The organism is Shinella sp. GW821-FHT11G07, assembly GCF_058808115.1.
Genome location: NZ_JBXARJ010000007.1, coordinates 171,683 through 229,039 on the forward strand (window position 1 = coordinate 171,683; position 57,357 = coordinate 229,039).

Here is a 57,357-nt window from a genome sequence, read left to right on the forward strand (position 1 = left end):
AGTGTCGCCGGCGGCCTCACCCGTATTGCCCGCAGGACTGGACAGGTTGGCAATCACGCCAACTACCGCGTTCGCATATGTGACACGGTCGGAGCCGCTTCCGCCAGAAAGATGATCGCCGCCGGCGCCACCGTCCAGCAGGTCGTTGCCGCCGGTGCCAAACAACTCGTCTCGCACCGATGTGCCACGCATCGTTTCATTGTCATTGTCACCGAGAATGATCAGTCGATCCGCTTCGCCGGCACCCGGAAAGAAATCCTGTACCTGGAATTGCGACAGGTCAACGGAGGTCGCGTTGAGCATTTCGACGCGGAAACGGTCAGGCGTGCCAACCGCTGCAAAATCGAGAACGAGATTGGCCGCAAGGCCAACGCCGATCTGATCGGCGCGGACGATGACAAGTTTTTCGGGCGCTGCGGCCTCGAATTCGATTTCCTCTATAGAGACGACTGTCGTGTCGACGAGGCTGATGTCACCGGTCGCGAGGATGCGGTCGGCATCGGCGCCGCCGTCGATCGTATCGTTGGTGAAAGCATCGAGGCCACCACCCCGGAACGTATCATTGCCGGCATTGCCGGACGCGATGTCTCGCAGGGAATCGATCTGGATCGTGTCGCTTGCACCGTCGCTGACGCTGGTGCGGGTAACCTGGTTGACCTCGCCGGTTATCCGGCCACCACTGCCGTCAGTGTCACCGCCATCTTGCCAAACAGTGATGAATTTGCCGTTTTTCAGCATGCCGAGGGCGGAAAAAACGTCGCGGTCCGCGCCTTCAGCCGCAATCGCAAATTCGCTCGCGAGATTAGCCGGCAGCGCATTGCCGTTCTGATCGAAGATGCGGGCAAATATGTCGTCGGTGGTGGCGTTGAAAGGTTTCGTCCAACTGACGACGATAAAGCCGTTCGAGAGGACCGAAACGTCGGGCTCGACTTCATCGACGGTGCTCGTGGTATTGACCTTGATGAAGCCGGTCTGGGAGACGCCATTGGCGTTGAAAATCTCCAGCGTGATGCCGTTGCCCAGCGCGCCGCCTTCGGCCCAGCCGGAATCCGTGTAGGCCACGGCCCAATTGCCGTTCGGCAACGCGGTCAATGCCGACTGTGTGTTGTCGCCGAAGCTGTCGATCAGGAAGTCGGCCGTGCGTACCGTGCCATCGGCATTGTAGATCACCGCCCTGAGTGGCTGGTTGGCAGGATTGGTGTCGGTATAAGTCACAACGAAGCCGCCATCGGCCAGCCCGACGATGGAAGCATCATTCTGGGTGCCGGCCGTTGCCACGGTGTTGACCTGGGTGAAGCCGCCCAGCTGGCCGCCAACCGCGTTGTAGCGGCCGATGAAGATGTTGCCGCCAAAGGTGAAGCTGATGGCAAAGCCGCCACCGGTGAGCGCGCTGGTGACCGGATCTTCGAAAGAGATCGATGAGCCACTCAGTGTCAGTTCTCCGCCAACCGCGTTGCCGTCCTGGTCGAAGATGCGGCCAAGCATGGCGGTTTCGGCGGGATTGTTGTCGTCCCAGACGACCAGCACATTGCCATTCGCGAGCTTGGTTAGCGAGGGCTTCCCTGGGGGCTCGGTGTTGACATCGTCATAGGGTATGCGGAAGCCGCCGACCTGATTGGAATTGGCGTCATAGAAATTCAAAAGGATGAAGTTTCCGTTTGTGGTGTTGTAGGCGGCAACGAAACCGCCATTGTTGAGGCCCAGCACATCCGGCAAAATCTGTGTGCCTGGCGTGAAGGTATTGACCCCGAATTGGAAGGTCGTGGTTGTATTGTTGAAGGTGGTAGTAACGGTCATTTGGAACACTCCTGAATTGACATGGTCGATCGGAATTCAGCGTGATTTCGGCAAAACTGCAGGTTAATGCGAACGCATTCCAAGGTGCGCATCAGGCCATCGGACAGGGCGAATGGCCCGCATACAAATGCGACATTTGAGGCTTACATAGTCGGAGACACAGGTGTCGCAACCCCATGTCACACAGAGGAACCGAATGCCTTGGTCGCCCGGTTCTGAGAGAAAACATCAAAGAGAGTTTCTCACCCGACGCGATGACGATTTCGCCCCCGGTGTTTCTTTCAGTTTCCTGATCGCCTCTTTCTCAAAAGGCGCCTACCAGTAAAGAACGTGTGGGGTTTCAGGTTTATTTTCGAATAATTTATTTTTCTTATATGCGATACCTGTTCACCACCTGGTGAGACTAAAAGATTTTCGTACGCAATCCTTAGTTGAGCTCTGGCTGTTGCTCCTTCTTGGTGAGTATAGAAATGCCGCGAGGAGCAGGCCTTGGGACGTTGCTGGGCATCACCGCTTAAGAGTCACGTAACTTTACTCGGATCATGAAGGCAGCTCGCAAGGGCGGCATGGCATTGTGTCCGGCGCGACGGGGACAAGTCTAAGCGCCGTCCTGCGTCGACCGGTCAGGAACGGAATTCCTGATGCATTTCGACAATGCATTTGAAATGCCCTTCATCACAAGGTGATATGGTCTGGTGAGATCAGCCAAGTTTGGCTGTCCAGAGCTCTCCGCTGAGCCATGGCGCGGATACGGCGAATGTGGGTGGCGAGAGCTCTCGGCCCGTTTACCCGCTTCGCGACGTTCTGATGGGTCTCGTCGTGCATCCCTCAGCGAAGCAGGGGTCAAACACATGGCGGGGGCGCTGGCTCGCCGTTTTCCGTTCGACAACGATCCGCTGTGAGGAGAGGTCGATGCCGCATATGACCGACAAGGCGTAGCGGCTGGGGAGATGGACGAAGTTCAAAGCGACGATCGAGACGTAAAATTGCATGGCGTCGATACCAAGGCAGACAAGGTTGGCAGCTTCGCCTTGATCGAGCAGTGTCTGGATGGAATCGACGAGTGGGCGGGATGAGCGTGGTATGCTGTCTATGGTGTGGATGAATTCCCCATGCTGCAGCTTCTCTGCCAAAGCCATCTTGATGAAGGCAGGCATCGCCGCCATGTAGTAGGTGAAAGCAGTCAGCACCTTGACCCCGTCGATCGGGTCGCGGTGCAATGTCCGGCCTCCTTGCTGCGCAGGCCGCCACAGGCGCTGACCTCTATCACAAGCCGAACAGCCGCTTCGTCGCCGACTTCATCGGCGGCATGAACTATTTCGAAGGCACCGCCGGAAGACAGACGGATGGTCTGCTGGCTGTCGCCGCCGGAAAGAACATCTCGGTCCGGGCGCCGTGTGCGCAAACGATCGGGCAGGGCAAGCGTGTGCTGGTCGGCGTGCGGCCGGAGGCCATCCGTCTCACCCCGGAAGGGCAGCCCGCCGCCCCAGCAGGCTTCAACGCGATACCGGCAAAACTCGTCAGCACGGAATTTCTGGGCGTCGTTACCTATCTGCGCTTCGAGGACGGATTGGGGATCGAGCGCAGGGTGATCTGCAGCGGGCAGGATCACGATCGGACCGTTGCCGAGGGTGGGCGCTGCGAGCTGCAATGGCCGGAGCAAGCTGGCATTGTTATCGCGGCCTGATCGGCTCCCTGCCGGTGGAGCCGGCCTGTAGCACCCGCCCGCCGGGGGGGGAGACTTGCAGGCAGCAGATCGGGTGGCATCGCGCCGCCATATCCGGCAATCACAAAACTGTGCCGCAGGAGAAAAATCTTGCCCGGGGGTGAGAGAAACAGGGTAGTCGGTCGTCATAGTCAAAAGAACGACACCGAAAGCATGCCCCATGCCTAAATTCATCCTGCCCGATCTGATCAAGCGCTTTGCCGCCTACTATCGTCCGCATCGCGGTCTCTTTGCGCTCGACTTCTCCTGCGCGGTGGCCGCCGGGCTTTTGGAGCTTGTCTTTCCCGTCGTCGTCACGCTCTTCATCGACCGGCTGCTGCCGACCGGGCAGCTCGATCTCATCGCGCTTGCCGCGCTCGGCCTGTTCCTGATCTACCTCACGAATGCCGGCCTCCAGGTCATCGTCACCTATTGGGGCCACATGCTGGGTATCCGCATCGAGGCCGAAATGCGCCGCAAGGCCTTCGACCACCTGCAAAAGCTCTCCTTCGGCTATTTCGACAACCAGAAGACCGGTAATCTTGTCGCCAGGCTGACGAAGGACCTCGAAGAGATCGGCGAGGTCGCCCACCATGGGCCGGAGGACCTGTTCATCGCCATCATGACGCTGGTCGGCGCTTTCTTCTTGATGCTCTGGGTGCATGTGCCGCTGGCGCTGATCACCGCCATCATCCTGCCGGTGACGGCCATCGTGACGATCCGCTACGGCAAGCGCATGACGACGACATGGCACGCCATTTACGGCCGCGTTGCCGATTTCAACGTGCGCATCGAGGAGAATGTCGGCGGTATCCGCGTCGTGCAGGCCTTTGCCAACGAGGACCACGAGCGCAATCTCTTTGCCGAGAACAACCGCAACTACCTGGCGACCAAGCTCAAGGCCTACAAGGTCATGGCGGCGTCCGCCTCGTTGTCCTACCTGTCGATGCGCTTCGTGCAGGTCGTGGTGATGCTGGCCGGCGCATGGTACGTGACACGCGGCGAGCTGACGGCCGGCGGCTTCGTCGGCTTCTTGCTGCTGGTGGGCGTCTTCTTCCGGCCGATCGACAAGATCAACTCGATCATCGAGACCTATCCGCGCGGCATTGCGGGCTTCCAGCGCTATGCCCAATTCCTCGACACGGAACCCGACATTGCCGACGAGACGGGCGCGGTAGCGGTCGAGAGGCTGCGCGGCGATATAACGTATCGTGACGTGGTGTTCGGCTATCGTGCCGACCGGCCCATCCTTCAGGATATAGACCTTTCGATCCGCGCCGGCGAAACCATCGCCTTCGTCGGCCCCTCCGGCGCCGGCAAGACGACGATCTGCTCGCTTTTGCCGCGCTTCTACGAGGTCGTCTCCGGCGCGATCCTCATCGACGGCATCGACATTCGGGCCATGACGCTGAAATCCCTGCGCTCCAATATCGGCATCGTGCAGCAGGACGTCTTCCTCTTTGCCGGCTCGATCCGCGAAAACATCGCCTATGGCCGGCTCGGCGCGACGGAAGCGGAGATCGCCGAGGCGGCCCGGCGGGCACGGCTCGAAGACGTGATCGCCAGCCTGCCGGGTGGACTGGACACGCTTATCGGCGAGCGCGGCGTCAAACTCTCCGGTGGGCAGAAGCAGCGTCTGGCGATCGCCCGCATCTTCCTGAAGAACCCGCCGATCCTGATTCTCGATGAGGCGACCTCGGCGCTCGATACCGAAACCGAACGGGCCATCCAGCAGTCGCTCGCCGAGCTTTCCGCCGGCCGCACCACGCTGGTCATCGCCCACAGGCTCGCCACCATCACCGGTGCCGACCGCATCCTCGTCGTCGATGATGGACGTATCGTCGAAAGCGGCAGCCACGCCGACCTCATCGCCCGCAAGGGCGGCCGCTACAGCAACCTTCAGGCCGCACAGGCGACAGGCGGGGCGTCCCTCGTCGCGTCTTAGCGATTCTGATTGCGGCATCGCAAACAATGCGACAATTCGGCGACCCGGGGAGACTATCCACGCCGATGGGCGATTGGTATGTCTTGCGGGACGAGGGCTCGATGAAAAAGCATTTGCAACAGCGCAGGACCGCAGTGGTGGCATTCGCCATCGCCGTCCTGCTATCGTTGCAAGCCCTTCTCGGCTCGGCCGCTTTGGCGGGGACGGTTGCCAATCCGACGCTCGATGCGTTCGGCAATCCGCTCTGCATTACCCATATGGACGCGCAGGACCCGGCCTCTGCGCCGGGCAAGGAGCGCTCGCTCGCTCCCGATTGCTGCACGCTTGCCTGCGGCGTCGCCGTCGGCATGGCGCCGGACAATCAAGCCGCCGCCGTCCTGTTCAATCCGCTTGCCCAGCCCTCGCAGCGTTTGGTCGCCGGCCATGCCGTGCCTGTCCGGCCGGTCCATGACGACCTTCCCGGTCATCCGCGCGGCCCGCCCGCGACCGCCTGATCACTGCCGCGTTCCGCTCCGAAACGATGACTTGCCTCGAATGCGGCTCCATGCGGCTGCCGGCTATCATCCGTCTTGTCGCCGACGGCGATGCGTGCAGCCCCAACTTCAACCGATCCAAATATTCCTGCCGGCTGCTGGCCGGTTCCATTGGAGACTGACAATGCTGAAAACAACGCTTACCGCTCTTGCCGTCCTGACGCTTGGCGCGGGCAACGCCCTTGCCCACGTTTCGCTGCAACTGAAGGAAGCCCCCGTCGGCTCGACATACCGGGCAATCTTCCAGGTGCCGCATGGCTGCGAAGGCAAGCGGACGACTGTCGTGCGGGTGCAGATCCCCGAGGGCGTGATCGCGGTCAAGCCGCAGCCGAAGGCCGGTTGGACGCTGGAAAAGGTCAAGGGCGCCTATGCAAAATCCTATGACTACTACGGCACGCCAACAGGCGAAGGAGTGAAGGAGATCGTCTGGAGCGGTGGGAGCCTTGGCGACGACGAATATGACGAATTCGTGCTGCGGGCCTATCTGACGAAGGACCTGAAGGCAGGCGAGACGCTCTATTTCCCGGTCGTGCAGGAATGCCCGGATGGCCTGGCCGAACGCTGGATCGAACGACCGGCAGACGGCCAGTCAGCGGACGATCTTGAGCTTCCCGCGCCCGGTGTGAAGCTGCTTGAGGCCGTCAGCGGTCATTGAGCCCCCAAAAGGCCGGCGCCGTAGGGCGCCGGCCGAACCTAGCCTTCGGAGAGTGTTCGTGCGCAACAGCAGCCCCGGTCGAACCGGCCTTGTGGCATTTCTTGCCGGCATCCTCTGGTGCTGCCTGACGGCGGCGGCATTCGCGCATGCCTCGCTGACGGGGGCGGTTCCGGCCGACGGCGCGGTGATCGATACGCCGCCGAAAACCCTGTCGCTGTCCTTCAGCGAACCGGTTTCACCACTCGTGTTGAAGCTCGTCCTGCCCGATGGGCAGGCACGGGTGCTTGACACGTTTACCCTTCGCGACCGCACGCTGGAAATCACGGTCCCCGAGGATCTCGCGACCGGAACCCACGTGCTCACCTGGCGCGTCGTTTCCGAGGATGGGCATCCAGTGGCGGGCTCCACACTGTTTTCGATCGGCGCGCCGGGCAACGCGCCGCAAGCGACCGAAGAGGCGGCGGACGGGCCGGTGAAAACCGCGCTTTGGCTGGCGAAGGTCGTCCTTTATGCCGGCCTTTTCTTCGGCATCGGTGGGATTTTTGCCCTTCACTGGCTGATCCCCGGAACGGACGGTGGCCCGCGGCTTGTCGTGGCGGCAACGTTGCTCGGGCTGGCGGCGACTGTGCTTTCCCTCGGCTTGCAAGGGCTTGATGCTCTAGGCGTGCCGCTCGCCGGTCTCTTCGACCGGGCGGTGTGGACGGCCGGCATGGAGACGAGTTTTGGCGCGACGGTCCTACTTCTCTCGGCAGCGTTCTGTCTGGCGCTCGTCGCGATGCGTGCCAGGGGCGCCGCGCCGCGCCGTGGGCTGTCTCTCATGGCCTTGCTTGCGGGCAGCGGCGCATTGGCCCTGAGCGGCCATGCCAGCGCGGCAGCACCGCAATGGTTGATGCGACCAGCCGTCTTTCTGCATGCGGTGACGATTGCGATCTGGATCGGCACGCTCCTGCCGCTGGCCTGCGCCCTGCGGCGGGACGCCGACGCCGGTCGCCAGGCACTCCGCCGCTTCTCCCGGCTGATCCCGCTTTGCGTTACCGTCCTCGTTGTCGCCGGCCTGCTGTTGGCCGCGGTTCAGGTTCGTGAGCCTGCGGCGCTCTTGTCCACCGCTTACGGCAAGGTGCTGCTGGCAAAGCTGGCCTTGCTGGCCATTCTGTTCTCACTGGCCGCCGTCAATCGCTGGGGCTACACCGGACCCGCCATGGCGGGAGGCCGGCAAGCGGCCCGGCGTCTTGGCCGGGTAATCGTTGTCGAAATGCTGATCGTTCTGGCAATCTTTGCCGTCGCCGCGGCGTGGCGGTTCACGCCGCCGCCCCGCGCGCTTGCGATGGCCGCCGCCCAGCCCGTATCGATCCATATCCATTCGGACAAGGCGATGGCGGAGGTCATCGCCACCCCGGGACGCGCCGGGCCGCTCGCGGTTTCGGCCCTCATCCTTTCCCCCGATTTCACGCCGCTCACCCCGAAAGAGGTCGTCTTCGTCTTCTCGAACCGTCAGGCCGGCGTCGAGCCGATGCGCCGGAAAGCTGAATTGCGGCCGGATGGCACTTGGAACGCCGCGGACGTCGTGCTTCCCTTGGCCGGTCAATGGCAGATGCGCATCGATGTTCTGATCAGCGATTTCGAACTGGTGCGCCTGCAAGAGACCATCGAGATCCGGCCATAGAAGAAGGTGAGTGGGCGGCAAGACGGGGCGAAATTGTGCTATCGGAACGGGTCTGCAACTGATTCCCGGCCGACATGGAAACCTCACTCTACCTGCCCGTCAAAACCTTTCTCGAAAGCGCCGGCTATACCGTCAAGGGTGAGATTGGCGGCTGCGATCTGGTGGGGTTGAGCGAGGGTGATCCGACCGTGGTGGTCATCTGCGAATTGAAGCTCGCCTTCAATCTGGAGCTGATCCTGCAGGCGGTGGACCGCGCCGCCGTTTCGGACGAAGTGTGGATTGCCGCGCGCATCTCCGCCAAGGGGCGCGGGCGCGAGGGCGACAAGCGCTACCGCGATCTCTGCCGGCGGCTGGGATTGGGAATGCTCGGCGTGTCCGACAAGGGCGAGGTGAGCATTCTCGTCAGTTCCGTCTCGCCCATGCCGCGTACCAATCCGAAACGCCGCACGCGGCTGGTCAGGGAACACCGCAAGCGCATCGGCGATCCGGCGCTGGGCGGCTCGACAAAGGTCCCGATCATGACCGCTTATCGCCAGCAGGCGCTGGCCTGCGCCGCCGCCCTTGCCGACGGACCGCTGCGGCCGCGCGATCTGAAAACCGTGGCCGCCACCGCCGGGCAGATCCTGCTCAAGAACTACTACGGCTGGTTCGAGAAGGTCGACAAGGGGCTTTACGGCCTCAGCGACAGTGGCGCCGAGGCCCTGAAGACCTGGCAAAAGCCTCTCTGACCGACTACGTCGCCCAGATGCACATCAAGGGTGCAATCCATGCCGCTGACGCATAGGTGGCCTGACGGATCAGCGCTGCATTAAAACGATTGAAAGGCGTAAATTCAAACCTTCGAAACGACGCCGGAGCCAAGTGTGGTTGCTGACGTCAAAGGAACCTTGGAAAGGGATCATCATGAACGTCGCTCGCTCTTTCAACAATTGGCGCATGTACCGTCAGACCGTTGCCGAACTCGGCCGGATGTCTACCCGTGAACTGCAGGACCTCGGCATCGAACGCGGCGATATCCACACCATCGCCCGGGCATCGTTCGCGCGCTGATCGCGTGCAGTTTCCCGAATTTCTGCCGCCTTGCGCCCGCTCATGAAGCGGGCGTTTTTGCGTGCCCGCCTTGCCGTTCCGGCGCCTCCGGCGCGCCGTTTTAACCCAGCGGCTGTGTCATGTGCCTCGTGCATAGCTGCACTGCAGCATAAATGATGTTCAATCGCGCCGATTGGCGTATGCTTCTTTTCATCGAAGCCATGCACCTCCTCCCGCAGGGCTTCGAATTGCAGACGGTCCCCTCCTCCTCCCAGGAACGTCTGCAGGAACGGCGACACTCCTCCTCCCAGTCGCTGTTCGGTTCTTTTCGAAAAGCCTGCCGCACCTCCTCCCGCGGCAGGCTTTTTCGTTTTCGGGATGGGCTTCCGAGCCATCAGCATCGGGCCTTGCTTGTCATCCGGCGCCATCGCGGCCGAGCGGCCATGGTAGTCGGCAAGCTTGCCCGACGACCGATAGCCGCTCACAGTTCGGCAAAAGCGCTGGCCGCCGCGGGTTATGTGCGCTGAATGCCGGTCCTACCGACCGCCGCCACCTGGCGCTGCGACTGACCGGCGAGTTCGACGAGATTTGCTGATACTCATCCGGTAGGCTCGACGACAAGTGGCACCTTGGTGAAGCTGTCGTATCGATCCGGCGCAAGAAGCACCGGCTGTGGCGCGCCGTCGATCAGAACGGTTTCGTTCTGAGGGGCTCGTGCGAAGCCGCCGTAATGCAAAGGCGGCAAAACGCTTGATGCGAAAGCTGTTGAAGGGCCAGGCTCGCGCACCACGGGTGATGATCCCGACAAGCTTCGATCCTGTGTAGTACTGCAAAGCGGGAGATCGTGCCGGATGCCGAATATCGCTCCCACAAAGACTGGAACAGTCGGGCGGAGAATACTCAACAGCCGATCCGGCGACGAGAGCAGATCATGAAATGTTTCAAGTCGAACGGCATCTACGACGCTTCGTCTCCATCGACGATCCGACTGCCACCTGTTCCACGTCCCCAGGCGCGACATCACCTCCAGCCATCATCACGATCTGCGTGCAGAGGCAATGAATCTATGGGCACACATCGCTTGAGTATGAAAGACACGCTATGGTCAGGAACCATTGATTGGATGCGTCGGATGTGATTCAGGCTCCGCAAGGAGCCTGATGATGAGCGATCTCTACTGGCCGACAGAAGAGCAAGTGGCGTGGCTTGCGCCTTATTTTCTCAAGAGGCATGGCAGGTCTCGGGTCGATGACCGTGGGGTTCTGAGCGGCATCATTTTCGTCAATCGCAATGGCTTGGGGTGGCGGGGTGCACCTCGGGCCCACTGGTGCAAGGCTGCTCTGCGACAGAAGAGCATCAAACCCTGCATTCCGGCGCGCAAGTCCCGGTCCCTGCCTGTCAAATAGGGCAAGCGCCGATACACACGCCGCAAGCGCGTCGAGATCATGTTCGGGCGTCTCAACGATTGGTGGCGCTGAAGGTCGCGATAGCAAACCGGTTGGCGCATATAAAAGAAAACGGCAAGCAAGATGGCATTTCTGAGAAACTGCACCTCATGAAAATCGACCATTTCCCCGTATCCGTCTCCATCAGCTAAGCGTCGGGCTTTATGCAAAAGCTTAGACATAAGAACTTTGCAATAGAACCCAGATTAACTGCTCAATCGCGAACAACGCACCGTACTATCGCGTTGCAGTTCTTGCAGGCAGAGTCTCAAGTTTGACTGCAAAACGACACCAGATACGCCACTAAGCGCGCCGCGTGATCGCGATGGGTTTATATGGCGCGAGGCGAAGTCTCTTCTGCTCCCAGAATTCAGCCAGGGATTCACATCAGACATAGCCGAACGGCAAATCCGAACCGTTTATGCTCACGCCTCCGTAGTTCAATCTCCAAAGGATCCGCCGGTGACAACGAATAGCGCCGTATCAGCTGTCCTCGTCGGCTGGTGTGTCGAAAACTTTCCGCCGATCCTGAATTTTGAGAAGCGTCCGTTTTTTGCCATCGCCCATCCCATCCACCACCAATCTGCTGGGAGTGATATCGAGTAGACGGGCGAAGAAATCAAAACCGGTGCCCAGCGTGCAAATCCACAAGCATCCGCCGTTAAACATTCGAGCTCCGACAGCGTTCATGTTTCGTTTGCCCTTAGTGTACGAATACGCGTTACTCTTGTTCCCACCCCTGGTTGGGATGGAAGGCGGTACGACGGCGAACGGAAGCAGTGGAAACCGGACGTCAGGCTTTCCAATAGGCGCCTTGTCGATGGAGACTTTTGACGGTTTCCTCGAAAGTGTTGTGCCTTTTCTGAAAAGATATCACCGATGGCACGGCGCGCAAAAACCGGTGGCGCCTTGATTTGGCTGAGTATTGATGGACGGGCGAGACGCAAGAACGAGGAGCGTGGGGAGAGGTCCTGGCGATCGAGCGGTATAATCACCGCGGCATGCGCTTGACAGGTTCTGCAAAAAGAATGCAGTGTTCGTGACAGTGCAGGTCCAGACCTCACAAGAAATGCCCCGCTCAACTTATGTTGATGACGATCCGGAGTTCGCACCTCCTGGAACAGGGTCCTGGCGAAACTGGCAAAAATGCCGGTTCAACTATGGAGCTGGTGGGGCATGGAGACCGATACTCTCTTCCGTGACGAATTTTGCTTTTTCTGCGCTTGGGACATCCCATCCGCATGGCATTCGCTCGACCGCAGTCATTGCGCTGTCTATGGCGGCGCGCGACGCTCGGGCGCTGGGTCGACGCTTCTTGCAAAGCGCCCTGCGGTGATTGCCCGATTGACCGGTACCCGACCTCAAGATCCATTCGGCAGTCCCGCCTCTTCGGCACGGCGGCAGGTTTTTCGCGTGCGTCCCGGCCGCCATGACCGCGACAGGCAACGCTATCCGCTCCAGGCATGAGCCCGGCTCGGGTATGGCCTTTGCCCCGATGGCTATGCCGATACGCCTGATCGACAGGGGCGCAATCCAAAGCGAAACGCTTGCAAAGGTATGGAGGAGTTTACCTTGGCACATGCAGAAGACGAAAGTGCATCCAACACGCGCCCGGAGGACGAAAAACTCAGCATCGGAGCCAATCTCGCCTATGGGCTTCAACATGTCCTGACGATGTATGGCGGCATCGTGGCCGTACCGCTCATTCTCGGACAGGCGGCAGGTCTCGACACCAGTGAGATCGGGCTACTGGTCACGGCCTCGCTTTTCGCCGGCGGCCTCGCCACCATCCTTCAGACGATCGGCGTGCCGTTCTTCGGCAGCCGCCTGCCCCTCGTGCAGGGCGTTTCATTCTCCGGTGTTGCGACGATGATCGCAATCTCCGGCAATGGCGGCATCCAGGCCATTCTTGGAGCGGTCATCGCGGCGTCGGTGATCGGCCTTATGATCACTCCGGTCTTTTCCAGGATCACCCGCTTCTTTCCCCCGCTCGTCACAGGCATCGTCATCACCACAATCGGCCTGACGTTGATGCCGGTCGCCGCGTTCTGGGCGATGGGTGGCAACAGCAACGCGCCGGGTTTCGGTAGCACGGCCAATATCCAGCTTGCCGCGGTAACGCTCGCCATCGTGCTTCTGCTCAGCAAGCTCGGAAATGCCTCGATCTCGCGTCTATCGATCCTGCTTGCGCTGGTGATCGGCACAGGCATCGCCTATGCCGTCGGCATGACCGATTTCTCGCAGGTGGCGAACGGCCCGTTCTTCGCCCTTCCGACGATCTTCCACTTCGGCTATCCCACTTTTAAAATCGCTGCCATCATCTCGATGTTCATCGTGATCATGGTGACGTTGGTCGAGACTTCGGCGGACATTCTGGCCGTCGGCGAGATCGTCGAGACCAAGGTGGATTCTCGGCGCCTCGGGGATGGCCTGCGCGCCGACATGCTGTCGAGCATCCTCGCCCCCGTCTTCGGGTCCTTTACGCAGAGCGCGTTCGCCCAGAATGTCGGGCTGGTCGCGGTGACGGGCGTGAAGAGCCGCTATGTCGTGGCCACGGGCGGCCTCTTCCTCGTTGCTCTCGGCCTTCTGCCGGTGATGGGCCGCGTGGTCGCGGCGGTTCCAAGCTCCGTCCTCGGCGGCGCCGGGATCGTGCTTTTCGGCACGGTGGCGGCAAGCGGCATCCGCACCCTCTCCAAGGTCGACTACAACAACAACATGAACCTGGTGATCGTGGCGACCTCGATTGGTTTTGGCATGATCCCGATCGCCTCACCCACCTTCTACGAGCACTTCCCGGCCTGGGTCGCGACGATCTTCCACTCCGGCATCAGTTCCGCCGCCTTGATGGCGATCGCCCTCAACCTGCTGTTCAACCACGTCAAGGCCGGCAACTCCGACCAGCAGTCGGTGTTCGTTGCGGGGACCGAGCGCAGCATTCGCTACCAGGACGTCGCGCGGCTTCACGACGGCGACTACTTCCTCAACGGCAAACTCTACGACGCCAAGGGCGCCGAGGTGCCGCTGATCGCTGCGGAAGCGCACTGAGCGCCCGCTAACCCCGATCTGGCCGGGATGGGATATCCGGCCAGTTGTTTCAGCCTGCCAATCTTCAAGGAAAACGAGAATGACCGAACAAAACGAAACCCTAAAGCTGCTGGATGCCCTGCTCTCGGCGCTGGAGTCCGGCATCATCCCGGCCACGGAGGCGGGCGTGGCCGCCGGCAACAAAATCTTCGGCGCTGCTCTGCTGCGGAAATCGGATCTTTCGACGGTGCTCGTCGAAACCAACAACGAGACGGAGAACCCCCTCTGGCACGGCGAGGTGCATACCTTGAAGCGGTTCTACGAAATGACGGGATCCGAGCGGCCGGACTCGCGAGAGCTCATCTTCCTGTCGACCCATGAGCCGTGCTCGATGTGCCTTTCGGCGATCACCTGGGCGGGCTTCGACAACTTCTTCTACTTCTTCAGTCACGAGGATTCCCGCGACGCCTTCGCCATTCCGCATGACCTGAAGATCCTGAAGGAGGTCTTCACGCTGGAGCCCGGCGGCTACAACCGGACGAACGCCTTCTGGAAGGGGCAAGCGATCCATGCGTTGATCAATCAGGCGCCGGAACCGCACCGCTCGCAGCTTCAGGAACGTGCCGCTGCCATCAGCCGCAAATACGACGACCTCTCCCTCGTCTACCAGGCGAGCAAGGGCGGCAACGCAATCCCCCTCAACTAAGTTTCTTCCTCCGCTCCTCCCCTGGACGCGCTGCTGGTGGCTTCTCCCCCCAGCGGCGCGTTTGGTGGTTTCAACCCCGGCCATATGCATTCACGGCCTGAAACCAGAAGAGGCCCCGGTCAAACCGGAGCCTCCCTGTAAAGGGCACATTTGGCTGGCGCCTTTTGATCGGGCTATTTCACCTGCGTTACCGTCAGCTTACCCTCGATCCGTTCGGCGACGAATTCGATCTTTGCGCCTTGCGTGAGTTTTGCGAGCAGGGCGTCGTCGTTGACGCGGAACACCATGGTCATGGCCGGCATTTCAAGGTCCTTGAGTTCCTCGTGGATGAGCGTGACCTTCTTCGCCTTGGCATCGATCTTCTTGACCGTGCCTTTGGTGAAGTCGGCGGCGACCGCGCCCGTGACAGCGCTGAAGGAGAGGGCGGCGGCAAGCGCCATGCGGATGAACGTGTTCATGTCTTTTCCTTCTACGGGGGCTATTTCTTGGCGACGGTGACGTCGCCGTGCATGCCGGCGTCGTAGTGGCCGGGCACGAGGCAGGCGATCTTGAATGTGCCATCGTTGGTGAATTGCCAGACGATCTCACCGGACGTTCCGGAAGCCAGGCGAATGGCGTTCGGGTCGTCGTGCTCCATTTCCGGAAACTTCTCCATTGTCGCCTTGTGCTCCATGATCTTGTCTTGCTGATCGAGCACGAACTCATGATCGAGTTCGCCGGCGTTCCGGATGGCGAAGCGAACGGTCTGGCCCTTCTTGACGTTGAAGGAGGCAGGAACGAACAACATCCGACCATCCTCGGTTTCCTTCATCGTGACGCGGATCGTCTGCGTCGCCTTTGCCTTGTCGCCGGGTTCGCCGACGGCCATGGCGCCATGGCCGGCATCTGCAAGCGCGGTGGTGGAGAATGCCGTTGCGAGGAACAGCGTGCCAATTACAGTCTTCATGCTCATGTCCTTTGCTTGGGGAGGGTATAGATCAGCCGTGCCGGGAATGGCCGGTACTGACCTTGGTCTTCGCGTCCGTGGCCTTGGTGGTATCGGGCAGCGCGCCCGTCCACTCGTAGGCCTGTGTACCGGGTGGGTTCTCGTACCAGCCGGGATCCGAGTAATCGTCCGCGGAGATGCCTTCGCGGACTTTCACGACGGAGAACATGCCGCCCATCTCGATGGGACCGTGCGGACCCCAGCCGTTCATCATGGGAATGGTGTTCTCCGGGATTTCCATCTCCATCTCGCCCATATCCGCCATGCCGGCCGTGCCCATGGGCATGTATTCGGGCCGGACCTTGCGGATCTTTTCGGCGAGAGGTTTCTTGTCGACGCCGATGAAGGTCGGGATGCCGTGGCCCATGGCGTTCATCGTGTGATGCGACTTGTGGCAATGGATCGCCCAGTCGCCGAGATATTTCGCGTCGAACTCGTAGGCGCGCATTGCGCCGACCGGGATGTCGATACTGACTTCGGGCCAGCGCGCCTCCGGACGGACCCAGCCGCCATCCGTGCAGGTCACTTCGAAGTCGTAGCCGTGCATGTGGACCGGGTGGTTCGTCATGGTGAGGTTGCCCACCCGCACGCGCACGCGGTCGTCCTTCGAGACGACAAGCGGATCGATGCCCGGAAAGACGCGGCTGTTCCAGGCCCACAGGTTGAAGTCCGTCATCTCCATGATGCGCGGCACATAGGCGCCGGGCTCGATGTCGAAGGCGTTGAGAAGGAACACGAAGTCCCGGTCGACGGGCATGAACTTCGGGTCCTTCGGATGAACGACGAAGAACCCCATCATGCCCATCGCCATCTGGACCATCTCATCCGAATGGGGGTGGTACATGAAGGTGCCGGATTTGATGAGATCGAACTCGTAGATAAAGGTCTTGCCGGTCGGGATGTGCGGCTGCGACAGGCCGCCAACGCCGTCCATGCCGGAGGGCAGGATCATGCCGTGCCAGTGGATGGTCGTGTGTTCCGGCAGCTTGTTGGTGACGAAGATGCGGACCCGGTCGCCCTCCACGGCCTCGATCGTCGGGCCCGGTGATTGGCCGTTGTAGCCCCAGAGGTAAGCCGTCATGCCTTCCGCCATTTCGCGCTCGACCGGTTCGGCGACGAGGTGGAACTCCTTGACGCCATTGTTCATGCGGTGCGGCAAGGTCCAGCCGTTGAGCGTGACCACCGGCGTATAGTCGGGGCCGCTCGCCGGCCGGACCGGTATCTGGGTTGCGGCCGTTTGCATGACCGCCGCTTCTGGCAGGCCCATATTCGAGGTTTTCGCCCAAGCGGCCGTCGAGACCATTGCCGCACCCGCGCCGAGGAGTTGTCTTCTGTTGAACATGTCAAAATCCTTTTTCAATGACCGCCGCCGCCGGATTCGGCAGCTGCCGCAACCTCGACTTCTCCACCGCCCGCCGCCGCCGCGCCGCCATAAATGGCCGGTGCCAGGTTGGCTTCGGCGAGCCAGAAGTCGCGTTTCGCATTGACCGCGAGAAGGATCGAATTGACCTTCTCCCGGCTGTCGGCGAGCAGTTCGAACGTGCTGGTGATCATGCCGTTGTAGGTGAGCTGGGATTCCTCCTCGATCTTCGTCCTCAACGGCACGACGCTGTTGCGGTAGTGACGGGCGATATCGTAGGTCGACCGGTAGGCCTGATAGGTCGAGCGGGCCTCCGAACGCACATTGACGGCCTTTTCCGCAAGCAGGTTCGCTGCCCGCATGTAGCCGAGCTCTGCCTTGCGCATGCGCGCCTGGCCGGAATCGAAGATCGGAATGACGAATTCGAGTTCGACATTGCCAGTCGTCTCGCGGCTCTTCTTGCCGTCCTCCAGTTCCCGTTCGGTTTCGAAGCCGGAGAGGATTTCGAGGTCGGTGACGTAGCGTGTCGCTTCCGTGAGCTTGAAGGACTTGGCGGTCGCTTCCAGGTCGAGCTTGGCCATCTGCAGGTCGACGCGACGCTGCAGGGCTTCCGCCTCGATCGTGTCACGCTTGGTGAGAGCCTTCGGAAGCGTCGGCAGGCGGTTCGGCACCTGATAGTCGATGTCGGCACCCCAGAGCCCCATGAGGCGGGTCAGTTCCTCTTTCGCCAGACGGGCTTCGAGCCGCGCCTGTGCCGCTTGTCCGGTCAGCTCGGCGTAGAAGACGTGCTCCCGGGCCTGTGTGCCTTTGGTCATGGAGCCGGCTTCGCCGAGTTTTTTCGCCAGTTCGGAGGCGGCGTCCGCCGCGACCAAAGCCTGGTTCAACTGCGCGACACGCTCCCAGGCAGCAACCGTCGTTATCCAGGCGCGACGCGTATCCGCCGCGACCTGGAGGGTTTCCAGCGCGGCGGCAAGCTGGGCCTTGCGGAAACCCGCATCGGCGATCTCGACATTCCGCTTATGCGTGGCGAGCGCCAGGATGTTCGTGGCGATGACACCCTCGACAGCGCGATAGGCTTCCAGCCCGGGTGTTCCGATCCCGGTCAGGCCAATGCCGATCCGCGGATTGACGAGCATGGTCGACTGCCAGGTGTCCGCAGCCGAATCCCCGAGGCCCGCATAGGCGGCCTGGAGACCCTTGTTGTTGAGGAGCGCGACCTGGACGGCCGTCTCCGCGTCGATGGCCTTCCTTGCCATCAGCGTTTTCACGCGGGCGGCGACGGCTTCCGCCTCGGCCCGGTTCTGCACCCAGACGGATGCCTTGCCGGTCGCCGTGCTCGTCTTGGCCGAGACGGTCGTGAAGCCGGCGTCCCGCGAAGAGTACTCGGTGGCCGAAACGCACCCACTGAGGATGGCCGGTACGACAAGGACCGCGACGAATTTGGGTGAAACGATCCTCATGCCCCGTCTCCCTGTGGAGACTGGGCATCGTTCTGAACCCGCCAGGGGTTGGGATCCACCGGAAGGCGGTGGGAATAGCCCGCAACAGGCGTGGTGTAGCCGATGGGCGATGTGCCGACTGCCGGGTCGGCCGCGTTTTCATACGTGGCAAGGTCGCCGAGCGATGTGGCCGCGCAACCGCCCAGCAACAGGGGCAGTGCGACCACAAACTGAATGTGGTTCATAGTGAAATCCAAACAGGAGGTGTGACGGCGCCGTGGCTGCGGCCACAGACGCTAGATCAACGCCGGGAAGGCGTTACAGCCTGTTCAGGCATTCGGGGGGCGATAGAGGGATGAAACCTGTCCGATAGCCTTACTATCGTCGAAGAACGACCGGATAGCGGCTATGCGCGCATGGCCAAGCGTCGCGTTGGAAAGCGGCAGCGCCATGCTGGTACAGAAATCCTGACAGCAATCCTGGAGGTCGGCTGTTTTGCCGGAGCCCTCGTGGTCCTCCGCAGCGTCTCCGCCATGGTCGTGGGACTGAAGGGCGGCAGGTGCCTTCACCGTGTCGATGACGGACACACCGTCAGAACCATGCATCGCGCCGGCGACGCTGGATAGCGGATAAGAGGCCAGCGACACCAGGATCGCCAGTCTGATCACCCACAGCAGCCTTGCGCCAATGCTTCGATACAGTGCAGTCATTCTGGAAGCCCTAACCTGTCTCGTCGTGCAACTCAATAGCCCCTCCCGACACCCGGCTCGCGCGATCGATAGTGCGAAACCGGTGCCGAGAACTTTCTAACCCATTGATCTTTCTGCGGTGGGCGACCGTGCGCGCAGGCCGGCAGCGCCATCGCGCAATCCGATCAACTTTTTGGTGATGAGGGCCGTCGCCTTACCTGCTGCGGGATTCTCCTGTTTCATTCCGCCATCGGATTCGTGATGGAAATCGTGCCGAATCGCTCATTCGTCCGTTCTACCTTTCCGTTCTCCAGCACGCGGAACGTGACGGTGGGATCGTAGATTGAACGGACGGTGTCACTCGGCTTGCCATGTCCTGAACGATGACGCCCAGGAGGTTTCCCGTTGAATTCATCCCGCTGTTGGCCGACGCCGATGTGGTAGCGAAGATGAGGATAGCGGTGGTGGCGATTTTGAGATTCATGATCTGGTACTTGTCGTAGTGTTGCTTCGTTGCAGAAGGAAGACACTGCGAAAAGAAACTCACAGTCCCATCACGCCAGCTTTGCAATTCTGTCAAAGAAACGCTTTCGCATAGAGGCGTATCCTTCTGCCAGAAGCCGCCAATTGGTAGTTTTTATTACCCCGGCCGGGGATGGGCGAGTATCTAATATCACTGTATTTCTGTTTTCATTTGGGCGTGCATAAATGTATCGAAAATACAACAGGACGCCCGAAGCGCCTCGTTTGCACCGGTGTAAACTTCAAGAAAAACCGTCTAAAACTGAGCGCGCCAAATGGAGTGGCCCCGATATCGGGGTGCTCGCTCTATTTGAGGTGAAAGATGAGATCGATTCACACCGCCCTGTTGGCCGCCATCGCGGCGACCCCCTACCGTTTGTTTGCTGGCTGCCTCCGCAATACCGGCGGTTATGCGAAGGACCCAACGCCGCACAGTGAATTCATTTGGAGCGAATTTTGTCGATGTCCGGGTTGTCGAAGACGATTATCAGAAGGCGCTTCGTGAGGCGCTGGTTCTGGCACACGCAAAAACGGCCAGCCATCTGCCTGGCTGGTGCGGCGTGCCGGGCTGATCAAATTCCCACAATCGTGTCGTCCAGCCGCTGGAGAACTACAGCAGCAACGGCTGTGTTCGCACCCAAAGTTCCAGCACGGGCTCCGTGCCGAGGGTGGCGGAGCGGTGGGGGAGGTGCGACTGGAAATGCATGGAGTCGCCCTTGTTGAGGATATGGCGTTCGCCGTCTACCTCCAGCAACACGCTGCCTTCCAGGACATAGACGAAATCCTCGCCCTCGTTGTGCATGATCTCCGACACGTGGCCGGGCGGGCGGCGCACGAGGGTCGGGTGCATTTTGGCGTCGGGAAAGGCACCACCCAGAAATTCATAGGTGCGCCGGGTGTCGCCGAGGCTGAAGGCCTCCCGCTTGCCCTGCCGCGATACGGTTCCGGCCTGCCGCGGGGCCTTGACGAAGGTGTCGATGCTTGTATCGAGCGCTTCGGCAATGTTGCAGAGAGACGCAAGCGAGGGTGTCGAGACGCCGCGTTCGATCTGCGACAGGAAGCCGATGGACAGGCCGACACGGTCGGCCACCTGCTGCAGCGTCATGTCGATGGCGCGGCGACGTTTGCGGATCTTCTTGCCGAGGGCCTCTTCCGTGACGCTGTCTGCCACGCCTTCCTCCTGGACTTTCGATTCTGGCGACATTCAAAACCCCGGTTCGCAGCATGGACGGATCTGCCCAAGATATGGCGCAAGCGCTTTGCGATGTCGATCAGGGGAGCCGGGCCTTGTCGCGGTTTTTGCCGCATGAGAGCGTGCCGGCTCGCTCGTTTCCGCCCCCTATAAAAATTTCACTACAAAACTTCAATTTCTTTTGCAATGGTTCAATTTTTGAGTAATGACTTCGCCATCCAAGGTCGAAGCTCAGGGAGGAGCCAAATGCGCATTCACAGGAACGGAATGTCTTTGATGGCGTCGGTCGCCGTCGTTGCCATGCTTGCGGCCGGCGGCGCGCTGGCGCAGGAGGAGCCGCAGACAGGCGGCGTGCTGCGCATTCTTGCGACCGGAGAACCGGACCATATGGACCCGACGCTGGCCGGCATGGTGCCGACGAACAACCTGATGCGTGCCATCTCGCGCCAGTTGGTGAGCTATGAGGCATCGACTGACCCCGAGACGGCGATCAAGCCGGTGGGGGACCTTGCGACTGAAGTGCCGCAGCCGACCGATGACGGCCTCACCTATACGTTCAAGCTGCGCGAGGGCGCGATGTGGAATGCGCCGTCCGGTGCACGCCAGGTCACGTCCGCCGACGTCGAGCGTGGCTTCAAGCGGCTGTGCAATCCGCACATGCAGGCCTCGACACTCACTTATTTCACCGCGCTGATCTCCGGCCTCACCGAATTCTGCGACGGCTTCGCCAAGGTCGAGCCGACGGCGGAAGCGATGAAGGCCTATATGGAAGCCAACGACGTCACCGGCATCGAGACGCCGGATGATGCGACCGTGGTGTTCAAGCTCAAGGAGCGGGCCGGCGATTTCGTCTACATGCTCTCGCTACCGATGCCGGCGGCGGTGGCGATCGAGACGTTGGACTATGTTCCCGATAGCCCGGACTACCGCGCCAATTTCGTCGGCAACGGTCCCTATACGATCGGCGAATACACGCCCGACACCAGCCTGAGGCTCGTGCGCAATCCGGCCTGGAAGGCCGAGAGCGACCCGTTGCGCAAGGCCTATGTCGAGGAGATCGACATCACAATGGGTCTGCAGGCCGATGCGATCATGCAGCAGCTGCAATCGGGCGACGCCGATCTCGCCTATGATATCAATGTGCCGACAGCAATCCTGTCGACGCTGGCCGCCACGGGTGACGAGAAGCTGACGGCGATGTCCGCCGGCAACACGAACTTTCTGTTCATCAACACGGTGTCGAACAACAATAACGGCGCGCTGAAGGACCTACGCGTGCGCCAGGCTCTGCAATATGCGGTGGACAAGGCGGCCATCGTCCAGCAATGGGGCGGCTCGACCGTCGCGGAGCCAGCGAACGGCATCTTCGGCATCGGCGTCCTCGGTTATCACAAGTTCGATCTCTACCCGTCGCCCGACGCGAAGGGTGATCCGGAGAAGGCCAAGGCCCTGCTTGCTGAAGCCGGATTCCCGAACGGCATCACGCTGAAGATGCCCTATCGCAACAAGGATCTCGAAGTGACGACCGCCGCGACGATCCAGGCCAGCGTCGCACGCGCCGGCATCACGCTGGAAATGACGCCGGTTACGGCTGCCGACTACTATTCCAAGTTCATGACCAACCCGGTCAACACCAAGGAAGGCACCTGGGACATCGCGCCGGTCGGTTGGACGCCGGATTGGGTCGGCGGTGCGGCGCGCTCCGTCTTCCAGCCGCAGTTCACGTTCGACGGCACGCATCAGACCTATAACTACACCGACTACAACAACCCGAAGGCAACCGAGATCGCCATGAAGGCGATCAACGCGACCACGCCGGAGGAGACAGCCAAGCTATGGGCCGAAGTGGACGAACTGGTGATGGCCGATTCGCCCGTCGTTCCGCTGATCGCCAACAAGAACCCGCGCTATCGCAGCGAGGCGGTGAAGAACTTCCTGCCCTATGCGCTGGGCGTCGAGGGCGACTGGACGAACCTCTGGCTCGAGCGCTGAGCCGAGGCCCGATTGCCGGCGTCGCGGGTCTCGCGATGCCGGATGCCTCCTCTTTCACAGGGAAACAGGGTCTACCGTGACCATTCTCGAAGCCAAAGGTCTCACCGTGGACATCCCGACCGAGGACGGGGTGGTGCATGCGGTGCGCAATGTCTCCTTCTCCGTGCGGGCGGGGTCGCTGTTCGGCATCGCCGGCGAATCCGGCTCCGGCAAGAGTGTGCTCACCCAGGCGGTGACGGGCCTGCTTGCCAATGCCGAGATTGGCGGCGAGGTCCTGTTTGAAGGGCGCAACCTGATCGGCCTGCCGCAGGAGGACATGCGCCGGCTGCGCGGCGGCCGCATCGGCATGATTTTCCAGGATCCGCTCTCCAGTCTGCATCCGTTCTATACGATCGGCGCGCAGATCGCCGAGGTGCTGCATGCCCATGAGCGGGTGAGCGCTGCCGAGGCGCGGGCGCGGGTGATCGATATGCTCGGCAAGGTCGGCATCCCCTCGCCGAAAGACCGTTTCGACGACTATCCGCACCAGTTTTCCGGTGGCATGCGCCAGCGCGTGATGATCGCCATGGCGCTCATCCTCAAGCCGGCGCTCGTCATTGCCGACGAACCGACCACCGCGCTTGACGTGACCGTGCAGGCACAGATCGTCGCACTGCTCGACACCATGCGGCGGGATTTCGGCACGACCGTTATCCTCATCACCCACGATCTCGGCCTGCTGTCCAGCGTCGCCGACGATGTGATGGTGATGTACGCCGGCCACCGGCTGGAATACGGCCGTGCTGTCGATGTGTTCCGCCAGCCGGCCCATCCTTATACCGCCGGGCTTTTGCGCTCGACGCCTGCAAGCTACCGGCCGGGCACGGACCTCGCCCCGATCGGCGGACGGCCACCAAGCCTGCTGGCGACGCCTGCCGGCTGCGTTTTTGCGCCGCGCTGTGCCGAGGCGTTGCCGCGCTGTACGAGCGAGCCGCCACCACTGCGCCTCTACAGCGATGGGGTCGAATCCCTCTGTTGGCTCGAAGAGGGTGCCGGAAAGGCCCGGCCAATGGCCGAAGCGACCGCGGGCGCCGTGCAGGTGACCGTTTCCGAACCGGTCGCGGAAATCGAAAATGTACGCCTCACCTATCAGGCCGGCAGCTTCTTTGGTCCGAAACGGTCCCTCGACGTGCTGAAGGGCATCGACCTGACCATCGGGCGGGGTGAGACCGTGGGTCTTGTCGGCGAGAGCGGTTGCGGGAAATCGACGCTGGCGCGCATCGTTGCAGGCCTCGTTCCTGCCACCTCCGGCAGCGTCCGGGTGCTTGGCCGCGACATGGGCGCACTTGATGCCCGGCGATGGCGGGAAATGCGCCAGCAGGTCCAGCTCGTCTTCCAGGATCCGTTCGGATCACTCAATCCGCGCCGCCGCGTCGGCGCGATCATCGGGGATCCGTTCCGCCTGCACGTCATTGCTTCCGGCGAGGCGCGCCGGGCGAAGGTGCGCGACCTGATGGAGATCGTCGGTCTCAATCCCGAACACTACAACCGTTTCCCCTCGGAGTTTTCCGGCGGTCAACGCCAGAGGATCGGCATCGCCCGGGCCTTGGCGTTGAACCCGGGGCTGATCATCTGCGACGAGCCCGTCTCGGCGCTGGATGTGTCGATCCAGGCACAGGTGCTGAACCTGCTTCGTCGCCTCCAGCGCGAGTTCGGCCTGACCTATCTGTTCATCTCCCACGACCTCTCGGTGGTGCGCCATGTCTGTGATCGTATCGCGGTGATGCAGGACGGCCGGATCGTCGAACTCGCCACCGCCGAGCGGCTGTTTGCCGATCCGCAGCATCCCTACACGAAGACCTTGCTTGCGGCTTCCAAGACGATTCCTGCTTTTGCAGAGGGCGAGCAGCGGTCCCTGGTCGAAACGCGGCAGCAGGTGGCATCATGAGTGACGGCGTGACGAAAGAACCGCTTCCCGAAACCGAGGTCGTCCAGCGCGGTTCCTTTGAACTGACGTTGCGGCGGCTGCGGCGCGACACCGCGAGTGTGATGGCCTTCGCCGTCATCGTGGCGATCGTCCTGCTTGCCGTCGCAGCTCCGCTGGTCGCCACGATGACCGGCCATTCGCCCATCGAGCAGTTCCGCGACACCGGCCTGTCGCCGACCGGTATTCCCGTTGGCCCGGGGGCGGAGTTCTGGCTGGGCACGGACCAGCTTGGCCGTGACGTGCTGGTCCGGCTCGCCTATGGCGCGCGCGTGTCGTTGCTGGTCGGGGTCTGCGCCTCGCTGATCGCCTCCTTCATCGCTGTCGTTGTCGGTACGACCGCGGGCTATTTCGGAGGCACGGTCGATCTTGTCCTTAGCCGGCTCACCGATCTCGTGATGAGCGTGCCCTTCCTGCTCTGCGCGCTGGCCCTGGTCTCGGTTTTCGGACCGAGCCTTTCGCTCAGCGTCGCCGTCATCGTCTTCTTCAGCTGGGCGCCGATGGCCCGCGTCATCCGCGGGCAGGTGATCTCGCTGCGCCGGCAGGATTTCGTGCAGGCCAGTCGCTCGCTTGGCGCGGGCCCGTTGTCGATCATGATCGTCGATATCCTGCCCAATCTCGCCGTGCCGATCATTGTCTACACCACCATGCAGATTCCCAATTCCATCGTCTTCGAGGCGACGCTCTCCTTCCTGGGCATGGGCATCGTGCCGCCGACACCGAGCTGGGGCGGAATGCTGGCGGACGCCTCGTCCAACTCGCTCTATCTGGTCGCCTGGTGGCTGGTCTTCGTGCCGGGCACGGCACTCCTGATGACGACGCTTGCTTTCAACATTCTCGGCGACGGCCTGCGCGATGCGCTCGATCCGAAGAGCGCGCGTACCGCGCGTCGCCTGAAGCGCCAGCCGAAGGGAGCCACCAAACGATGATCCGGTTCCTCTCCCGCCGCGTGGCCTTCGGCGCAGGCGTTCTGTTTGTGCTTTCGGCTTTCGTTTTCCTGCTGTTTTTCGTGGCGCCGGGCGACCCCGCGCGCATGATCGCCGGCGACAAGGCAACCGAAAGCCAGCTCGCGCAAATCCGCAAGAATCTCGGCGTCGACGGACCGATCCTTGCCCAGTACGGCACCTTCATGGGCAAGGCGCTCACCGGCGATCTCGGTTTTTCCTACCGCAACCAGCAGCCCGTCGCACCGATCATCCTGCGGCGCATTCCGGTGACGCTGTCGCTGGTGCTGGGCGGCGCGGTGCTCTGGCTGGCGATCGGGGTGCCGGTCGGCATCATGTCGGCACGTCACGTGGGCAGCCTGCGCGACCGGCTGGGGCAGGCCTTCATTCTCGTCGGCCTCAGCTTTCCGACCTTCGTGCTCGGCATGATGTCGCTCTACCTGCTGTATTTCCTGCCGAAACAGGCGGGCTTCACCCTGTTCCCGGCCGGCGGCTACAAGGCGCTGACGAGCAATCCAATGCTCTGGGCCTGGCACCTCGCCTTGCCCTGGACCACGCTGGCGCTGACCATGGCCGCCGTTTATGCGCGCCTGACCCGGGGTCAGATGCTGGAGGTGATGGGCGAGGACTATATCCGCACCGCCCGTGCCAAGGGGCTCTCCGAACGCCGTGTGGTGTGGAAACACGGCCTGCGCGCCGCGCTGACGCCGCTCGTCACCCAGCTTGGCGCGGATATCGCCATGCTGCTCGGTGGCGTCATCATCATCGAACAGGTCTATGGTCTGCAAGGTGTCGGCGCGCTCGCCGTGCAGGCGGTCGCCAACCAGGACCGGCCGATCATTATCGGCGTGGTGCTGCTCGGCGGCGTGTTCATCGTCATTGCCAATATCGTTGTCGACCTTTTCTATGTGCTGCTCGACCCGCGGGTACGTTGAGGACTTCCCATGATCGTCTCCGAATACACCATTCCCGGCCTGCATATCCGCGACCACGTCGTCACCGTCCCGCTCGACTGGGCGGTGCCGGACGGCAAAACCATCGAGGTTTTTGCCCGCGAGGTGGTCGATCCTGCTCGCAAGGACGAAGTGCTGCCGCTGCTCTGCTTCCTGCAAGGCGGGCCGGGCGGCAAGTCGCCGCGGCCGACGCGCGGTGGCCCGCCCTGGCTGCACAAGGCGTTGAAGACGCATCGCGTCATCCTGCCCGACCAGCGCGGCACCGGCCGATCAACACCGGTCGATGCGGCGGCGATCGCGGGTTTCGACGGCGAGGCTGGAGCCGACTATCTTGCATGTTTCCGGGCCGATTCCATCGTCGACGACCTCGAGCACCTGCGCAAGACCAGCTTCGGGGGCAAGCGCTGGCAGACGCTCGGCCAGAGCTATGGCGGCTTCCTCACGCTCACCTATCTGAGCCGCGCGCCGGAGGCTCTTTCGGCCTGTTATATTGCCGGCGGCATACCGAGCCTCGACCCATCGGCCGACGCGGTCTATCGCCATACCTACCCGCGCGTGCGTGCCAAGAACGACATTTTCTACAAGCGATATCCGGAGGACGAGGCGCTGGTGGCGCGCATCGCCGATTTCATCGATGCCAACGCGGTGCTGCTGCCCGATGGCGACCGCCTGACCGTGCGACGCTTCCAGAGCCTCGGCCTTGACTTGGGCATGGGGCCGGGCTTCGAGAACATTCACTGGCTGGTCGAGGAAGCCTTTGCCGGCGCGGCCGGCGACCGCCTGTCCGACCAGTTCCTCGCTTCCGTCATGCACCTGACCGCCTATCATGGCAATCCGCTGTTTGCCGCGATCCACGAGGCGATCTACGGTGAGGGCGAGGGCGACACGGCCTGGTCGGCGGAACGCCTGCTCGGCGAGTTCCCCGAGTTTGACGTTAAGGCGCGACCGCTGCTTTTCACCGGCGAAATGATCTATCCGTCGATGTTCGAGGAGACTGCCCTATTGCGGCCGTTCCGCGCTGCCGCAGAGGCACTCGCCCGCCGTCCGCGCCACAGCCGGCTCTACGACAAGGACCGGCTTGCGGCCAATACGGTTCCGGTTTCGGCGGCGATCTATCATGACGACATGTATGTCGATGCCGGGCTGTCGCTTCAGACGGCACGCGCCGTCGGCAACCTGGATTTCTGGATCACCAACGAATTCGAGCATGACGGCATTCGCCAGTCGGGCGCGGTCTTTGATCGGCTTGTCGCATTGGTGGCCGAAAAGGGCGGGCCGCTGAGCGCGGACCGGTAAGGGAAAGACGCATATCATGACGACAAACGACCGTGCGCCGGTTCTGGCGGCGCTGCGCGGCTGGCTGGCTGCGTCCGGCCTGGACGGGCTGATCGTGCCGCGCACGGACGCCCACCAGAGCGAAGTGACCGCCCCGCGCGATGATTGCCTGCACTATCTGAGCGGCTTCTCCGGCTCGGCGGGCCTGGCACTCGTGCTTGAGGACAGCGCACTGATCTTCGTGGATGGCCGCTATCAGGTCCAGGTGCGGCAGGAGGTCGATCCGGTGTTGTTCCACGTGCGCCATCTGCACGACGATCCGCTCGACCGCTGGCTGAAAATCCATGCCCGCCCGGGCTGGCGCATCGGCATCGATACCATGCTGATCGCAGGCAACCTGTACGACCGGCTGGCAACCGGATGCGCGGCAGCGGGCGCGGAGCTGGTGGCGCTCCACGACGATCCCTTCGATGCCATATGGCGCGACCGTCCCGCCCGCCCGCTCGGCGCGATCCGCGCGATGCCGCCGCAGGTTGCCGGGGAAACGGCGGCCGACAAGCGGGCGCGCATTTCCGAAGGCTTGCGAGAGCGTGGCGCGGACCTGCTGGTGGAGACTCTACCTGACAACATCGCCTGGCTTCTCAACGTGCGCGGCTCCGATGTGCCGATGAACCCCGTGCCACATTCCTTCCTGCTGCTCGACGCGGACAACCGGCTGGAATGGTTCGTCGACCGGCGCAAGCTCGGCAACGACCTCGACGCCTACGAACTCGCCGACGTGACGCTCTCGCCGCCGGAGCAGTTTCTCGGCCGCCTAGCGGAAACGGTCGCTGATAGGACGGCGCTCATCGACGCAGATTTCGCGCCGCAGGCGGTCCGTGCCTGCGTCCTTGGTTCTGGTGGCAGACTGGCGGCGCAGACAAGCCCGATCACGCTTGCCAAGGCGGCGAAGACGCCGGCCGAACTCCAGGGATACCGCGATTGCCATCTCGAAGACGGCATCGCCGTTATCGAATTTCTGGCCTGGGTCACGAGTGAGGTGCCGGTACGCCAGGGTACTGCAACGCCATTGACCGAGCTTGAGGCCGAGGCGCAGCTGCTCGCCTTCCGGCAGGAGCGGGCCGGATTCATCGAGCCGAGCTTTCGCACGATTTCCGCCGCTGGCGCCAATGCGGCCATGTGCCACTATGCAGCGCGGCCGGAAACCGATGCTGCAATCGACACCGCCACGCCCTATCTGGTGGATTCCGGCGGACAATATCTGAACGGCACTACCGACCTGACGCGAACGCTGATGCTCGGCGCCCCGAGCCCCGAGATGCGGCTAGCCTACACGGCCGTCCTGAAGGGCTTCCTGTCGATGATGTCGGTGCGGTTCCCGACGGGAACCCAGGGCCATCAACTTGATGCTTTCGCGCGTCGGGCACTGTGGGAACAAGGCCTCGACTACGATCACGGAACCGGCCACGGCGTGGGGCACAATCTGCTCGTGCACGAATATCCGCACCGCTTCGACCGAAAACCGAACCTTCACGGCCTTGTGCCTGGCAACATCATGACGGTGGAGCCCGGCTACTACAAGGAAGGCGCCTTCGGCATGCGCATCGAAAACCAGGTGGAGGTCATCGCCGACGGAGACGGCTTCTGCCGCTTCGTCTCGCTCACGCTCGTGCCCATCGACCTTGCGATGGTCGATCTCGACACGTTGAGCCCCGCCGAATGTGCCTTCCTCGATCGTTACCACGCCCGTGTTCACGCTCAGCTAAAAACCCGTGTCGGCGCTGGCGCCCTGCCATGGCTCCTAAGTCAGACACAATCCATCGATGAGCAGCGCCGCCTGAGACGAGCTGCCCACCATGAGAAAGTTTCGGACTGCTGAGAAAACAAGGACGACGGCCGTCCGTTGTTTTCCAGCAATCCCGGCTTTCACGCGGCCATCCCAACCTCGCTCAGGCCGGTGTCTGGCCCGTCCCAAGGAACGGGGCGCTTTCACGCAGGTGGATGAGCGTTGGGCCGTCCGCGGCGAAGGCGGATTTGACCGCTTCTTCCAGTTCGTCGAAACTCGTGGGTTCTGCTGTCCGGCAGCCATAGGCTTCGGCGAGCTTGACGAAATCCGGATTGTGCTGGTTGACGCCGATGGTCGGGATATCGCGAATGATCATGCCGTCGCGGATCTGGGCGAGACTGTCATTGTTCCACAGGATGATGGCGAGCGGCAGCTTGTTTTCCACCGCCGTGCCGAGTTCCTGTAGCGTGAACTGGAAGCCGCCGTCGCCGACGATGACGGCGACCGGCGTTTGGGGGCTGGCAATCTTGCCGCCGATCGCCGCCGGGAGTGCATAGCCGAGCGTGCCGAAGCCTGCCGGAAAGTGCCAGGTGCGGGGCAGGGCGCTACGATAGAAGGCATAGCCGGTATAGGCGAGTTGCGTCATGTCGGTATAGATGACGCCGTCGTCGGGAATGGCGTTGCGCAGGCTGTCGAGCACACGGACATGTTTTTGCTCGAGCGGCGTCAGCCCGTCGCGCTCGGTGGCGCGCAGCTCGGCGATGGCGTTGCTGTCTTTAAAACCCTTGGCTGGCGAGACCATTTCGGCGATCGCTGCCACGGCCAGTTTCGCGTCCGCCTCCATGGCGACGTCCACATCATAGTCGCGCACCAGCGTCGCGGGGTCGATGTCGATGCGGATGAGCTTGCCGTTCATCGGCAGCGGGCCATCGAGCCAGATGTCGGGTTCAGCAAGCTCGGTACCGATGAGCAGCACTGCATCGGCATCGCGCACGAAGGCCTGGGTGGCGCCGCGATCCACCGTCACCTCCAGGGCGAGCGGGTGGTCGTCCGGCAGCATGCCCTTGGCCGCAATGGTCGGAACCACGGCTGCGCCGATCTTTTCCGCCAGCGCCCGGACCTCGGCGGACGCGGAAACCGCGCCGCCGCCGGCAAGGATGACTGGCCGTTTCGCCGCGTTGAGGATGGCGGCTGCCGCCTCGACCTGCGCGGCATCGGGTGCGCGGCGGCGCGCGGTGGTGCGCCGGCTTGCCGGCTTGTCGTCGGGCGCCTTGAACACGTCGAGCGGGATCGAGACATGCACCGGGCGCGGACGGCCGCTTTCGAAGAGGGCGAAGGCGCGGGCGATATATTCGCGCACCTGTTCGGGATTGGTGGCGGTTTCGGAGAAGGCGGTGAGGGGACGTGTGACGGCCGACTGGTCAGTGATCTCGTGCAGCGTGCCGCGACCCATGCCGAGGTCCTTGTTGGCTGCGACGGAGGTGATGACCAGCATCGGCACGCTGTCGGAATAGGCCTGGCCGATCGGGGTCGCGGCATTGGTGACGCCCGGGCCGGAGATCAGCACGCAGACGCCGGGCTTGCCCGACATGCGGGCGTAACCATCGGCCATGAAGCCGGCGCCCTGTTCATGACGCACGCCGATATGGCGGATGCCGGCGGCATCCATGCCACGATAGGCTTCGAGCGTGTGTACGCCAGGCATGCCGAAGACGGTATCGACGCCATAGGCCTTCAGGATCTGCATCAGGCGGCTGCCGCAGGAAATGGTCTCGTTCATAATGGAATCCGTTCGGAAAAATTGGTTTTCAGGGTTTCGCTGCGTCTTCGAGGCCGGTCCAAATCGAGCCGTATTCATCGGCCACCACCATCAGGCTCGCGCCGAGTTCCTGCGCAAAGGCGCGCTCGGGGCGGGACCAGGCGGGCATGATCCACGGCTTGCCGGCCTTTTGGGCGGCCTCGGCGATCTTGCGGAGGTCGGCCTTGTCGGCATCCGTGTTGCGATAGGCGCCGCGGCCGGAATCAAGCGAAAGATCGCTTGGGCCGACGAAAAGGCCGTCAACGGTGGGAAGCGCGAGAATGGCTTCGACATCCTTGAGAGCGGCAGCGGATTCGATCATCGGATAGCAGCGTGTCTTGGCGTTCTCATTGTCGTAATATTCCGGCTTCACGCCGCCATAGCGGGCGGGGCGGGTGCCAGAAAAACTGCGCGTGCCGAGCGTCGGATACTTGGCCGAGGCGGTCACGCGGCGCGCATGCTCGACATCGCCGATATGGGGGATGAAGACGCTGTCGGCGCCCATGTCGAGTGCCTGTTGGATTGGGATCGCTTCCGGCCCGAGCACCTTGGCATGCATGGTCATGCCGAGCGCCTTGCCGAGCGCCAGGATGCGGTCCAGCGCTTCGACGTCGAACAGGCCATGCTCAATGTCGAGCACGATGTGGCGGTAGCCGATGTCGTGGGCGATTTCGATCATCGCCTGGTGCGGGGTCGAGAGCCAGACAGCGAGGTTTTTGAGTGTATCAGCCATGGGAGGCTCCATCCTTCTTCTGCCGCTCGGCGATCATGCCGGCGATATCGACCAGTTCCTGCAACGTGCCGCCGGCATTGATGCGCGCCACCCAGCTTCCCTCGTCCTCCTGGTCAGCCAGTGCGATATCGGCAATGCCGGCCACTTCGGCCGGCGGCAGTACGAGGATGCCGCAGTCGTCGGCAAGGATCGCATCGCCCGGATTGACGGTGACGCCGCCGCAGGAGACGGGAATGTTGTAGCCGCCGCCGAGATTGAGCAGCTTCGTGGTGATCGGCGAGACGCCGCGCGCCCAGGTTGGCACGCCGGCCTCGCGGATGGCGGCTGGATCCGTGATCATGCCGTCGATGATCACGGCGGCAAGCTTGCGCTCCTTGGCGACGGCGGCCATGAAACCGCCCCAGGCAGCGTGGCGCTCGTCGCCTGCCCGGTCGATCACCAGGATGTCGCCGGGCCGCACCCGGTCCATCGCGTGGTACAGCAGGGTGGAATCGGGGCCGGGGATCGAGACGGTCTGTGCCGTGCCCGCCACCCGCACGCCATCGATCAGCGGACGCAGATCATTGCGCATGAAGCGGTCGTGCAGGTAGTGGCCGACGGTCGCCGCCTCGACGCGGGCGAAACGGGCCATGAGGCCGGCATCGAGTTGCGGCGCTGGATCGGCGATCCGGTAGGATTTGATCGACATGATGAAGGGGCATCCTATTGCGTGAGAAGTCTGATCGCGGAGGGTGCGCAGGCGAGAATGCCTGGCTCTCCGGGGTTCGAGGTCGGCCGGTCACCGCCATTGCGCACCCGGGCATGCAAGCGGCTGTCATCGGCAAGCACCAGGCTGCAGACGGTGTCGGTGCCGATATAGACGGCGGCGCCAACCGTGCCGGAGAAGCGAACGGTCACGCCGGCATCGCCATCGACGAAATGCAAGGCCTCCGGGCGAATGGCGAGCGTGCAGGGATCGCCGGGCCGCAAGCTCGGCTCGTTCGGAAGCTCAAGCCTGTTGCTGGCGGCTTCCACCACAAGACGATCACCGCTATGTCCGGCAACGCGGCCTTCGATGAGGTTCATGTCGCCGATGAAGCCGGCGGTGAAGCGGTTGGTCGGCCGCTCGTAGAGATCGACCGGACCATCGATCTGCTGGATGACGCCATTGTTCATCACCGCGATGCGGTCCGACATGGTCAGCGCCTCTTCCTGATCGTGGGTGACGAAGATAAAAGTGATGCCGAGACGGCGCTGCATCTCCTTCACCTCCATCTGCATCTCGCGGCGCAGCTTCAGGTCGAGCGCACCGAACGGTTCGTCGAGCAACAGCACGGAGGGCCGGTTGATCAATGCGCGGGCGAGCGCGATGCGCTGCTGCTGACCGCCGGAAAGTGCGGAGGGCTTGCGGTCGATGGCGTGCGCCATGTGTACGCTGTCGAGCGCTGCCTTTACCCGCTCGCGAATCTCGCCCTTCGCAACGCCCTTGACCGAGAGGCCGAACCCGACATTCTCGCCGACATTGAGATGCGGAAAGAGTGCGTAGCTCTGAAACACGGTGTTGACGTTGCGCTGGTGGGCCGGCACGCCGGTCACGTCCTTGCCGTCGAGCAGCAGGCGGCCAGAGGTCGGCTCCTCGAAACCGGCGATCATGCGCAGTGTCGTCGTCTTGCCGCAGCCGGAGGGACCGAGGAAGGTGAAGAATTCGCCCGCCTTGATGGTGAGGTTCATCCGGTCGACGGCATAGGCGGTGTCACTGCCCGTGCCGAACGCCTTGCGGATATCGATCAGCTCGATGGCGGCACGGCTTGCGCCGGCCGGCTCTGTCTTGATGTCAGGCGGCATATCGTTCTGGAACTCGCTGAGGAAGGAAAGGGCAGCCGGTGGTTTGCATCCGGCTGCCGATGATCCGACGCGTTACTGCGCGGTCTTCACCTTGGTCCAACCGTCCTGATAGAGTTTTGTGGCGTCGCCGACGTCGAGGATGAAGTCCGCTTTCATGAGCTTGTCTTCCGGCGGGTAGATCGCGGCATTCTCCACCACGTCCTTCGGCAGCAGCGCTTTGGCCTTGTCGATCACCGTCGCCGATTTCGACAGGTTGGCCGCCTTGGCGGCGACTTCGGGCCGCATGATGTAGTCGATGAACTTATAGGCTTCCTCGACATTCTTCGAGGATGTCGGAATGGCGAAACCATCGATCCACATCGATCCACCTTCATCCGGAATGACGTACTTCACCTTCGGATTGGTCGCGGTGACCTGGGCAATCGAGCCGTTCCAGCCCTGCACGACGCAGGCCTCGCCCGATGCGAGCAGGTCGCCGTAGTTCGTGCTGTTGTAGCCGCCAAGCACCTTCTTCTGCTCGATCAGCGACTGGGTCGCCTTTTCGATCTCTTCCGGCTTGGTGGTGCCGGCATCGAAGCCGTTGACCTGAAGACCGGCGATATAGGCTGCCAGCATGTTGTCGAGCATGTAGATCCGGCCTTCGTACTGCGGATCCCACAACGCCTTCCAGCTCGTCGGCGGGGTTTTTACGCAATCCTCGTTATAGGCGAAGCCCGTCGTGCCCCAGATATAGGGCACCGACCATTTCTGGCCCGGATCGAAGGAGACCTCCTTGAAGGGGGCGCCGAGATTGCCGATGTTGGGAATCTTGGCATGGTCCAGTTCTTTTAGCAGGCCCTGTTTGGCGAGCACCTGCACGGTGTACTGGCTCGGTTCGATGAGGTCGTAGCCGGTCGCACCGGCGGACAGCTTCGCCATCATCGTTTCATTGGAATCGTAGGTATCGAAGGTCACCGTGATGCCGGTCTCCTTGGAGAAGTCATCGACGATTTCCTGCGGCACTTCGCCGGACCAGGCGTAGATGTTGAGTTCGGCGGCCGAGGCGCCGGACGCAAAGGCGATGAGGCTGGCGGTGGTGAAGAGGGTCTTCCAGTTTTTCATTGTTGCATTCCCCTTTTTTGATTGATGATCTTATGAAGGCTTGCGGACCGTCTTGAGGTAGCGACCCATGACGATGAGGATGACGAGTACGTTGACGGCGATCAGCATCGCGCCGAGCGCGTTGATCTTCGGCGTCAGGCCGGTCTTCAGGGTGGCGTAGATCTGGATCGGCAGCGGCGTGGTGCCGACACCCGACACGAAGGTCGAGATGACGAAATTGTCGAAGGAGATCACCGCGCAGAGCAGGAACGCCGAGAGAATGGCAGGCGCCAGCAGCGGCAGCGTCACGCGCAGGAAGGCCTGCTTGCCATTGGCGCCGAGATCGGCCGCGGCCTCGTCAAGGCGCGGATCGAGGCCGGAGGCGGCCGCCCGCACGATGAGGAAGCTGAACGGGATCGACACGAGCACGTGGCCGGCGATCAGCGTGCCGTAGCCGAGCGGAATGCCGGTCCAGACGGTGGCGACGAGCAGGCCGACGGCGAGCACGATTTCCGGCAGCACGAGCGGCGCGATCACCAGCGTTGAAAACAGGTTTTTTCCAGCGAAGGGGCGCTTGACCACGGCGAGTGCCGCACTGGTGCCGATGGCGGTTGCGAGCGCTGCCGAGGCGATCGCAACGATAACGCTGACCTTCAGGCCAGCACGGAGCCCGCGATCACTGAGTGCTTCGGCGAACCAGGCGAGCGAAAAGCCCTCCCAGACCACCGTCGTCCGGCCGGCATTGAAAGCGTAGATCACCAGCACCACCAGCGGTGCGAAGAGGAAGACGTAGCCGATGAGCGTGGCGGCGGGAACGTAGAGACCGATGATCTTCTTCATGCCCGCGCCTCCTCGACCGAGCGCAGCACGCGCATGTAGCAGACGATGATCACCGACGAGATGACCAGCAGCACCACCGAGACGGCAGCACCCAGCGGCATGTTGCGGAAATCGAGGAACAGCTGGACGATCAGGTTGCCGAGAATGATGCTCTTGCCGCCGCCGAGCAGGACGGGAATGGCATAGACGCCCATGGCCGGAACGAAGACGAAGAGGATTGCCGCCATCACACCGGGCAGCGACAGCGGGAACGTCACCCGCCAGAAGGATTGCAGTGGCGTGGCGCCGAGATCGTCGGCCGCTTCGAGAAGCCGCTTGTCGAGCCCGTTCAGCGCGGCGTGGATCGGCAGCACGGTCGTCGGCAGGAAGGCGTAGAGCATGCCGACCAGCACGGCCGGATAGGTGCCGATCATGCGGATCGGCTGCTCGATAAAACCGAGGCCGAGCAGCGCGCTGTTGATCGTGCCGTTGCGGCCGAGCAGCACCATCCAGGCCGACATGCGCACGATGAAATCGATCCAGAACGGAATGAGGAGAAGCGCCAGCAACAGCCCGGCATGACGCCCGGCGCGTAGCGCAATGAAATAGGCGATCGGATAGCCGACCAGCAGGCAGACGACGGTGGAGAGAGCGGCGAGCTGGAGCGAGTTGAGGAAGATCGGCAGGTAGATCGCCTGGAAGAGCTCGCGGTAGCTCGCCAGCGTGAAGCCGAATTTCGCGCCACCATAGGTATCCTGCTCGGCGAAGGAAAAGGCGATGACGATGAGGATCGGGATGACCAGCAGGAGGATTGCGCTGAGGAGGGACGGGGCGAGAAGAGCCAGTGTCAGAAGGTTGCCTCGGCGCGCGGCGGTCATTTCCGTGTCTCCACGCGCACTTGGCGGGAAGAGGATTCGACCGGCCGGATGAGGTTCGTCGCGCTGACGGAGAGGTGCGCCCGCATTGCAGCCTCGGCATTATCGGGATCGCCGCTCGCCAGCGCCTCGTGGATCACGACCATGTCCTTCAGGTCTTCGAAAAGCAGCGCTACGGGCATGCGGGAGACATAGAGGCTGCGCACCGAAAGCGCATAGAGGCGGGTCAGTGCCTGGACGAGATAGGTATTGCCGGAGGCTTCCGCGATCAGCCGGTGCATCTCCTCGTCGATACCGAGATGCCATTCGATTTCCATGCGCTTGGCCGCGACACCGGCACGCGCCTCTTCGATGAGAGCGGCAAAACGATCGAGCTGCGCGTCACTGATACGCGTCGCGGCCAGCCGTGCAGCCCAGACTTCGGCCTGAAGGCGGAACTCCTGAAGCTGGAAGAAATCGGTCGCAGAGGTTGAGGAAACGAAGTAGCCCCGCTGCGGGACCGCCAGCAGCAGATCCTCTTGCGCCAGTCGTTGCAGCGCCTCGCGCAACGGCGTGCGGCCGACCGCCAGCCGTTCCATGCATTCCTTCTCGTCGATCGGTGACCCCGGCAGCAGTTCCGCCTTGATGATGGCGGTTCGCAGCCCGTGATAGGCGACATCGCTCAAGCGCATTTTCTTGCTGGAGACAGGCTGCACGGTCGGTCACTCCATAAAATATATTTTCAAAATATCATCGAAATATTTGCTGTCAATACGCGCTTTGACGGACGTCACAGCAGCTGCTGAACATTAACGGGCACAGATATATGCCCGTCGTTAGCGAGCGGCACTTCGACTGCTTGAGGGGCTTTTCGATGACGCCCGCGGCAAGGGTGCAAAGGTTATGGCGGTCGGCGTGCGGCCTGAGAGCACTGCCGGCTGTTTGCGCACGTTGCCCCCGCTGGTCCTCGATGCCGGCGACGATGCGGCCGCCAGTGTGAGGAAGTCTTCAGCCCAATCCTGCCGGAGCGCCCCTACCACGGCCGCTCGCGCTCAATTACTTCGGGAAGCAGGATGCCGAGTGCGGGCGCCTGTTGCGGCTGACCGCCCTCGGCAATGTCGGTATCAACAACACGATGATTGATGTCGCGCAGGACGACCAGACCTTCGGCGGTACAGGGCTGAATTGCATGGGTGCACGTCATGGCATCGAGGGATTCCGCACGATGGGCCACGCCAACGGGCCCTTCATCCAGGGCCGCTGGAAACCTGCCGAACCTCTTGCGCGCGCCCTTCGGCAGGTTGGCCGACTTGAAGACGCTGAGCGGTCTGCCTGGCATCGGCCACGGCATGCAGCTTTGTATTCATGCGGCCTTTCGTGCGTCCTATCAGCCGTCCAAGCGCCCCTTTTTACGCGCAGGCTCGAGGCCGTGCGGTGCGCTTTCAAACAGGTCGCATTAATCATGGTAGTCTTTGAGCCGGAGCTTCCGGCGGGAAGACCCTCCATCACTCGGCCAAACACGCCCATCTCGCTCTACCGTTTCCATCTGTTGTACAGCGTCTTGTGCGGTCTGTATTCCCGGGGCGCATCCCGCCAGGGCAAGCCGTTACGGTTGACGAAGATGATCCCGCTCAGAATCCGGCGGTTATCCACACGCGGTTTGCCGTGGCTCTTGGGAAAACACGGCGCAAGTCGTGCTATTTGCTTTTCTGCCAGCCAGCAAAGGTCGCTCATGATCAGTCTCCTTGTGGAGCCTGAACCACATCGGGCACATCCAATCATTGGATCCTGACCATGGCGGAAATCGACTACAGAACGCTGCGGAAAAACTATCGGCTCATGCCGCCCCGTGCGATGGTCGGCAAGCTTTCAGGTGACTACAGTCGCATGTCCGCAATGATCATTGGCGACCGGTGAAATTAGAGGACGTCATAGCGAACATCACTAAACTGGAGGGCTTCATAGACACCCCGCCGCGAGCGGAGTCACAAAGCTGATTAGAGGTGCGACGCCGCCAGCACCGAGCCGATCAATCCGGGGAACCGCGCCTCGAGGTCTTCGTGGCGTATGCTGAGGCGGCGGCCGCGGCCCAGCGGCTCATTGCGGATGACGCCTGCCTCGCGCAAAACCTTCATTAAATGCGACTTGGTCGATTTCGGCATCGAAGGGTCGGAGAGATGGCATTGAGCCATTTCAAGCGGCCCGTCGGCGAGCTGGCGCACGATGGCCAGGCGTTCCGGATCGCTCAAGGCGAAGAGGACGTCGGTCAGCCGCAGATCGTCGCGGGCAGGGTGGTGAAGGTCGGTATCGGGCGCCATGGTTCGAATTTAGTTGAACCGTCACGAAAATGATAGTAGAGAATGGTTCGAAATTATTCGAACTATCAGGTGTTCCGTGACGGATACGACGCAATCCATGCCTCTGCGCAGCCTCGCAGGCTTTCGCATTACCCTTGCCGGAATGGCCATGATGATGGCCGGCGCCAGCGCGCCCTCACCCTTCTATCCCGCGCTTCAGCAGGAGATCGGCTTTTCGGCGGCAACGCTGACCGGTATCTTCGCCGTCTATACCGTCGCTCTGCTCGCATCCTTGCTTGTGACAGGGTCGCTCTCCGATCATGTCGGCCGGCGGCCGGTCATATCGGGGGGCTTTGTGCTGATGGCGATGAGCCTGCTGTTGTTCTGGCAGGCGAGCGACGTGGCCGGCCTGATGGTGGCGCGGGTGTTGCAAGGCATCGCGGCCGGGATGCTGCTCTCGGCGCTGTCTGCGGCGGTGGTCGATCTCGAGCCGCAGGACAGGCCCGGCAGCGCATCGGTGTGGAACTCGGTCATTCCACTGGGCGGGCTTGCCATGGGGGCTCTCGTGGCGGGCATATTGATGGACGTAACCGAGATGGCGAAAGCGGATGTGTTCGGTACCCTGGTCGCCGCCTATCTGTTGTTTGCAGCCGTGATCTGGCTCATCCCCGAGTGCGCGCCGCTGCATGAGGGCGTCTGGGCCTCGCTTCGGCCACGGATCGGCGTGCCGGCTATGGCTGCCAAGGCATTCTGGCGCAGCGCGCCGGCTGTTGTCGCAGGCTGGGCGACGGGCGGGCTCTATCTCTCGCTCGGCGCGCCGATCGTCCGGCACGTCTTCGGGGCCGAACACCATCTGACGCAGGCAAGCGTCATCGTGCTCCTCTGCGCTGCCGGAGCCGCCGCCTGTTACGTCGCGCGTGGCCATTCCTCGCGGCAGGTGACGCTTTACGGAACTTCCGCACTCTCGATCGGCACGACGTTGACGCTTGCTGCGATCGCTTGGCAGTCCTTGCCGGCCTATCTCGCGGCCCTCGTCATTGCCGGGACAGGCTTCGGCACCTGCTTCTACGGTGTGTTGCGGTCCATCGTCCCGACCGTTCGACCAGATGAGCGCGGTGAACTCTTCGCCTCTCTGTTCACGCTGAGCTACCTCGCATTTGGCCTGCCGACACTGCTTGCCGGCATGGCCGTCGGCGCCTTCGGCCTGACGCTAACGACGCTGGGGTATGGCATCCTGATTGTCCTGTTCTCGGCGACGGCGGGTTTGTTGCGGAAGTTCGGGACGCACGAATAAACCTGCCAGGCAGAGAACGCCGGTCAGCACCACCAAAGGGATGAGCGGTTACGGCCGAGGGACAGCAATGTCCTTCCTGTTTCATCTTGCTGCCAATCCTCGCGTCGGTAATAGTATCCGGGGCGGGACAGGGTTTCCCTACGATTGCGGTTTCGAACTGGCTGGATGGTATTCCTTGGGCAGGAGGGTGCGGCATGCGAAAGTCACTCAGTCTGGCGCTCGCTGCCGTTTGCGCGATCGTAGTCCTTTGTGCGACGGGGACCGAAGCCCAACGACGCAAAGGCGATGTCCTGCTGGGACCGGTCGAGACGTTCAGGGGGCTTGCACGGCGTGAGCCGGCCTCCCGGCAGCAGGGTCAGCAGCGAGCGGAGCCGGCCGGACGCTGGATGCCGCTTGCAGCGGCCAATGGCACGGGCGGCACGATCTGCAACACGACGGGCAGCAAGTATTCCTGTTTTGCCGTGCGCTGCAGCAGCGAGGGAAATCCCGAATTCACCTTCTTCTACAATGTCGGAACCTATGCGGATACGGTCAGGCCCACCGTCGTCGTCGACGACCGCCTGACATTTTCGATCGCTCTGTCGCGTGTCGCCGAAGGCGTGATGGCCGGGCCGATCGATACCGGACGCGACACGGTTCTTCTCGAAGCATTGAAGGCGGGGCGCACCTTTGCCTTCGATCCGGGGTTCCGCCATGTCTTCAGTCTAACGGGATCATCCGCCCATATCGATCTGACCCTTTCGCAATGCAATCCGGCGCACCCCCCGTCTTTCGTGGCCGGGGACACCGCGGAGATACAGGTTTCCCAAGCGCTGGGCGGCTCGAGAAGCGGCCTCCAATGGTTCTGGGACACCGACCTGCCAGGCCACGACTACCGCGGCGGACTAACCGATCCGGCCCTGCGCGGGATTAGCCGCGACCAGTGCGCAACCTTTTGCGAGGTCGACGACCGTTGCCGCGCCTACACGCACAACGGTTCAAACAATGTCTGCATGCTGAAGGAGGACGCTACACGCCACGAAACTTTCGCTGGCGCATCGTCCGGCATCTTCCATGCCAAACAGCCGCGCGCCAAAGCGCGCACGGATGTTGTCGCCTCCTTTGCACAGGGGCTATACTGGCGCGCCGGCGACACGCCGGAACGTTATGTCGAACGTATCCGGACCAATGCCGCTCACTCCGGCGGCGCCTGTGAGAGCGAGCGGACAGCGCTTCGCGCGCTGGCCGCGGGGTTCAATCTCGAAATGCCTGCGAAAGATGCGACCGCGAACACGGTGGTGCAGATCGACTGGGCCAACAAGGCGCAGAGCGCCGGCATCACCGCCTATTTCGTGCTGAGTGCCCGCGGTACCGTCCGCTTTACTGGAAAGGGTTTTCTGGCCCTGACGCCGGATGCGCTAGGCCCCTATGGCATCAGGCCGAGGCATGATGAAAGCCGGGCGATCGTGGCGCTCCACAGTCGCGGCGCAGGACCGGCCGGCACAATCTCGCTGCTGCCGCTTTCGGCAGGTCCAATGGATTTGCACGCGACGCTCGTTGGATACATTCGCGCCTGCAAGGAGGTCGCCGTTCTTCAGGAATGGGAAGGCACGCTTGCGGTAAAACCCGCAGCGCCGCAGATCGTTCTCAACGATCCCGTCGCAGGCAACCTCCATGACAAGCGTATCGACATTCCCGCTCTCGGACGAAACATCCTTTTCAACGACACCCGCTTTGCGGTGATCGACACGGCCACAGGCAGCGAAATCCTCGACCGGGAAGGCCATGACATTGCCCTGTCTCCGACAAAACGTTTCCTCGCCGTGCGCAGCAACGAGAACTTCGACGTCGTCGACCTTGTGGATGGCGCGCGGGTCGCGACGCTCGGCGGCAGCGACCTTGCCTGGTTCAACAACGACTCCTTCGTCATCAGCGAGGCGGAACCCTGGGGCCGCACCTGGCTGGCATCGACCCTTTCTCCCGGGGTCGTGATCGAGGAACAACGCACCGCCTGCGCGGCGTGCAGCAGTTCGGTCTCCGCCTCCGTCACCATGGATCTCGAGAACATGCTCGGCATCGTTGCCGGGCCGCTGGGCTATGCCACCTTCGATTTGCAGGACGGGGATTTCGTCTCGCAGGATCCAAACCTGATCATTGCCGACGAGGGCCTGAGAGGCGTGCGGGAGTTCATTCGCGTCCAGGCGGAGGCAATTGGGATCACCGCGCCCATCGGACTCGAGACCGGATGGAATGCACCCCTCGGCCTCGCCTATACGCACTACACGGGAGAGCGCTCGACTGGCAGCGAGCAACTTGACGCGAAGAACGCGACGCTGGCGGCGCTGTTGTTGAAGCGCGATTATGTTCGGCCGAACCGCGGCCTGCAGGAAACACAGGTCGCCATCGACGAGCTACAGGAAAAAACGGTCCTGCGCGGCCTTGCGCCAGTCCGGCTGGATCGTTCCGCCATGGGGGTCGTCTCCCGGCGAACGCTGCTCGATGCCCTGCAACCCTTCGGGTTTACCGCGAGTAAGGCCACCCTGCCCGACTTCACCCTGGAACCGCTCGACGACGCGCGGCGGTTCGATGAGACCGCTCGGGCGCCGTTCGAAAAGCGGGTCAAGGCTGCAAGCAAGGAGCTTTCCGACGATATGGCCGCCATGAAGGCGCCGCTTGAATGGTCCCACGCGACCGAATCCATGGACGCGATCTATTGCGAGCAGGTGAACCAGGGACTGGAAAGCGGAAAACTGCCTGACGCACCGGACCTCGCGCATCGCATTCGCGTCGGTGGCCGCACGATCTGGATCGTCCGCGGCATATGCTATGGCGGCCCGACGGCGGGAAGCCAGCTCAGCAAATCCTATCTGGCTATCTTCGACGAAGGCAGCGGCACGCTTCGCGTAAAGCAGGCTCTTGTTGCCCAGGAAGAGACGTTTGGCGCTGCCCAGCCCCGTTTCTTCCATGAGCAGAAACTCGATGTGAAGGCCATCGGCACCACTGCGCTGCTGTTCTATGCAAAGGCCGCGGGCACGATCGGCTTGTTCGATCTCAAGTCGCGCCGCTTCCTGTTCGAGAAAATGGATCTGCCGCGGGGCGATATGCTGAAGGATGCCTTCGCGGACGAGAGCGGCCGCTACATTCTCCAGGAGAATATCGACGGAACCTTCTATATCCACCGGGTCTCGGATGCAGCCGTTCTGCTGTCCGGCCGTTTCATCGACGATGAGGTCGTGTTCTGGAACGAGCATTTCCAGTTTGATGCGACGCCCGAGGGAAGCGCTTTCGTCAACCTGCGCTTTCCAGGGGCGAGCGGCCAGTACAGCTTTCAGCAATTCGACCGTCGGCTTCGCGTCGAAGGGCTGATGCAGGCCGTGCTTTCCGGCAGCGGAACGGTGGGTGCGCCGACCATCGGTGCGCCGCCTTCGCTGGAAGGAACCCTCGATAGCGACGGTGCCCGCATCACGGGTGACGTCACGGCTCACGGTCTTCTCCCGGTCGTTGCGGTCAACGTCTACCAGGACGGTGTCCTGACCGACCGGGTCGCGGTGTCGGATGTGTCGAAGCCGGTTGCGATTGACGTGGCGCGGCTGCCGTCAGCGCGATGGGTGAGCCTCGTTGCCGAAGATGCAGACGGATTGCAAAGCCTGCCGATCGGACGCGACTTCGGTGTCCAGTCCCAGAAACCCAATACCAGCGTGCTGGCCGTCGGTATCGACCTTTATGAGGATACCCGGATTTCGCAGCTTTCCTTCGCGAAAAGCGATGCGGAGCGCGTGATCGCGCGCTTCCGCTCGCTCTCCGGCCAAACGATCGATGCGCCGGAAAAAGACCTGGTTCTCCTTGCAGACGGGGCGGCGAACAAGACGGCGATCCTTGCTGCTGCCGAAAAACTAGCGCAGGGCGTCGATCCTGGCGAGACGGCGGTCTTCTTCTTCGCCGGCCACGGATTGCAGGGAGCGGACGGCAAATTCTATATCGCGACCTCGGCGACCAGGGCCGACGACGTCGAGGCGACCTCGCTTGCCTGGGATGAGCTCGCCAGCGTCCTCTCCAAGACAAAGGGGCGGCTGGTCGTCCTGCTTGACGCCTGCCATTCCGGCGCTGCCGGCACGGGCCTCTTTGCCACCAATGACGATGCGGTCTCGGGTCTGCGGCGGTCCATTCCAGCCGGACTGGTGGTGCTCTCAGCCTCGAAGGGCCGTGAGCTTTCCCGCGAATCCGCCAAGGCCAACGGCGGTGTTTTCACCACGGTACTGACGAATGTCATGGGCGAGGGACGCACGAAGGCCGATCTCAACGGCAACGGCACCCTGGAGGTTTCCGAACTGTTCCGCGCCGTCAAGGTCGGCGTCTCCCAGGAAAGTGGCGGCCTACAAACCCCCTGGCTCGCCCGCAACCAGATGATCGGAGAATTTTCGCTGTTCTGATATGCAGCCAGCTTGCTTGGTTTCAACTACCGATCTAAGCCCAGTCGAGCAATACGATATCGGCAGGCATATCTGGCCGGAGGAAGCCCACGCTGTCTTCGAGGCGCATGAGGCAGCTGGGGTTTGCGGTTGCCATCTTCAGTGCGTCTTCCAGTGGGATTCCCACATTCGCGACCAGCCGCCGCAGCGATGTCGCCATGTCGATATGGACACCGGCGAGAGAGCCCAGGCGATTGACCAGCCTGCCGTCGACGAGGCGGATGGTCTCGTCGTAAAGCGTGAAATGGTCCGGGCCATTCCAGGTCGACATGGCATCCGACACCAGCACCATCCGGTCCCGCACTGGGCGTGCACGGATCGAAAGGCGCAGAACGGTATCGTCCACATGGTGCCCGTCGGCAATGAAGCCGCAATAGACATCGCTGTCGAGCGCAGCACCCACGACGCCCGGCTCGCGCGAGGTGATGGGCGTCATCCCGTTGTAGAGATGTGTCACCGAACGGGCGCCTTCGGCGATGGCCGCGCGGGTGGTCGACGCATCGGCGGCGGTGTGGCCGAGCGAGACGACGGCTCCCATCGCGGAGAGCGTCGCGATTGTTCCCGACGGCACGCATTCCGGCGCAAGGGTCACCAGCACCGGGACGCCGCCTGCGCGCAACCGTCTGACGGCGGAAAGCGTGTGCTCGTCCATCGGGCGGATGAACAGCGGGTTGTGAGCACCCTTGCGTTCGACACTGATATGCGGCCCCTCGAGATGCACGCCGACGATGCCGTCGCTGCCGGCAACCGCCAGCGCCGCCGTGACGGCCCGCTCCATGACGTCGGGGATGTCGGTGATCAGGGTCGGCAACACGGCCGTCGTCCCGCTCGCGCGGTGCGCAGCCGCAATGGCCTTCAGGCCGGCAGGGGACGGATCGCTGTTGAACATCACCCCGCCGCCGCCATTGACCTGAACGTCGAAGAAACCCGGTGAAGCGAGGCTTGCCGTCTTCCAGATGGGCAGGCCATCCATTCCGGCTTGCCCGGTCGGGACGATGTCGTCGATCCTGCCGGCCGCGATGCGCAGCGCAAGGCCGGCGCGCAGCGTCTCGCCGTCGAAGAGCTGCCGCGGCACAAGCCACCAGGCTTCGGTATTTTCGAGGTCGAACGGCGCCGTGTCGCTCTGCGAGATGACGGTCATCGCGCGGTCCCCGCGGGGGTGAAGTAGTACGGTGCCAGTACCTCCTGGATATGTGCATAGACGAGCGCCTTGCGCCAGTCCGGCGCGGTGGCGGCGAGACGCTCGGCCCGGTCCAGCAAGGCAGGCGCGAAAAACTGCTCCAGCACCATCACCGGAGGCTTCGTCTCACCCAGGCCCGCCATGAGCTGCTGCACGGCCTCTACGGCCGCCGTCTGCGTCCAGTAGTACCGGATACGGTCGGCATAGCTGAAATGTTGCAGCAGGCGCAGTTGCGTGTCGCTGCCGCCGTAGTGCTTGCTCCAGTTGCCCGGTTCGGCGAGCATGAGCCCCTCCATCACGTCCGGAAGCCGCGGCCGATCCGGTGCATCCCCGGTCCAGTCTGACAGCGCATCCAACGCATAGACCGCCTGCCGATAAGCATGGGTGAGGGCTGGACCGACCTTCAGCACCGCGAAATGCCGGCGGCCGAGTTCGGGATAGACGGCAGGCGCCTGGTAGTCGGTGGAATGGGCCTCGAAGCTGAGGTAGGGCATATCCTGTAAGACGGGCGAGAGGCGATCGGGCGTTGCAGGGTCGAAGCGATGCACATGGTCGGGCGCAAACTCCAGACCCGGCTGCACCACCAAACCGACCGCACGCTGCCACGCGTCGTGAAGCCCCAGTGCCTCGAAGCGGCGACGATGGGCATCAATGGTCGCAAGGGCGCTTTCCGGCGTGGTCGGCTCGATGCCCTGGCCGCCTTCTTCCGCCCGCGCGCCACCCGGTGGCGGCACCTCGGTACCGTACATATAGCTGAGGGTTGACGGGTCTTCGGCCGCGGCCTCGCAGATTCCGGTAAGCTCGGCCGCACGCGCCGCACTCACCTCGTCCGAAACCTGGGCGGGCTCGCCGGCGCAGCCTTCCGAACAATCGAGATGGATTTTCGTGAAGCCGGCGCAGACATAGGCCGCGACGAGATCGCGCGCATGGCCCATCGCCACCTCGGCTGGTAGGCTGCGCCAGACCTGCGGTCCAAGGTGGTCTCCACCAAAGAGCAGCGGCTGGTCGGGCGCGCCGACCTGCAGGCAGATCGCACGCACGAAACGGATGAAATCCGCCGGCCGCATGCCGGTATAGCCGCCGAACTGGTTGACCTGGTTGCTGGTCGCCTCGATGAGCAGCGGCACACCCATTTCCTGCGCCAATAGCACGGACGCGGCGATGACATCGGGATGCGCCGAGCAGACGGAGGGCATGGCTTCGCCGGAGCCCGCACGGTTGCGGGCGATCAGATCGCGCAGTTCCTTCATTGCCAGCCCGCCTCTGCCGCCTGGCGGGCAAGAATGGCGGCGCCCCGTGTACCGCTGGCATCGCCGTGTTCGGCAATCCTGAAGACCGGGCTACGCACGCCCGGCAGCTTGTGCGCCTCGAAGGCGGCGGCAAGGTCTTCGGCAAGGCCCGCCATGCGCGACAGGCCGCCGCCAATGACGATGCAATCCGCATCGATGGTCAGTTGGACCGTGTGGATCAATTCGCAAAGCAGGTCGAGCCAGATGTCGAGCACGGTCCGCATCGCGGCCTCGCCCTTCGATGCGGCCGCCACGATCTCCTCCGCACGCGCCGGCCGGCCGGCGACATGCGCGGCAAGGCGCGACAGACCGGGGCCGGAAACGTAGGTCTCGTAACATCCTGTGCGACCGCAGCCGCAGGCGACCAAAGGCAAGCCGTGTTTTGTGATCCGTTCTGCCGGCAGGCCGAAATGGCCGACTTCGCCGGGAAGCCCGTTGAGACCCTTTGCCAACCGGCCATTGACGCAGACGCCCCCGCCCACACCGGTTCCGAGGATAAGACCGAAGACCGTTCGGTAGCCTTCACCCGCCCCACCATTGGCTTCCGACAGGGCGAAACATTTGCAGTCGTTTTCGACCGGGATCGGGCGCCCGAGGCGCGCCGTCAGGTCGGCGCCGAGGCTGCGCCCGGTTGCCGGCAGGTTGGAGGTCACGGAAAGTCCGGTTGTCGGATCGATAAGGCCCGGCAGGCCGATGCCGATCGCTGCGGGTTTGCCCGCCACGGCCTGCAGCCAGTCGGCCTGTTCGACGATGGCATCGAGCAGGTCGGCATAGCTCTGCTTGCGGGTATCGATCCGGCGCTTTTCGACCGGCTGCATATCCTCGCCGAACAGCGCCGCCTCGATTTTCGAGCCGCCGACATCGATGGCGCCATAGGCGGCCGGCGCGCGCTTCGGCAGATCGTAGAGTTTTACACCTGCGACGACGCGGGTGAGGTTGCGGCCGGCGAAGGGATCGTCGACATTCAGGCCCATGCGATCCGACCAGATCACCGCCAAAATCTGTCCGATGAGGACATGAAGGACGGAACCCCAGGCATCATTGCCGATGGCGGGCACGGCGATATCCGCGCCGGTCGCCACGTCGCCGAGGCGCACGATGGTTTGCGGACTGAACTGCGCCGCGATCTCGTTTGCGAGGTCGATATCGTAGGCTTGCGTGAACGGATCGGCCGATTGCAGCACGAAGACCAGCGTCCTGTCGTTGACGACGGCCTTGGGACCGTGCCGGAAACCCAGCGTCGAGTCCCAGGAGGTTGAGATGCCGCCAGCCGTCAGTTCCAGTACCTTCAATGCGCATTCCCGCGCCGTGCCGGTCAGTGGCCCGGAACCGAGGAAGACGACACGTTCCGGCATCGCGAAGCGTGCCAGTGCACTAAAGCTGCTGGCAATCAGGCCTTCCGCGGCGTCCGCGAGGTGCGGGAGAAGTGCTGCAGGGTCGGCCGGCGGCGCTGGGTCGAAGCAGGCGAGCGCCGACAACAGCATCGTCGTGTAGCTCGACGTCATGGCAAAGCCGCGGTCGTTCGTTTCAGGCGGCAGGACAAGCGTGCGCTGTTCGCCCGGCCCCTGGAGATAGGGCACCGCAAGCGCGCTCGCCGCATTGCAGGTGATGTGGAGGCGGTCGGCCTCCGGGGCATGGGCATTCAGCAGGTTGAGGGTGCCGAGACTTTCCGAGCTGTTGCCGCTGCGCCCGAAGGAGACGACCAGCGTGCGCACGCCCGGGCGCAGAAAGCTACGTGGACCGGAGACGAGATCGGTCGTCGGCACGGCGCGGAAGCGCGCCGGACCGGCTGCACGGTTGAGATAGGCCGCCAGCGTTTCGCCGATGAAAGCGGAGGTGCCAGCGCCGCAGAACCAGATTTCCTCATGCTCGCGACGCTTCAGCCACGCCTGGATCTCGGTTGCGAAAGTTGCCAGCCGCGGCGCGAAAGACCGCCAGACGGCCGGCTGCTGGGTGATCTCCCGTACGGTTTCCCAGCGGTTGAGGCCAGCGGTTGCGGTGGAAGAGCGTTGCGACGTCATTTCTTCTTCTCTTCGATTGGGTCTACGCGGTGGACGACGACGCCCCGCGCTTCGATTGCCTCGACGACATCGTCGCCAAGGCCGGTGTCGGTGACGATCGTGTGGATGCGCTCGATCTCGCAGAAGCGGTGCAGCCCCGGCGCGCGGAACTTGGTGGAATCGGCCAGCACGACGATGCGCCGCGACACGGTGATCATCGCGGTGTTCTGGTGCGCCTCCTCTTCGTTGAAGGTGCTGAGGCCGGAGACGGGATCGATGGCATCGGCACCGAGATAGAGGGCGTCGAAATGCATGTTGGCGAGCGTGCTCTCCACCATGCGGCCGGAGAGCGAGCGGGATTCATGGCGCAAGACCCCGCCCGGCAGCATGATCGAATGCTGTGTCGCCCCGCGCAGCGCATCGACGATATTGAGACCGGTGGTCATGACGGCGAGCGGATCGGCATCGCGCAGCGTCTCGGCAAAGAGCTGGGCGGTCGAGCCGGAGTCGATGATGATCGACCGGTCCGTGCCGACGAGCGTGCGGGCAAAGCGTGCGATGGCGCGCTTCAGGGCAAGGTTGACCACGGCCTTGTCGGTGATCTGCGGCTCGAGGAAGGAGCTGCGTTCAGCCGTTGGACCGTGGGCCAGCGCCATGGCGAGCGCAATCCTGAAGTCCGGAATGCCCTTGAAGCCGTAGCGACGGCAGAAGCGAATGACGGAAGGCTCGCTGACCTCGGCGGCGGCCGCGATCTCCTGCACAGGTTTGTGCATAAAACCTTCCGGCGCCGACAGCATGTATTGCGCCACGCGGCGGAACGTCTTGTTCAGTTCCGACAGGTCGGCGGAAACGGCCTCGATCAGCGTTTGTCCTGACGGATGGGATGTCAAACCGGGCTCCTCTCGACCAGATCGCCGCGCCGTTCGATTGCGGTGGCCTCTTCAGTCCGGTAGCGCAAGTTGCGACCGGTCGCATCGAATATCTGCAAGCGCTCATGCGCAATCGTGAAGGCAAGCCGGTCGCCGGCGCGGATACCGGCCTGGCCGGCAAGTTTCGCCGTTAGCGCCTGGCCGTCGGCCAGCCGGCCGTAGACGATCGTCTCGCCGCCGAGTTGCTCGACCACCTCCACCGTCACGCTCAGTTCCCCCGTCGCGGAGATGCTCATGTCCTCGGGGCGCACGCCGAGTTCCAGGCCCTCGGTCGAGACCACGCCGACTGCCGGCGACAGGTCGAGCGAGAGGCGCCCGCCGCCCGGAAGTTCGCCGTTCACCGCCTGTCCGGCCTGTGAGGCTGAAACGAACCCGATGAAATTCATCGGCGGTTGGCCGAGGAAGCCGGCAACGAAGCGGTTGACCGGATTGTTGAAGAGTTCGAGCGGCGCGCCGACCTGTTCGATCACGCCCTGACGCATCACCACCATGCGGTCGGCAAGCGTCATCGCCTCCACCTGGTCGTGGGTGACGTAGATCATCGTGTTGCCGAGCTGGGCGTGCAGCTTCGAGAGTTCCACGCGCATTTCACCGCGCAGCGACGCGTCGAGATTGGAGAGCGGTTCGTCGAACAGGAAGATGCGTGGCTTGCGCGCCAGAGCGCGGCCGATGGCGACACGCTGGCGCTGGCCGCCGGAAAGCGCCTTGGGCTTGCGGTCGAGCAGTGCCTCCAGCTTCAGGAGCTTTGCCACTTCGAGGACGCGCGCCCGGATTTCCGGCTTCGGCGCATTGGCAATCTTCAGGCCGAAACCGATATTCTCGGCGACGGTCATGTGCGGGTAGAGCGCATAGGACTGGAACACCATGGCGATGCCGCGCTTCACCGGATCGGCCGTCGTCATGTCCTCGCCGTCGATGAGGAGATTGCCGCCGGTGATGGGCTCCAGGCCTGCAATGCAGCGCAACAGCGTGGACTTGCCGCAGCCCGACGGGCCGACGAGCACGACGAATTCGCCGCTCGATATGGCGAGATCGGCGCTGCGGATGATCTCCAGGTTGCCGTAGGATTTGTGCAGCTTGCGAATTTCGACCGTCGTCATCAGTTCGTCCCGTCTTCGAGCGCGACCCGCATGCGGAAATCCAGATGTTCCGGCAGCGGATGGGCCTTCATGTGCGTTTCCAGTTCGGCGGGCGTCGGCGTCCGGCCGAACTGCTGTTCGAGCCTGCCCTTTTGCAGGTAGCCCCAGAGATCGGCCGATAGGTCTTCGCCCTCGCGGATCGTCGCGAACTCGACTTTCAACAGGGCTTCAAGCACATCGAGGTTGCCGCGCTTGGCGGCAACGGACGCGCGCGCCAGCACGATGCGTTCCTGCGCTGCAATGTCGTCCGGAAGCTTTGCCAAAAAGCCTTCCAGGGCCTGGAGGCGCTCGGCGTGCAGCAGGAACTGCACGATCTCGACGGCGAGTTCGGCTGGAGCATCCTCCGCCGCCCATGCGAAGAGATAAAGCTGTTCGGCCCTGTCCTCGTCCTTTTCGATCATGGCCAACTGGCGGAGGCCGAGCCAGGTTGGCCGCGCCGCCACCGAGCGCTCGAAGAGACGGCGGGCCGCAGCCAAATCTTCACGGTCGAGTGCGGCAATGCCGAGCAGCAGATCGTGCAGCCAGGTCGCTCCCTGCCGTCCGACGCTGCGTTCCAAGGCGGAACGCCAGAGATCGGAGACGGCAAAATCGGCAGGAACCCGCGACAGGTTGCTTACGGAAATTTCCCCCGTTTCCGCCAGCTCGTCCCAGACGCCGGGTTCGGCATCGACGGCAAAATCGAGACCGGCGGCGAGCGGCTTGCCGGTGAGCTTCGCCTGCCGCGCCCCCCAGGGGGAGCCGGCCGAAAGGCGTCGGCCGAGCGGCTGTTGCGAAACACGCGTGAGGAAGGCGTCGACATCCGAGAGTTCGGCTTTCGGGAATTGGTGATCGACGGCTTCGGCCGTGGCGCGCTCTGCGACCGCGTAGTCGGTAGAATGGGCCGCGGCCGGATCGACCGACAGCCCGCCATAGACCTCCGTCCAATGCAGCTCGCTGTCCGCGGCAAGCACGAAGCGCTGGTTCTGCGTCGGCGTGATGCCGGCCTGGATCTCGATATAGTCGCCTTCGCCCTTGCGGGCGAGATAGTCCATCCAGTGTTGCCCGCCGGCGGCCGTGCCGAAATAGAAGAACTTCCGGCCGGTCAGTGCCGATGTGGCGGTCTGCGCGAGGCCCGTTCCCGCCTTGTCGAGGGCGGCGATGAAGAGACGATCCGCCTCGGGCTTGCGGAAGAAGACCGAGGTCGCGCCCTTCCAGAGGCCGGGATAGGAGCCGTCGAAACGCGCCGGGTCGGGGAAGGGGAAGCGCGCAAGTTCGTTGCCGGGCAGCACATGTTCGATCGCATAGTTGCCGGGGCTGACGACGCGCATGCCCGCACTCACCGGCACCGCCACATTGGTCCACCAATAGGCACGCTTCTCGGTCGGCGCGGCGTTGACGATGCGGCCGTGCACATAGAGCCTGTCTTCATCGGCCGGCAGGTAGAGGTCGATCTGCCAGGTGGCCTCGACGATCCGGTCGAATTCGTAGATGCGGAGCACCGGGCCGCGCTCCGTTTCCACCACGCCGGTAAAGACGGGCACGCAGGTGAACGGCGTATGGCCCGGGATGAGCCCGTTCCACTCGATGCCGCCGGAGAACCAGGCATTCAGCGCGGCGAGGTTGGCGGGCTGGAACACCGGGTTGCGGAAGACGAGGTCGCGCCCGAGCGCATGATCGTAAAGCTGCATCAGCCGGCCACCGTATTGCGGGGCGACGGTGACACGCAGCCGACCATTATCGAGCGCGATCAGCGGCATCTCGCCCGGCGTCTGCGCGCGGTCGTAATCGTCGTAGACGCTGTAGGGCAGGATCGAATCCTTGCCCCAGTCAAAAGCGTGGGCGTTTTCGTCCGCGCTGAGGCCGCGTGACGGCGGTGTTTCCTTGTCGGGGATCGGCTGCTGCCAGCGGAAGCGCGGCAGGCGGCTTGCCCCGCCGAGATGCGACATCGGCAGCGTCACGACCGTTTCTTCCACGGTCGTTTCGCCTTCGGCGCGGGTCTTCTGTTGGGTCTGGTTCACTTCACGCCTCCCATGGTGATGCCGCTGATCATCCGCTCGGAGAGGATGATGAAGAGAAGGATCGTCGGCACCATCACGATTGTGACGCCGGCGAAGAGGCCGGCCCAGTCGCCGCCCGAATATTGCATGGAGGTGATCAGCGAATAGATGCCGAGCGACAGCGTCCGGTTCTCCGGGCTGTTCAAGAGCACGAGCGAAAGCTGGTACTCGTTCCACAGGCCGACGAAGTTGAGGATCGCCACCGTCGCGACGCCGGGGCCGGCGAGCGGCAGCATGACATGCCGGAACACCTGGAAATCCGAGCAGCCGTCGATGATCGCCGCCGATTCGAGCTCCGAGGGCAGCGAGGCGAAGAAGCCTTCGAGCACGTAGATGCTGAACGGAATGGAGAGCGCGACATAGACGATGGAAAGCCCCGTCAGGCTGTCGCCGAGCCGCATCGTCGTCATGATGACGAAGAGCGGCACGAAGAGCAGCGGGATCGGCACGCCCATGCCGAAGGCGAAGAAGTTGGACAGCGCCTGCCGCCCGGCAAAACGTCCGCGGCTCAGCACATAGGCCGCCGGAACCGAGACCAGCAGCAGGGCGGCGACCGAAACGGAGGTGACGATCAGGCTGTTCAGGAAGTAGTCGCCAAAGCGGTTGTTCACCCAGGTCTTGACGTAGTTGCCCCAGGCGGGATCGGCCGGGAAGGACCACGGCTTGCCGAAGAGATCGCGATTGCGCTTCAGCGAGGCGAGGATGATCCAGAGGATGAAGAAGACCGAGAAGGCCGACCAGCCGCCGACGACGAGGTAGGAAAGCCCGCGTTTTGCGCCGCGCAGCGTGAGGATTTTTTTCATCTCAATACTCCACCCGCTCGCGCTTGAAGACGAAGCGCAGGAGCACGATCGTGACCAGGGTCAGGAAGAAGAGCGCGACGCCGATGGCGGTCGAATAACCGAGCGCATAGACCGGCTCGCGCTGGCCGAACCCCATGATGTAGAGGTAGATCGCGGGCGTATAGAGGTTCTGGTCGATGTTCGGCCCGCCGAAGGCATAGGGAAACTCGACGATCTTGATGGCGTGGATCGACCACAGCACCAAGGTGATCAGGATGACGTCCCAGATCATCGGCAGGGTGATCAGGCGGAAGATCTGGAAGGTGCTGGCGCCTTCGAGGCGGGCCGCTTCGTACATGTCGATCGGCACCTTGTCCGCGCCGGCTAGGATGAGGATCGTGTAGAAACCCGCCGAAATCCAGACGAGGCCGACCATCATGGCGAAGAAGACGTTTTCCGGCGCCGTCCAGGAGATGGAGGCAAGGCTCGTCAGGCCGAGTGCCTTCAGCACGCTGGTCAGAAGCCCGTAGCGCGGCATGAAGACGAAGGACCAGAAGGTGGTGATCGCGACGACCGCGATGATGTTCGGCAGGAAGATCAGGGCGCGGAAGAGCTTCTTGCCCCAAAGGCCCGAATTCAGGAGCATGGTGAAGAGGAAGGCTAGCCCGAAGGTCGCGATACCGCCGACGACCATGATCATCGACATGTTGCGCAGCGCACCCCAGAAGATCGGGTCCGACAAGAGCCGCGTATAGTTTCCGATGCCGACCCAGGTCGGCGTGTCGCCGAAACCGGAGGTTTCGAACAGGCTCAGATAGAAGGCCTGAAGTGCTGGAAAGATCAGCAGGCCCAGATAGAGGATGAGGGCGGGCGCAAGAAACGCCACCACCATACGTCGCCTCATCATCGCAGAATCTCCATTCGGCAAAACCGTTCGTGGCCACAAGGCCGGCCGAAGCAATGCGACTGCACCGCCCCGGCCCGTTGCGAAAGCCTTATTGCTGGCTTGCCCAATAGTCCTTCGTCTTGTCGACGAGGACCTTGACGAAGTCTTCCGGGGTCGACTGGCCGAGGAACATCTTGCTGAATTCGGGCGTCAGCACCGTCGCGTTGAACTCCGGATAGGAGACGCCGAGACCGCCGCCGAAGCCGGACAGTGCCGTCGCGCTCTTCGCCGAAGCATAGGCATCCGAAAGCACCGGCGGCCAATCGACGCCATCGCGCACCACGCCGACGCCGCCATCCGCAACGAGCGTCTTCTGCGCGTCCTCGGAGAGGAGGTAGTTGACGAAGCCCGCCGCTTCCTTGGCGTTCGGCGAGGCTTTCAGGACCATCACCGACACCAGGCCGACCTCGATATCGGTCGCCTTGCCGGCGCCGCCGGCGACTGCCGGGAAGTTGAAGGCGCCCCAGGGGAAGTCTGCGCCGGCACTTTCCGTCAGTTCGGTCGGCAGCCACGAGCCGACGAGTTCGCCCATCGTATCGCCGAGCGCGATCGTCTGCTGGCCGGCCGGGTACTGGAAGCCGCGGGCGTCTTCCGCGATGCAGCCGACTTCCCAGAACTTGCGGGCCGACTTCGCGGCCTCGAGCACGGCCGGGTCGGACCAGCCGGAGCCGTCCTTGACCTCGAAAGCCTTGATCATGGCATCCGAGCCCTTGGCGCGCGACAGGAGATGAGAGAAGAACAGCACCTGGTAGAAACCGACATTGCCTTCGGTCACCAGCGCGTGTTTGCCGGTTTCCTTGAGCTTGCCGCAGAGCGTGAAGAGTTCGTCGAGCGTCTGCGGGACCGTGCCGCCGGCCTCGGCCAGCATGTCCTTATTGTACCAGATGTTCACGGTGTTGTAGATGTAGGGAACCTGCTCCACCTTGCCACCGGCCGCATAGAGATCGAGCACGCCGGGCAGGAGAGCGGCCTTCGTATCGCCGAGATCTGCGCTGATCTCGTAGCCGAGCCCTTCCTTCTGCAGACCGCCGGCGAGCTGATCGCCGTCCTGGTCCGCGAAATCGACCTGCGTGCCGGCCTGCAGGGCGGCGCGCAGTTTGGTCTGGTTCTGGCGGCCGTTCCAGACGACCTTGAAGGTCGTTTCCGGGTGCGCCTTGGTATAATTGTCCATGACCTTGCGCAGGGCCGCGGCCTGCGGCTCCGGCTCGTTCCACATGGACCAGAAGACAAGTTCGGCTGCATTGGCGATGCCTGCGCCAGCCATGAGGCCGACCGAAAGCGCGGCCGCGGCGGCAGAGCGCCACAAAATCTTGTTCGTCATTCAATCCTCCCAAATTGAAAGCGCGCTGGAATTGACCCACGTCTGCGCGGCTTCGGGATGTACCTTAGAGGAGGGTTCTGAAACTTTGCAACATAAAAATCTCGCAAAGTTTCATTTTTGTAGTTTTATTACAAAATTGGTTTCGGGAGCGGGGCGCACCACCCACGCTCCAGTCCCGCCGGTTGCGGCGCCGAGTTGGTAAGCCCCAATCCGGCGCAGCCGCAAGCCGACTCTCGCCTTCATTCCCCTCATTTCTCGCGCTTTACTTTACCGACCAGACGGTATAGTAATTTCTCGAACTTAACGCGGTGTGGGAGGAAACACAGTGCATTGGGATGGATTTCTGAGAACGACGGCGCTTGCGGGCGTCATGTTGTGGGCGGGTTCGGCGACGGCGGCGGAAGTGTCGATCTTCTGCAGCTCTGCCGGTGCCGAGCTGGAGCTTTGCCAATCGGCCTCCGAGGCCTGGGCGAAGGAGACCGGCAATACGGTCAAGATCAACAAGATGCCGGCGAACTGGGGGGAGGCGCTGCCGCTCTACCAGCAGCTTCTTGCCGGTAAATCCGGCGACATCGACGTCCTGACGCTCGACAATATCTGGGTCGGCGCACTGGCCGCCCATCTCATCGACCTCAACGAGACGGTGCCGAAGGAGGAGCTCGCGGCTCATTTCGAGGCGGCGCTCGCCGACTCGACCATCGAGGGCAAGCTGCTCGCCATGCCGTGGTTCGTCGATGCCGGCCTGATGTTCTATCGCAAGGATCTGCTCGAAAAGTACGGCAAGGCCGAACCGAAGACCTGGAAGGAACTGACCGAGACGGCCAAGTCCATCCAGGAGCAGGAACGCGCCTCCGGCACCAAGGACATGTGGGGTTACGTCTGGCAGGGCCGCGCCTATGAGGGCCTGACCTGCGACGCGCTGGAATGGGTCGCCTCCTATGGTGGCGGCACGTTCATTGCGCCGGATGGCACGATCACCGCGAACA

The 57,357-nt window shown here is 62.8% G+C and carries 48 protein-coding genes and 4 pseudogenes (1 of these 52 running past the window's edge); 23 read left to right on the forward strand and 29 right to left on the reverse strand.

Features of this window, described 5'->3' with window-relative positions; translation table 11 throughout:
- Together AC1RT2_RS15520 and AC1RT2_RS15525 are read right to left on the reverse strand one after the other, a co-directional pair.
- The coding region (locus AC1RT2_RS15520) for a calcium-binding protein (protein WP_493103220.1) at positions 1-1,797 on the reverse strand (1,797 nt) is incomplete at its 3' end.
- A gap of 785 nt (positions 1,798-2,582) precedes the next feature.
- Positions 2,583-3,017 carry a hypothetical protein gene (locus AC1RT2_RS15525; protein WP_493103223.1) on the reverse strand — a complete coding sequence of 145 codons (435 nt, stop codon included), beginning with the start codon at positions 3,015-3,017 and terminating at the stop codon, positions 2,583-2,585.
- Here AC1RT2_RS15525 and AC1RT2_RS15530 point away from each other — a divergent pair.
- The 10 genes and pseudogenes from AC1RT2_RS15530 to AC1RT2_RS15575 all read left to right on the forward strand — a co-directional run.
- Positions 3,017-3,484, forward strand: coding sequence for a TOBE domain-containing protein (locus AC1RT2_RS15530; protein WP_493103225.1), 468 nt, complete (start codon positions 3,017-3,019; stop codon positions 3,482-3,484). The genes AC1RT2_RS15525 and AC1RT2_RS15530 overlap by 1 nt on opposite strands.
- A 199-nt stretch (positions 3,485-3,683) precedes the next feature.
- Positions 3,684-5,447 carry an ABC transporter ATP-binding protein gene (locus tag AC1RT2_RS15535; RefSeq protein WP_493103227.1) on the forward strand — a complete coding sequence of 588 codons (1,764 nt, stop codon included), beginning with the start codon at positions 3,684-3,686 and terminating at the stop codon, positions 5,445-5,447.
- Positions 5,448-5,548: 101 nt separating this feature from the next.
- Positions 5,549-5,941 (forward strand): hypothetical protein, encoded by a 393-nt coding sequence (locus AC1RT2_RS15540; protein WP_493103229.1) that lies wholly within the window; start codon positions 5,549-5,551, stop codon positions 5,939-5,941.
- 163 nt (positions 5,942-6,104) lie between these two features.
- Positions 6,105-6,635 (forward strand): YcnI family copper-binding membrane protein, encoded by a 531-nt coding sequence (locus AC1RT2_RS15545; protein ID WP_493103231.1) that lies wholly within the window; start codon positions 6,105-6,107, stop codon positions 6,633-6,635.
- Positions 6,636-6,693: 58 nt separating this feature from the next.
- Positions 6,694-8,298: a copper resistance CopC/CopD family protein gene (locus AC1RT2_RS15550; RefSeq protein ID WP_493103233.1), complete on the forward strand. Its 1,605-nt coding sequence runs from the start codon at positions 6,694-6,696 to the stop codon at positions 8,296-8,298.
- Between the two features lie 74 nt (positions 8,299-8,372).
- A complete protein-coding gene (locus AC1RT2_RS15555) occupies positions 8,373-9,026 on the forward strand; it encodes a DUF2161 domain-containing phosphodiesterase (protein WP_493103235.1) in 654 nt (217 codons plus the stop codon).
- A 175-nt stretch (positions 9,027-9,201) separates the two neighbouring features.
- The gene (locus tag AC1RT2_RS15560; RefSeq protein WP_069061901.1) at positions 9,202-9,348 is read left to right on the forward strand and encodes a DUF1127 domain-containing protein; all 147 of its coding nucleotides are present in this window, start codon (positions 9,202-9,204) and stop codon (positions 9,346-9,348) included.
- A 152-nt stretch (positions 9,349-9,500) separates the two neighbouring features.
- Entirely contained in the window at positions 9,501-9,854 is a 354-nt protein-coding gene (locus AC1RT2_RS15565; protein ID WP_493103240.1) for a hypothetical protein, read from the forward strand.
- Between the two features lie 71 nt (positions 9,855-9,925).
- Positions 9,926-10,412 (forward strand): annotated as a pseudogene (locus AC1RT2_RS15570) (DDE-type integrase/transposase/recombinase); the annotation flags it as partial.
- A gap of 78 nt (positions 10,413-10,490) precedes the next feature.
- Positions 10,491-10,802: pseudogene (locus AC1RT2_RS15575) on the forward strand (hypothetical protein); the annotation flags it as partial.
- Positions 10,803-11,157: 355 nt separating this feature from the next.
- Here the strand turns inward: AC1RT2_RS15575 and AC1RT2_RS15580 are convergent.
- Positions 11,158-11,339: pseudogene (locus AC1RT2_RS15580) on the reverse strand (DUF4158 domain-containing protein); the annotation flags it as partial.
- A 990-nt stretch (positions 11,340-12,329) separates the two neighbouring features.
- Here AC1RT2_RS15580 and AC1RT2_RS15585 point away from each other — a divergent pair.
- Positions 12,330-13,817, forward strand: coding sequence for a nucleobase:cation symporter-2 family protein (locus AC1RT2_RS15585; protein WP_493103242.1), 1,488 nt, complete (start codon positions 12,330-12,332; stop codon positions 13,815-13,817).
- A gap of 79 nt (positions 13,818-13,896) precedes the next feature.
- The gene (locus AC1RT2_RS15590; protein ID WP_493103244.1) at positions 13,897-14,502 is read left to right on the forward strand and encodes a nucleoside deaminase; all 606 of its coding nucleotides are present in this window, start codon (positions 13,897-13,899) and stop codon (positions 14,500-14,502) included.
- A 173-nt stretch (positions 14,503-14,675) separates the two neighbouring features.
- On the opposite strand, the gene AC1RT2_RS15595 is transcribed toward AC1RT2_RS15590, so the two are convergent.
- The 6 genes from AC1RT2_RS15595 to AC1RT2_RS15620 all read right to left on the reverse strand — a co-directional run bounded on the left by AC1RT2_RS15595 (position 14,676) and on the right by AC1RT2_RS15620 (position 18,996).
- A complete protein-coding gene (locus AC1RT2_RS15595; RefSeq protein ID WP_493103245.1) occupies positions 14,676-14,960 on the reverse strand; it encodes a copper-binding protein in 285 nt (94 codons plus the stop codon).
- A 20-nt stretch (positions 14,961-14,980) separates the two neighbouring features.
- On the reverse strand, positions 14,981-15,448 hold the full coding sequence (locus tag AC1RT2_RS15600; protein WP_493103246.1) for a cupredoxin domain-containing protein: 468 nt from the start codon (positions 15,446-15,448) through the stop codon (positions 14,981-14,983).
- A gap of 31 nt (positions 15,449-15,479) precedes the next feature.
- A complete protein-coding gene (locus AC1RT2_RS15605) occupies positions 15,480-16,829 on the reverse strand; it encodes a multicopper oxidase family protein (RefSeq protein WP_493103247.1) in 1,350 nt (449 codons plus the stop codon).
- A gap of 14 nt (positions 16,830-16,843) precedes the next feature.
- Positions 16,844-18,307: a TolC family protein gene (locus AC1RT2_RS15610; protein ID WP_493103249.1), complete on the reverse strand. Its 1,464-nt coding sequence runs from the start codon at positions 18,305-18,307 to the stop codon at positions 16,844-16,846.
- Positions 18,304-18,531, reverse strand: a complete 228-nt coding sequence (locus AC1RT2_RS15615; RefSeq protein WP_493103251.1) for a hypothetical protein — start codon at positions 18,529-18,531, stop codon at positions 18,304-18,306. Before AC1RT2_RS15615 ends, AC1RT2_RS15610 begins: the two co-directional genes overlap by 4 nt.
- An 84-nt stretch (positions 18,532-18,615) precedes the next feature.
- Positions 18,616-18,996: a hypothetical protein gene (locus AC1RT2_RS15620; protein WP_493103253.1), complete on the reverse strand. Its 381-nt coding sequence runs from the start codon at positions 18,994-18,996 to the stop codon at positions 18,616-18,618.
- Between the two features lie 823 nt (positions 18,997-19,819).
- Here AC1RT2_RS15620 and AC1RT2_RS15625 point away from each other — a divergent pair.
- On the forward strand, positions 19,820-20,002 hold the full coding sequence (locus tag AC1RT2_RS15625; RefSeq protein WP_493103255.1) for a ParB-like protein: 183 nt from the start codon (positions 19,820-19,822) through the stop codon (positions 20,000-20,002).
- Positions 20,003-20,107: 105 nt separating this feature from the next.
- Here the strand turns inward: AC1RT2_RS15625 and AC1RT2_RS15630 are convergent, their stop codons facing one another.
- A complete protein-coding gene (locus AC1RT2_RS15630) occupies positions 20,108-20,668 on the reverse strand; it encodes a helix-turn-helix domain-containing protein (RefSeq protein ID WP_493103257.1) in 561 nt (186 codons plus the stop codon).
- A 297-nt stretch (positions 20,669-20,965) separates the two neighbouring features.
- Here AC1RT2_RS15630 and AC1RT2_RS15635 point away from each other — a divergent pair, with 297 nt between their 5' ends.
- From AC1RT2_RS15635 to AC1RT2_RS15660, 6 genes are all read left to right on the forward strand, one after another.
- Positions 20,966-22,681 carry an ABC transporter substrate-binding protein gene (locus AC1RT2_RS15635; RefSeq protein WP_493103259.1) on the forward strand — a complete coding sequence of 572 codons (1,716 nt, stop codon included), beginning with the start codon at positions 20,966-20,968 and terminating at the stop codon, positions 22,679-22,681.
- A 76-nt stretch (positions 22,682-22,757) separates the two neighbouring features.
- On the forward strand, positions 22,758-24,608 hold the full coding sequence (locus AC1RT2_RS15640; RefSeq protein ID WP_493103261.1) for a dipeptide ABC transporter ATP-binding protein: 1,851 nt from the start codon (positions 22,758-22,760) through the stop codon (positions 24,606-24,608).
- A complete protein-coding gene (locus AC1RT2_RS15645) occupies positions 24,605-25,573 on the forward strand; it encodes an ABC transporter permease (protein WP_493103263.1) in 969 nt (322 codons plus the stop codon). The genes AC1RT2_RS15640 and AC1RT2_RS15645 overlap by 4 nt, the downstream gene beginning before the upstream one ends.
- A complete protein-coding gene (locus tag AC1RT2_RS15650; protein WP_493103265.1) occupies positions 25,570-26,523 on the forward strand; it encodes an ABC transporter permease in 954 nt (317 codons plus the stop codon). Before AC1RT2_RS15645 ends, AC1RT2_RS15650 begins: the two co-directional genes overlap by 4 nt.
- A 9-nt stretch (positions 26,524-26,532) precedes the next feature.
- Positions 26,533-27,837 (forward strand): alpha/beta fold hydrolase, encoded by a 1,305-nt coding sequence (locus AC1RT2_RS15655; RefSeq protein WP_493103267.1) that lies wholly within the window; start codon positions 26,533-26,535, stop codon positions 27,835-27,837.
- A gap of 16 nt (positions 27,838-27,853) precedes the next feature.
- A complete protein-coding gene (locus AC1RT2_RS15660; protein ID WP_493103269.1) occupies positions 27,854-29,695 on the forward strand; it encodes an aminopeptidase P family protein in 1,842 nt (613 codons plus the stop codon).
- A 70-nt stretch (positions 29,696-29,765) separates the two neighbouring features.
- On the opposite strand, the gene AC1RT2_RS15665 is transcribed toward AC1RT2_RS15660, so the two are convergent.
- The 9 genes and pseudogenes from AC1RT2_RS15665 to AC1RT2_RS15705 form a co-directional block, all read right to left on the reverse strand.
- Complete coding sequence (locus AC1RT2_RS15665) at positions 29,766-31,382, reverse strand: 5-guanidino-2-oxopentanoate decarboxylase (RefSeq protein ID WP_493103271.1); 1,617 nt, start codon at positions 31,380-31,382, stop codon at positions 29,766-29,768.
- A gap of 28 nt (positions 31,383-31,410) precedes the next feature.
- Complete coding sequence (locus AC1RT2_RS15670; protein ID WP_493103273.1) at positions 31,411-32,133, reverse strand: HpcH/HpaI aldolase family protein; 723 nt, start codon at positions 32,131-32,133, stop codon at positions 31,411-31,413.
- Positions 32,126-32,821 carry an RraA family protein gene (locus AC1RT2_RS15675; protein WP_493103275.1) on the reverse strand — a complete coding sequence of 232 codons (696 nt, stop codon included), beginning with the start codon at positions 32,819-32,821 and terminating at the stop codon, positions 32,126-32,128. Before AC1RT2_RS15675 ends, AC1RT2_RS15670 begins: the two co-directional genes overlap by 8 nt.
- 14 nt (positions 32,822-32,835) lie before the next feature.
- Positions 32,836-33,957, reverse strand: a complete 1,122-nt coding sequence (locus AC1RT2_RS15680; protein ID WP_493103277.1) for an ABC transporter ATP-binding protein — start codon at positions 33,955-33,957, stop codon at positions 32,836-32,838.
- A gap of 72 nt (positions 33,958-34,029) precedes the next feature.
- Positions 34,030-35,058: an ABC transporter substrate-binding protein gene (locus AC1RT2_RS15685; RefSeq protein ID WP_493103279.1), complete on the reverse strand. Its 1,029-nt coding sequence runs from the start codon at positions 35,056-35,058 to the stop codon at positions 34,030-34,032.
- A gap of 30 nt (positions 35,059-35,088) precedes the next feature.
- Entirely contained in the window at positions 35,089-35,877 is a 789-nt protein-coding gene (locus tag AC1RT2_RS15690; protein WP_069063587.1) for an ABC transporter permease, read from the reverse strand.
- Entirely contained in the window at positions 35,874-36,734 is an 861-nt protein-coding gene (locus AC1RT2_RS15695) for an ABC transporter permease (RefSeq protein WP_493103282.1), read from the reverse strand. The genes AC1RT2_RS15690 and AC1RT2_RS15695 overlap by 4 nt, the downstream gene beginning before the upstream one ends.
- The gene (locus tag AC1RT2_RS15700) at positions 36,731-37,396 is read right to left on the reverse strand and encodes a GntR family transcriptional regulator (protein WP_493103284.1); all 666 of its coding nucleotides are present in this window, start codon (positions 37,394-37,396) and stop codon (positions 36,731-36,733) included. The genes AC1RT2_RS15695 and AC1RT2_RS15700 overlap by 4 nt, the downstream gene beginning before the upstream one ends.
- Before the next feature lie 617 nt (positions 37,397-38,013).
- Positions 38,014-38,444, reverse strand: a pseudogene (locus AC1RT2_RS15705) (IS5 family transposase); the annotation flags it as partial.
- 60 nt (positions 38,445-38,504) lie between these two features.
- Between AC1RT2_RS15705 and AC1RT2_RS15710 the strand changes: the two are divergent.
- A complete protein-coding gene (locus AC1RT2_RS15710) occupies positions 38,505-38,627 on the forward strand; it encodes a hypothetical protein (RefSeq protein ID WP_493103286.1) in 123 nt (40 codons plus the stop codon).
- Positions 38,628-38,707: 80 nt separating this feature from the next.
- Here the strand turns inward: AC1RT2_RS15710 and AC1RT2_RS15715 are convergent, their stop codons facing one another.
- A complete protein-coding gene (locus tag AC1RT2_RS15715; RefSeq protein ID WP_069063583.1) occupies positions 38,708-39,028 on the reverse strand; it encodes an ArsR/SmtB family transcription factor in 321 nt (106 codons plus the stop codon).
- Between the two features lie 97 nt (positions 39,029-39,125).
- On the opposite strand from AC1RT2_RS15715, the gene AC1RT2_RS15720 reads away from it, so the two are divergent.
- Together AC1RT2_RS15720 and AC1RT2_RS15725 are read left to right on the forward strand one after the other, a co-directional pair.
- Positions 39,126-40,301: an MFS transporter gene (locus tag AC1RT2_RS15720; RefSeq protein WP_493103289.1), complete on the forward strand. Its 1,176-nt coding sequence runs from the start codon at positions 39,126-39,128 to the stop codon at positions 40,299-40,301.
- Positions 40,302-40,495: 194 nt separating this feature from the next.
- Entirely contained in the window at positions 40,496-44,710 is a 4,215-nt protein-coding gene (locus tag AC1RT2_RS15725) for a caspase family protein (protein WP_493103291.1), read from the forward strand.
- A 34-nt stretch (positions 44,711-44,744) separates the two neighbouring features.
- Here the strand turns inward: AC1RT2_RS15725 and nagA are convergent, their stop codons facing one another.
- The 9 genes from nagA to AC1RT2_RS15770 form a co-directional block, all read right to left on the reverse strand.
- Entirely contained in the window at positions 44,745-45,890 is a 1,146-nt protein-coding gene (gene nagA, locus AC1RT2_RS15730) for an N-acetylglucosamine-6-phosphate deacetylase (RefSeq protein ID WP_493103293.1), read from the reverse strand.
- Complete coding sequence (locus AC1RT2_RS15735; protein ID WP_493103295.1) at positions 45,887-47,179, reverse strand: class II D-tagatose-bisphosphate aldolase non-catalytic subunit; 1,293 nt, start codon at positions 47,177-47,179, stop codon at positions 45,887-45,889. The genes nagA and AC1RT2_RS15735 overlap by 4 nt, the downstream gene beginning before the upstream one ends.
- Positions 47,176-49,239, reverse strand: a complete 2,064-nt coding sequence (locus AC1RT2_RS15740) for an ROK family protein (protein ID WP_493103297.1) — start codon at positions 49,237-49,239, stop codon at positions 47,176-47,178. Before AC1RT2_RS15740 ends, AC1RT2_RS15735 begins: the two co-directional genes overlap by 4 nt.
- Positions 49,236-50,108, reverse strand: a complete 873-nt coding sequence (locus AC1RT2_RS15745; RefSeq protein ID WP_493103299.1) for a transcriptional regulator — start codon at positions 50,106-50,108, stop codon at positions 49,236-49,238. Before AC1RT2_RS15745 ends, AC1RT2_RS15740 begins: the two co-directional genes overlap by 4 nt.
- The gene (locus tag AC1RT2_RS15750; RefSeq protein ID WP_493103301.1) at positions 50,105-51,247 is read right to left on the reverse strand and encodes an ABC transporter ATP-binding protein; all 1,143 of its coding nucleotides are present in this window, start codon (positions 51,245-51,247) and stop codon (positions 50,105-50,107) included. The genes AC1RT2_RS15745 and AC1RT2_RS15750 overlap by 4 nt, the downstream gene beginning before the upstream one ends.
- Positions 51,247-53,283: a DUF5107 domain-containing protein gene (locus AC1RT2_RS15755; protein ID WP_493103304.1), complete on the reverse strand. Its 2,037-nt coding sequence runs from the start codon at positions 53,281-53,283 to the stop codon at positions 51,247-51,249. The genes AC1RT2_RS15750 and AC1RT2_RS15755 overlap by 1 nt, the downstream gene beginning before the upstream one ends.
- Entirely contained in the window at positions 53,280-54,125 is an 846-nt protein-coding gene (locus tag AC1RT2_RS15760; protein ID WP_069063576.1) for a carbohydrate ABC transporter permease, read from the reverse strand. Before AC1RT2_RS15760 ends, AC1RT2_RS15755 begins: the two co-directional genes overlap by 4 nt.
- 1 nt (position 54,126) lies before the next feature.
- Positions 54,127-55,011 carry a carbohydrate ABC transporter permease gene (locus AC1RT2_RS15765; RefSeq protein ID WP_083243202.1) on the reverse strand — a complete coding sequence of 295 codons (885 nt, stop codon included), beginning with the start codon at positions 55,009-55,011 and terminating at the stop codon, positions 54,127-54,129.
- A gap of 88 nt (positions 55,012-55,099) precedes the next feature.
- Complete coding sequence (locus AC1RT2_RS15770; protein ID WP_493103307.1) at positions 55,100-56,371, reverse strand: ABC transporter substrate-binding protein; 1,272 nt, start codon at positions 56,369-56,371, stop codon at positions 55,100-55,102.
- Between the two features lie 370 nt (positions 56,372-56,741).
- Between AC1RT2_RS15770 and AC1RT2_RS15775 the strand changes: the two genes are divergently transcribed.
- Positions 56,742-57,357: the 5' portion of an ABC transporter substrate-binding protein gene (locus AC1RT2_RS15775; protein WP_069063574.1), read on the forward strand. 608 nt of this gene lie beyond the right edge of the window; only the first 616 of its 1,224 coding nucleotides appear in the window; its start codon is at positions 56,742-56,744; the stop codon falls past the right edge of the window.

What these genes read in the sequence shown, in the direction of transcription:
- AC1RT2_RS15720 (WP_493103289.1), top strand. Translation starts at nt 39,126, where the DNA reads ATGCCTCTGCGCAGCCTCGCAGGCTTTCGCATTACCCTTGCCGGAATG.
- AC1RT2_RS15605 (WP_493103247.1), bottom strand. Translation starts at nt 16,829, where the DNA reads ATGTTCAACAGAAGACAACTCCTCGGCGCGGGTGCGGCAATGGTCTCG.
- AC1RT2_RS15625 (WP_493103255.1), top strand. Translation starts at nt 19,820, where the DNA reads ATGAGATCGATTCACACCGCCCTGTTGGCCGCCATCGCGGCGACCCCC.
- AC1RT2_RS15770 (WP_493103307.1), bottom strand. Translation starts at nt 56,371, where the DNA reads ATGACGAACAAGATTTTGTGGCGCTCTGCCGCCGCGGCCGCGCTTTCG.
- AC1RT2_RS15545 (WP_493103231.1), top strand. Translation starts at nt 6,105, where the DNA reads ATGCTGAAAACAACGCTTACCGCTCTTGCCGTCCTGACGCTTGGCGCG.
- AC1RT2_RS15610 (WP_493103249.1), bottom strand. Translation starts at nt 18,307, where the DNA reads ATGAGGATCGTTTCACCCAAATTCGTCGCGGTCCTTGTCGTACCGGCC.
- AC1RT2_RS15690 (WP_069063587.1), bottom strand. Translation starts at nt 35,877, where the DNA reads ATGAAGAAGATCATCGGTCTCTACGTTCCCGCCGCCACGCTCATCGGC.
- nagA (WP_493103293.1), bottom strand. Translation starts at nt 45,890, where the DNA reads ATGACCGTCATCTCGCAGAGCGACACGGCGCCGTTCGACCTCGAAAAT.
- AC1RT2_RS15565 (WP_493103240.1), top strand. Translation starts at nt 9,501, where the DNA reads ATGATGTTCAATCGCGCCGATTGGCGTATGCTTCTTTTCATCGAAGCC.
- AC1RT2_RS15735 (WP_493103295.1), bottom strand. Translation starts at nt 47,179, where the DNA reads ATGAAGGAACTGCGCGATCTGATCGCCCGCAACCGTGCGGGCTCCGGC.
- AC1RT2_RS15585 (WP_493103242.1), top strand. Translation starts at nt 12,330, where the DNA reads ATGGAGGAGTTTACCTTGGCACATGCAGAAGACGAAAGTGCATCCAAC.
- AC1RT2_RS15595 (WP_493103245.1), bottom strand. Translation starts at nt 14,960, where the DNA reads ATGAACACGTTCATCCGCATGGCGCTTGCCGCCGCCCTCTCCTTCAGC.
- AC1RT2_RS15530 (WP_493103225.1), top strand. Translation starts at nt 3,017, where the DNA reads ATGTCCGGCCTCCTTGCTGCGCAGGCCGCCACAGGCGCTGACCTCTAT.
- AC1RT2_RS15765 (WP_083243202.1), bottom strand. Translation starts at nt 55,011, where the DNA reads ATGATGAGGCGACGTATGGTGGTGGCGTTTCTTGCGCCCGCCCTCATC.
- AC1RT2_RS15620 (WP_493103253.1), bottom strand. Translation starts at nt 18,996, where the DNA reads ATGACTGCACTGTATCGAAGCATTGGCGCAAGGCTGCTGTGGGTGATC.
- AC1RT2_RS15555 (WP_493103235.1), top strand. Translation starts at nt 8,373, where the DNA reads ATGGAAACCTCACTCTACCTGCCCGTCAAAACCTTTCTCGAAAGCGCC.
- AC1RT2_RS15590 (WP_493103244.1), top strand. Translation starts at nt 13,897, where the DNA reads ATGACCGAACAAAACGAAACCCTAAAGCTGCTGGATGCCCTGCTCTCG.
- AC1RT2_RS15750 (WP_493103301.1), bottom strand. Translation starts at nt 51,247, where the DNA reads ATGACGACGGTCGAAATTCGCAAGCTGCACAAATCCTACGGCAACCTG.
- AC1RT2_RS15670 (WP_493103273.1), bottom strand. Translation starts at nt 32,133, where the DNA reads ATGGCTGATACACTCAAAAACCTCGCTGTCTGGCTCTCGACCCCGCAC.
- AC1RT2_RS15665 (WP_493103271.1), bottom strand. Translation starts at nt 31,382, where the DNA reads ATGAACGAGACCATTTCCTGCGGCAGCCGCCTGATGCAGATCCTGAAG.
- AC1RT2_RS15725 (WP_493103291.1), top strand. Translation starts at nt 40,496, where the DNA reads ATGCGAAAGTCACTCAGTCTGGCGCTCGCTGCCGTTTGCGCGATCGTA.
- AC1RT2_RS15710 (WP_493103286.1), top strand. Translation starts at nt 38,505, where the DNA reads ATGGCGGAAATCGACTACAGAACGCTGCGGAAAAACTATCGGCTCATG.
- AC1RT2_RS15695 (WP_493103282.1), bottom strand. Translation starts at nt 36,734, where the DNA reads ATGACCGCCGCGCGCCGAGGCAACCTTCTGACACTGGCTCTTCTCGCC.
- AC1RT2_RS15660 (WP_493103269.1), top strand. Translation starts at nt 27,854, where the DNA reads ATGACGACAAACGACCGTGCGCCGGTTCTGGCGGCGCTGCGCGGCTGG.
- AC1RT2_RS15540 (WP_493103229.1), top strand. Translation starts at nt 5,549, where the DNA reads ATGAAAAAGCATTTGCAACAGCGCAGGACCGCAGTGGTGGCATTCGCC.
- AC1RT2_RS15600 (WP_493103246.1), bottom strand. Translation starts at nt 15,448, where the DNA reads ATGAAGACTGTAATTGGCACGCTGTTCCTCGCAACGGCATTCTCCACC.
- AC1RT2_RS15655 (WP_493103267.1), top strand. Translation starts at nt 26,533, where the DNA reads ATGATCGTCTCCGAATACACCATTCCCGGCCTGCATATCCGCGACCAC.
- AC1RT2_RS15685 (WP_493103279.1), bottom strand. Translation starts at nt 35,058, where the DNA reads ATGAAAAACTGGAAGACCCTCTTCACCACCGCCAGCCTCATCGCCTTT.
- AC1RT2_RS15635 (WP_493103259.1), top strand. Translation starts at nt 20,966, where the DNA reads ATGGCGTCGGTCGCCGTCGTTGCCATGCTTGCGGCCGGCGGCGCGCTG.
- AC1RT2_RS15740 (WP_493103297.1), bottom strand. Translation starts at nt 49,239, where the DNA reads ATGACGTCGCAACGCTCTTCCACCGCAACCGCTGGCCTCAACCGCTGG.
- AC1RT2_RS15560 (WP_069061901.1), top strand. Translation starts at nt 9,202, where the DNA reads ATGAACGTCGCTCGCTCTTTCAACAATTGGCGCATGTACCGTCAGACC.
- AC1RT2_RS15535 (WP_493103227.1), top strand. Translation starts at nt 3,684, where the DNA reads ATGCCTAAATTCATCCTGCCCGATCTGATCAAGCGCTTTGCCGCCTAC.
- AC1RT2_RS15760 (WP_069063576.1), bottom strand. Translation starts at nt 54,125, where the DNA reads ATGAAAAAAATCCTCACGCTGCGCGGCGCAAAACGCGGGCTTTCCTAC.
- AC1RT2_RS15675 (WP_493103275.1), bottom strand. Translation starts at nt 32,821, where the DNA reads ATGTCGATCAAATCCTACCGGATCGCCGATCCAGCGCCGCAACTCGAT.
- AC1RT2_RS15650 (WP_493103265.1), top strand. Translation starts at nt 25,570, where the DNA reads ATGATCCGGTTCCTCTCCCGCCGCGTGGCCTTCGGCGCAGGCGTTCTG.
- AC1RT2_RS15645 (WP_493103263.1), top strand. Translation starts at nt 24,605, where the DNA reads ATGAGTGACGGCGTGACGAAAGAACCGCTTCCCGAAACCGAGGTCGTC.
- AC1RT2_RS15615 (WP_493103251.1), bottom strand. Translation starts at nt 18,531, where the DNA reads ATGAACCACATTCAGTTTGTGGTCGCACTGCCCCTGTTGCTGGGCGGT.
- AC1RT2_RS15680 (WP_493103277.1), bottom strand. Translation starts at nt 33,957, where the DNA reads ATGCCGCCTGACATCAAGACAGAGCCGGCCGGCGCAAGCCGTGCCGCC.
- AC1RT2_RS15715 (WP_069063583.1), bottom strand. Translation starts at nt 39,028, where the DNA reads ATGGCGCCCGATACCGACCTTCACCACCCTGCCCGCGACGATCTGCGG.